This window comes from Pseudomonas sp. QC2, assembly GCF_002859085.1.
GTDB classification, from domain to species: domain Bacteria; phylum Pseudomonadota; class Gammaproteobacteria; order Pseudomonadales; family Pseudomonadaceae; genus Aquipseudomonas; species Aquipseudomonas petroselini.
The window spans coordinates 1-56,107 of sequence record NZ_PKKS01000003.1 but is presented as its reverse complement, the minus strand read 5'-3'; the positions used below and the strand labels follow the sequence as shown (position 1 = coordinate 56,107).

Annotated in this window: 57 protein-coding genes and 5 tRNA genes; 21 read left to right on the top strand and 41 right to left on the bottom strand. The window is 58.7% G+C overall.

Translation table 11 applies throughout. The features are described from left to right. Positions 1–20 precede the first annotated feature (20 nt). On the top strand, positions 21–521 hold the full coding sequence (locus QCBJ_RS01810) for a GAF domain-containing protein (RefSeq protein ID WP_102060004.1): 501 nt from the start codon (positions 21–23) through the stop codon (positions 519–521). A 332-nt stretch (positions 522–853) separates the two neighbouring features. Here QCBJ_RS01810 and QCBJ_RS01805 read toward each other — a convergent pair. The 9 genes from QCBJ_RS01805 to thrS all read right to left on the bottom strand — a co-directional run bounded on the left by QCBJ_RS01805 (position 854) and on the right by thrS (position 8,310). Further along, positions 854–930, bottom strand: a tRNA-Pro gene (locus QCBJ_RS01805). 90 nt (positions 931–1,020) lie between these two features. After that, positions 1,021–1,377 carry a MerR family transcriptional regulator gene (locus tag QCBJ_RS01800; protein WP_003174972.1) on the bottom strand — a complete coding sequence of 119 codons (357 nt, stop codon included), beginning with the start codon at positions 1,375–1,377 and terminating at the stop codon, positions 1,021–1,023. Beyond that, entirely contained in the window at positions 1,358–1,660 is a 303-nt protein-coding gene (gene ihfA, locus QCBJ_RS01795) for an integration host factor subunit alpha (protein ID WP_002553164.1), read from the bottom strand. Before ihfA ends, QCBJ_RS01800 begins: the two co-directional genes overlap by 20 nt. Positions 1,661–1,663: 3 nt before the next feature. Further along, positions 1,664–4,042: a phenylalanine--tRNA ligase subunit beta gene (gene pheT, locus QCBJ_RS01790; protein WP_046035339.1), complete on the bottom strand. Its 2,379-nt coding sequence runs from the start codon at positions 4,040–4,042 to the stop codon at positions 1,664–1,666. A 26-nt stretch (positions 4,043–4,068) separates the two neighbouring features. Beyond that, positions 4,069–5,085 carry a phenylalanine--tRNA ligase subunit alpha gene (gene pheS / locus QCBJ_RS01785; RefSeq protein ID WP_003192486.1) on the bottom strand — a complete coding sequence of 339 codons (1,017 nt, stop codon included), beginning with the start codon at positions 5,083–5,085 and terminating at the stop codon, positions 4,069–4,071. A 109-nt stretch (positions 5,086–5,194) separates the two neighbouring features. Beyond that, the gene (gene rplT / locus QCBJ_RS01780; RefSeq protein ID WP_003174975.1) at positions 5,195–5,551 is read right to left on the bottom strand and encodes a 50S ribosomal protein L20; all 357 of its coding nucleotides are present in this window, start codon (positions 5,549–5,551) and stop codon (positions 5,195–5,197) included. Between the two features lie 30 nt (positions 5,552–5,581). After that, a complete protein-coding gene (rpmI, locus tag QCBJ_RS01775) occupies positions 5,582–5,776 on the bottom strand; it encodes a 50S ribosomal protein L35 (protein WP_002553160.1) in 195 nt (64 codons plus the stop codon). Positions 5,777–5,836: 60 nt separating this feature from the next. After that, the gene (gene infC / locus QCBJ_RS01770) at positions 5,837–6,388 is read right to left on the bottom strand and encodes a translation initiation factor IF-3 (RefSeq protein ID WP_015884933.1); all 552 of its coding nucleotides are present in this window, start codon (positions 6,386–6,388) and stop codon (positions 5,837–5,839) included. Next, positions 6,388–8,310 (bottom strand): threonine--tRNA ligase, encoded by a 1,923-nt coding sequence (gene thrS, locus QCBJ_RS01765; RefSeq protein ID WP_093541207.1) that lies wholly within the window; start codon positions 8,308–8,310, stop codon positions 6,388–6,390. Before thrS ends, infC begins: the two co-directional genes overlap by 1 nt. 367 nt (positions 8,311–8,677) lie before the next feature. Here thrS and QCBJ_RS01760 point away from each other — a divergent pair, with 367 nt between their 5' ends. Further along, positions 8,678–8,992 carry a hypothetical protein gene (locus tag QCBJ_RS01760; protein WP_102060003.1) on the top strand — a complete coding sequence of 105 codons (315 nt, stop codon included), beginning with the start codon at positions 8,678–8,680 and terminating at the stop codon, positions 8,990–8,992. Positions 8,993–9,281: 289 nt separating this feature from the next. Continuing rightward, positions 9,282–9,494, top strand: coding sequence for a cold-shock protein (locus tag QCBJ_RS01755; protein WP_003234260.1), 213 nt, complete (start codon positions 9,282–9,284; stop codon positions 9,492–9,494). 73 nt (positions 9,495–9,567) lie between these two features. Here the strand turns inward: QCBJ_RS01755 and QCBJ_RS01750 are convergent, their stop codons facing one another. Both QCBJ_RS01750 and QCBJ_RS01745 read right to left on the bottom strand, forming a co-directional pair. Continuing rightward, on the bottom strand, positions 9,568–9,888 hold the full coding sequence (locus QCBJ_RS01750) for an I78 family peptidase inhibitor (protein ID WP_015884936.1): 321 nt from the start codon (positions 9,886–9,888) through the stop codon (positions 9,568–9,570). Positions 9,889–10,032: 144 nt separating this feature from the next. Next, positions 10,033–10,341, bottom strand: a complete 309-nt coding sequence (locus tag QCBJ_RS01745; RefSeq protein WP_102060002.1) for a hypothetical protein — start codon at positions 10,339–10,341, stop codon at positions 10,033–10,035. 171 nt (positions 10,342–10,512) lie between these two features. Here QCBJ_RS01745 and QCBJ_RS01740 point away from each other — a divergent pair, with 171 nt between their 5' ends. Next, a complete protein-coding gene (locus tag QCBJ_RS01740; RefSeq protein ID WP_015884938.1) occupies positions 10,513–10,725 on the top strand; it encodes a hypothetical protein in 213 nt (70 codons plus the stop codon). Between the two features lie 33 nt (positions 10,726–10,758). Here the strand turns inward: QCBJ_RS01740 and QCBJ_RS01735 are convergent, their stop codons facing one another. The 7 genes from QCBJ_RS01735 to QCBJ_RS01705 are packed head-to-tail and all read right to left on the bottom strand — an operon-like array spanning position 10,759 to position 17,725. Continuing rightward, entirely contained in the window at positions 10,759–11,787 is a 1,029-nt protein-coding gene (locus tag QCBJ_RS01735; protein WP_015884939.1) for a nucleoside hydrolase, read from the bottom strand. A gap of 25 nt (positions 11,788–11,812) precedes the next feature. Next, positions 11,813–12,217 carry a D-ribose pyranase gene (gene rbsD / locus QCBJ_RS01730; RefSeq protein WP_046035336.1) on the bottom strand — a complete coding sequence of 135 codons (405 nt, stop codon included), beginning with the start codon at positions 12,215–12,217 and terminating at the stop codon, positions 11,813–11,815. After that, positions 12,214–13,131, bottom strand: coding sequence for a ribokinase (gene rbsK / locus QCBJ_RS01725; RefSeq protein WP_046035335.1), 918 nt, complete (start codon positions 13,129–13,131; stop codon positions 12,214–12,216). Before rbsK ends, rbsD begins: the two co-directional genes overlap by 4 nt. A 23-nt stretch (positions 13,132–13,154) precedes the next feature. Next, positions 13,155–14,177 (bottom strand): LacI family DNA-binding transcriptional regulator, encoded by a 1,023-nt coding sequence (locus QCBJ_RS01720; protein WP_102060001.1) that lies wholly within the window; start codon positions 14,175–14,177, stop codon positions 13,155–13,157. A 3-nt stretch (positions 14,178–14,180) separates the two neighbouring features. Continuing rightward, complete coding sequence (locus QCBJ_RS01715; protein WP_015884943.1) at positions 14,181–15,158, bottom strand: ABC transporter permease; 978 nt, start codon at positions 15,156–15,158, stop codon at positions 14,181–14,183. Then, a complete protein-coding gene (locus QCBJ_RS01710; RefSeq protein WP_102060000.1) occupies positions 15,155–16,708 on the bottom strand; it encodes a sugar ABC transporter ATP-binding protein in 1,554 nt (517 codons plus the stop codon). Before QCBJ_RS01710 ends, QCBJ_RS01715 begins: the two co-directional genes overlap by 4 nt. A 57-nt stretch (positions 16,709–16,765) precedes the next feature. After that, a complete protein-coding gene (locus QCBJ_RS01705; RefSeq protein ID WP_015884945.1) occupies positions 16,766–17,725 on the bottom strand; it encodes a sugar ABC transporter substrate-binding protein in 960 nt (319 codons plus the stop codon). A gap of 561 nt (positions 17,726–18,286) precedes the next feature. Between QCBJ_RS01705 and QCBJ_RS01700 the strand changes: the two genes are divergently transcribed. From QCBJ_RS01700 to QCBJ_RS01690, 3 genes are all read left to right on the top strand, one after another. Beyond that, positions 18,287–19,375 carry an asparaginase gene (locus tag QCBJ_RS01700; RefSeq protein WP_015884946.1) on the top strand — a complete coding sequence of 363 codons (1,089 nt, stop codon included), beginning with the start codon at positions 18,287–18,289 and terminating at the stop codon, positions 19,373–19,375. 191 nt (positions 19,376–19,566) lie between these two features. Beyond that, complete coding sequence (locus QCBJ_RS01695; protein ID WP_080943279.1) at positions 19,567–19,818, top strand: DUF1654 domain-containing protein; 252 nt, start codon at positions 19,567–19,569, stop codon at positions 19,816–19,818. 4 nt (positions 19,819–19,822) lie between these two features. Beyond that, on the top strand, positions 19,823–20,512 hold the full coding sequence (locus QCBJ_RS01690) for an endonuclease (RefSeq protein WP_102059999.1): 690 nt from the start codon (positions 19,823–19,825) through the stop codon (positions 20,510–20,512). 31 nt (positions 20,513–20,543) lie between these two features. Here QCBJ_RS01690 and QCBJ_RS01685 read toward each other — a convergent pair whose 3' ends face one another. Then, positions 20,544–20,909, bottom strand: a complete 366-nt coding sequence (locus QCBJ_RS01685) for a hypothetical protein (protein ID WP_043205649.1) — start codon at positions 20,907–20,909, stop codon at positions 20,544–20,546. A 262-nt stretch (positions 20,910–21,171) separates the two neighbouring features. Between QCBJ_RS01685 and csrA the strand changes: the two genes are divergently transcribed. The 3 genes from csrA to QCBJ_RS01670 all read left to right on the top strand — a co-directional run bounded on the left by csrA (position 21,172) and on the right by QCBJ_RS01670 (position 22,217). Continuing rightward, positions 21,172–21,366 (top strand): carbon storage regulator CsrA, encoded by a 195-nt coding sequence (gene csrA, locus QCBJ_RS01680; RefSeq protein ID WP_003192511.1) that lies wholly within the window; start codon positions 21,172–21,174, stop codon positions 21,364–21,366. A 211-nt stretch (positions 21,367–21,577) separates the two neighbouring features. Next, positions 21,578–21,829: a hypothetical protein gene (locus tag QCBJ_RS30275; RefSeq protein ID WP_015884950.1), complete on the top strand. Its 252-nt coding sequence runs from the start codon at positions 21,578–21,580 to the stop codon at positions 21,827–21,829. Between the two features lie 94 nt (positions 21,830–21,923). Continuing rightward, complete coding sequence (locus tag QCBJ_RS01670) at positions 21,924–22,217, top strand: hypothetical protein (RefSeq protein ID WP_102059998.1); 294 nt, start codon at positions 21,924–21,926, stop codon at positions 22,215–22,217. Positions 22,218–22,236: 19 nt separating this feature from the next. Here QCBJ_RS01670 and QCBJ_RS01665 read toward each other — a convergent pair whose 3' ends face one another. Continuing rightward, the gene (locus tag QCBJ_RS01665; RefSeq protein WP_093541203.1) at positions 22,237–22,914 is read right to left on the bottom strand and encodes an HAD family hydrolase; all 678 of its coding nucleotides are present in this window, start codon (positions 22,912–22,914) and stop codon (positions 22,237–22,239) included. A gap of 206 nt (positions 22,915–23,120) precedes the next feature. Here QCBJ_RS01665 and QCBJ_RS01660 point away from each other — a divergent pair, with 206 nt between their 5' ends. From QCBJ_RS01660 to QCBJ_RS01640, 5 genes are all read left to right on the top strand, one after another. Continuing rightward, entirely contained in the window at positions 23,121–23,903 is a 783-nt protein-coding gene (locus QCBJ_RS01660; RefSeq protein ID WP_102059997.1) for an alpha/beta fold hydrolase, read from the top strand. A 114-nt stretch (positions 23,904–24,017) separates the two neighbouring features. Next, positions 24,018–24,263 carry a DUF2790 domain-containing protein gene (locus tag QCBJ_RS01655; RefSeq protein ID WP_046035329.1) on the top strand — a complete coding sequence of 82 codons (246 nt, stop codon included), beginning with the start codon at positions 24,018–24,020 and terminating at the stop codon, positions 24,261–24,263. Positions 24,264–24,305: 42 nt separating this feature from the next. Further along, positions 24,306–24,977, top strand: coding sequence for a heavy metal response regulator transcription factor (locus QCBJ_RS01650; RefSeq protein ID WP_015884955.1), 672 nt, complete (start codon positions 24,306–24,308; stop codon positions 24,975–24,977). After that, positions 24,974–26,380, top strand: a complete 1,407-nt coding sequence (locus QCBJ_RS01645) for a heavy metal sensor histidine kinase (protein ID WP_015884956.1) — start codon at positions 24,974–24,976, stop codon at positions 26,378–26,380. Before QCBJ_RS01650 ends, QCBJ_RS01645 begins: the two co-directional genes overlap by 4 nt. 123 nt (positions 26,381–26,503) lie before the next feature. After that, positions 26,504–26,728 carry a hypothetical protein gene (locus tag QCBJ_RS01640; protein WP_015884957.1) on the top strand — a complete coding sequence of 75 codons (225 nt, stop codon included), beginning with the start codon at positions 26,504–26,506 and terminating at the stop codon, positions 26,726–26,728. Positions 26,729–26,743: 15 nt separating this feature from the next. Here the strand turns inward: QCBJ_RS01640 and pcp are convergent, their stop codons facing one another. The 3 genes from pcp to QCBJ_RS01625 are packed head-to-tail and all read right to left on the bottom strand — an operon-like array spanning position 26,744 to position 29,056. After that, complete coding sequence (gene pcp / locus QCBJ_RS01635; RefSeq protein ID WP_102059996.1) at positions 26,744–27,385, bottom strand: pyroglutamyl-peptidase I; 642 nt, start codon at positions 27,383–27,385, stop codon at positions 26,744–26,746. Between the two features lie 7 nt (positions 27,386–27,392). Next, positions 27,393–28,343 (bottom strand): DUF979 domain-containing protein, encoded by a 951-nt coding sequence (locus QCBJ_RS01630; RefSeq protein WP_015884959.1) that lies wholly within the window; start codon positions 28,341–28,343, stop codon positions 27,393–27,395. Then, on the bottom strand, positions 28,340–29,056 hold the full coding sequence (locus tag QCBJ_RS01625; protein ID WP_015884960.1) for a DUF969 domain-containing protein: 717 nt from the start codon (positions 29,054–29,056) through the stop codon (positions 28,340–28,342). The genes QCBJ_RS01630 and QCBJ_RS01625 overlap by 4 nt, the downstream gene beginning before the upstream one ends. 340 nt (positions 29,057–29,396) lie before the next feature. Between QCBJ_RS01625 and QCBJ_RS01620 the strand changes: the two genes are divergently transcribed. From QCBJ_RS01620 to QCBJ_RS01600, 4 genes are all read left to right on the top strand, one after another. Next, positions 29,397–29,942, top strand: a complete 546-nt coding sequence (locus QCBJ_RS01620; protein ID WP_015884961.1) for a DUF4410 domain-containing protein — start codon at positions 29,397–29,399, stop codon at positions 29,940–29,942. Between the two features lie 184 nt (positions 29,943–30,126). Beyond that, positions 30,127–31,557, top strand: coding sequence for an MFS transporter (locus QCBJ_RS01615; RefSeq protein WP_102059995.1), 1,431 nt, complete (start codon positions 30,127–30,129; stop codon positions 31,555–31,557). 1,311 nt (positions 31,558–32,868) lie between these two features. Then, positions 32,869–35,094, top strand: coding sequence for an AAA family ATPase (locus QCBJ_RS01605; RefSeq protein ID WP_102059993.1), 2,226 nt, complete (start codon positions 32,869–32,871; stop codon positions 35,092–35,094). Further along, complete coding sequence (locus tag QCBJ_RS01600) at positions 35,091–35,930, top strand: retron system putative HNH endonuclease (RefSeq protein WP_102059992.1); 840 nt, start codon at positions 35,091–35,093, stop codon at positions 35,928–35,930. The genes QCBJ_RS01605 and QCBJ_RS01600 overlap by 4 nt, the downstream gene beginning before the upstream one ends. A 358-nt stretch (positions 35,931–36,288) precedes the next feature. On the opposite strand, the gene QCBJ_RS01595 is transcribed toward QCBJ_RS01600, so the two are convergent. From QCBJ_RS01595 to QCBJ_RS01590, 3 genes are all read right to left on the bottom strand, one after another. Next, positions 36,289–36,546, bottom strand: a complete 258-nt coding sequence (locus tag QCBJ_RS01595; RefSeq protein ID WP_102059991.1) for a hypothetical protein — start codon at positions 36,544–36,546, stop codon at positions 36,289–36,291. A gap of 290 nt (positions 36,547–36,836) precedes the next feature. Further along, positions 36,837–37,352 (bottom strand): hypothetical protein, encoded by a 516-nt coding sequence (locus QCBJ_RS29985; RefSeq protein ID WP_145994213.1) that lies wholly within the window; start codon positions 37,350–37,352, stop codon positions 36,837–36,839. A 346-nt stretch (positions 37,353–37,698) separates the two neighbouring features. Continuing rightward, positions 37,699–39,030, bottom strand: a complete 1,332-nt coding sequence (locus tag QCBJ_RS01590; RefSeq protein ID WP_102059990.1) for a hypothetical protein — start codon at positions 39,028–39,030, stop codon at positions 37,699–37,701. A gap of 347 nt (positions 39,031–39,377) precedes the next feature. Here QCBJ_RS01590 and QCBJ_RS01585 point away from each other — a divergent pair, with 347 nt between their 5' ends. Continuing rightward, entirely contained in the window at positions 39,378–40,550 is a 1,173-nt protein-coding gene (locus tag QCBJ_RS01585; RefSeq protein WP_158242092.1) for a tyrosine-type recombinase/integrase, read from the top strand. 98 nt (positions 40,551–40,648) lie between these two features. On the opposite strand, the gene QCBJ_RS01580 is transcribed toward QCBJ_RS01585, so the two are convergent. Further along, positions 40,649–40,725 (bottom strand) — tRNA-Val (locus QCBJ_RS01580). 184 nt (positions 40,726–40,909) lie between these two features. Between QCBJ_RS01580 and QCBJ_RS01575 the strand changes: the two genes are divergently transcribed. After that, positions 40,910–42,193, top strand: a complete 1,284-nt coding sequence (locus QCBJ_RS01575; protein ID WP_015884963.1) for an FAD-binding oxidoreductase — start codon at positions 40,910–40,912, stop codon at positions 42,191–42,193. Between the two features lie 173 nt (positions 42,194–42,366). Here QCBJ_RS01575 and QCBJ_RS01570 read toward each other — a convergent pair. From QCBJ_RS01570 to QCBJ_RS01505, 14 genes are all read right to left on the bottom strand, one after another. Then, a tRNA-Asp gene (locus QCBJ_RS01570) sits at positions 42,367–42,443 on the bottom strand. A gap of 105 nt (positions 42,444–42,548) precedes the next feature. After that, positions 42,549–42,625: transfer RNA gene (locus QCBJ_RS01565), tRNA-Asp, on the bottom strand. Positions 42,626–42,680: 55 nt separating this feature from the next. Then, a tRNA-Val gene (locus QCBJ_RS01560) sits at positions 42,681–42,756 on the bottom strand. Between the two features lie 107 nt (positions 42,757–42,863). Next, positions 42,864–43,628, bottom strand: a complete 765-nt coding sequence (locus QCBJ_RS01555) for an SDR family oxidoreductase (protein ID WP_043205657.1) — start codon at positions 43,626–43,628, stop codon at positions 42,864–42,866. Positions 43,629–43,639: 11 nt separating this feature from the next. After that, a complete protein-coding gene (locus tag QCBJ_RS01550; RefSeq protein ID WP_014719150.1) occupies positions 43,640–44,851 on the bottom strand; it encodes an O-succinylhomoserine sulfhydrylase in 1,212 nt (403 codons plus the stop codon). A gap of 65 nt (positions 44,852–44,916) precedes the next feature. After that, positions 44,917–46,422, bottom strand: a complete 1,506-nt coding sequence (gene purF / locus QCBJ_RS01545) for an amidophosphoribosyltransferase (protein ID WP_015884965.1) — start codon at positions 46,420–46,422, stop codon at positions 44,917–44,919. A 41-nt stretch (positions 46,423–46,463) separates the two neighbouring features. Beyond that, positions 46,464–47,021 carry a CvpA family protein gene (locus QCBJ_RS01540; protein WP_015884966.1) on the bottom strand — a complete coding sequence of 186 codons (558 nt, stop codon included), beginning with the start codon at positions 47,019–47,021 and terminating at the stop codon, positions 46,464–46,466. A 194-nt stretch (positions 47,022–47,215) separates the two neighbouring features. Further along, on the bottom strand, positions 47,216–47,878 hold the full coding sequence (locus QCBJ_RS01535) for an SPOR domain-containing protein (protein WP_043205659.1): 663 nt from the start codon (positions 47,876–47,878) through the stop codon (positions 47,216–47,218). Further along, entirely contained in the window at positions 47,862–49,169 is a 1,308-nt protein-coding gene (folC, locus tag QCBJ_RS01530; protein WP_102059989.1) for a bifunctional tetrahydrofolate synthase/dihydrofolate synthase, read from the bottom strand. Before folC ends, QCBJ_RS01535 begins: the two co-directional genes overlap by 17 nt. Then, positions 49,166–50,086, bottom strand: a complete 921-nt coding sequence (gene accD, locus QCBJ_RS01525) for an acetyl-CoA carboxylase, carboxyltransferase subunit beta (protein WP_015884968.1) — start codon at positions 50,084–50,086, stop codon at positions 49,166–49,168. The genes folC and accD overlap by 4 nt, the downstream gene beginning before the upstream one ends. 244 nt (positions 50,087–50,330) lie before the next feature. After that, positions 50,331–50,963: a phosphoribosylanthranilate isomerase gene (locus tag QCBJ_RS01520; RefSeq protein ID WP_102059988.1), complete on the bottom strand. Its 633-nt coding sequence runs from the start codon at positions 50,961–50,963 to the stop codon at positions 50,331–50,333. A 64-nt stretch (positions 50,964–51,027) separates the two neighbouring features. Then, complete coding sequence (gene truA, locus QCBJ_RS01515; RefSeq protein WP_043205660.1) at positions 51,028–51,852, bottom strand: tRNA pseudouridine(38-40) synthase TruA; 825 nt, start codon at positions 51,850–51,852, stop codon at positions 51,028–51,030. 283 nt (positions 51,853–52,135) lie between these two features. Further along, on the bottom strand, positions 52,136–54,706 hold the full coding sequence (locus tag QCBJ_RS01510; RefSeq protein WP_102059987.1) for a FimV/HubP family polar landmark protein: 2,571 nt from the start codon (positions 54,704–54,706) through the stop codon (positions 52,136–52,138). Positions 54,707–54,866: 160 nt separating this feature from the next. Next, a complete protein-coding gene (locus QCBJ_RS01505; RefSeq protein ID WP_046035318.1) occupies positions 54,867–55,877 on the bottom strand; it encodes an aspartate-semialdehyde dehydrogenase in 1,011 nt (336 codons plus the stop codon). Between the last annotated feature and the right edge of the window lie 230 nt (positions 55,878–56,107).

The following is a 56,107-nucleotide window of genomic DNA, read 5'->3' as shown; positions in this document are numbered from 1 at the left end:
AAACACAGCATAGGTGAAATATGGACAAGCCCGAAGTCACCTTGCACGCTGTGCTTAATTCAGATGAGCGATCAGCGTTGGCTGAGATTGAGGCTACCACTAGCATTTTAAAGCTCGTTACACGGATTACGGGCATGCGGTTTGCCGGGATTGCGAAATTCACCGAAGCAGACTGGGTCGTCTGCTCAGCTTACGACCCGCTGCATATGGGGATAGAGACGGGTGATACGCTAGCGCTAGAAATCACGCTTTGCAGCGAGCTCCGGAGAGACCCTAAGGCGCTTTTTATTCCTAAAGTCAGCGAAGACGGCAGGTACTCAAGTCGTGCGGTAGTTAAACGGTATGCGATCGAAAGCTATGCCGGCGTCCCTATCTTCCTTCCCGATGGACGACTATTTGGTGCTCTATGCGCCCTGGATTCGCGCTCAATATTATTTGAAGATCCAGATCTGGAGGAGACTTTGGTTTTATTTGCGAGGTTGATCGGATGCGTTTTTTTCACTAATCCGCTGCTGAATTAGACACGTCGCAGCCACTGGCTGAATCCGTGGCATCCATCGGCCTTTCCGCTTCCCCTATCGAACAGCTTGACCCGTTCATCGGCGATCTGCCGATCACGCACCTGTGCTCACCGAACTGCCGGACCCTCTGCTGAGGACTCGGCGGGCGGAGTGAAAAAGCAGGCATGAACAGCGGCGATGAACGCCTGGTGATCCTGGATCAATGTGGCGGTGTGCATCATCGATGGCCAGCGCTGACCCTATTGAGGAGGAAGTCGGGATGATCCCCCGTAAAAGTCCCCACGCATGAAAAAGCCGAACGGGTAAGCGTTCGGCTAAGTCATTGAATAATATGGTCGGGACGGAGTGATTCGAACACTCGACCCCTAGCACCCCATGCTAGTGCGCTACCGGACTGCGCTACGCCCCGACTAGGCGTGTTACTGGGTTCGCTTCGTGACGAAGCGATCCGGAATATACCGCAAGCTTTTGAAATGTGGAAGTATTTTAAAAGCCGGAATTACTTTTTCAAAACCACCAGCACATCTTCGAGCTCGGAGATCATCTGGCGGATCAGTTGCTTGTATTGGGTGGTGTCGTCTTTGGCTTCATCACCGGACATGCGCTGGCGCGCGCCGCTGATGGTGAACCCCTGGTCGTACAGCAACGCGCGGATCTGTCGGATCATCAGCACATCCTGGCGCTGATAATACCGACGGTTCCCGGTGCGTTTAACGGGGTTGAGTTGAGGAAACTCCTGCTCCCAATAGCGCAGCACGTGCGGTTTTACCGCACAGAGCTCGCTGACTTCACCAATGGTGAAGTAGCGTTTGCCTGGGATGACGGGTAGCTCGTCGTTATGACTTGGTTCCAGCATAAGCCTCAACTCGGGCCTTCAACTTCTGCCCTGGACGAAAGGTGACCACACGGCGAGCCGTGATCGGGATTTCTTCTCCCGTTTTTGGATTGCGGCCAGGCCGCTGGCGTTTGTCCCGCAGGTCAAAATTGCCGAAACCGGACAATTTGACCTGTTCGTTGTCTTCCAGAGCGTGTCTGATCTCTTCAAAAAACAGCTCGACCAATTCCTTGGCTTCGCGTTTGTTCAGACCCAACTCTTCGTACAGACGTTCCGCCATCTCAGCTTTCGTCAAAGCCCCCATACGTCACTTCCTTAACGTGGCGTTCAACCTTTGTTCGAGCGAGGTGAGGATATTTTGTGTCGTGGTATTCACCTCATCGTCATTAAGAGTGCGCGATGGATGCTGCCAGGTCAAGCCAACTGCGAGGCTTTTTCTATGCGGATCAATACCTTTACCCTGATAGACGTCAAATAGCCTGAGGTCTGTCAGCCATTCCCCTGCATTTTCACGGATTACGTCCAGAACGGCAGTGGCGGCCACTTCGCGGTCGGCGATCAACGCCAAATCGCGGCGCACTTCAGGGAAGCGCGACAGCTCGCTGAATTTAGGCATTTTGCCCGAGGCGACTTCAGCCAGGACCAGTTCGAACACGAAGACCGGACGGTCGAGACCGAGGGTTTTCGACAGTTCAGGGTGAATGGCACCGACGAAGCCCACCAGGCGCCCTTCGCGCTCGATACGTGCCGTCTGGCCCGGGTGCAATGCCGGATGGCTGCCAGGAACGAAGGTGAAGGCATCCAGAGCACCGGCAAAGCCCAGCACCGCTTCTACGTCAGCCTTGACGTCGAAGAAGTCCACGGCATCGCGGCCCTGCGCCCAGCCTTCCGGCAGACGGCTACCGCACACCACGCCAGCGAGCATTGGCTCTTGTTTCAGGCCGTCGAGCTGGCCGACAAAACGCAGGCCGCTTTCGAACATACGCACGCGATCTTGCTGACGGTTCAGGTTATGGGAAAGTGCTTTCACCAGGCCTGGCCACAGGGACGAACGCATGGCCGCCATGTCGTTGGAGATCGGGTTCGCCAGCAGCAGCGGCTCGACGCCAGGGTTGAACAGCTCGAACTGTTTAGGATCGATGAAGCTGTAGGTCACCGCTTCCTGGTAGCCACGGGCAACCAGCAGACGACGCAGCTCAGGCAGGTGCGCACGCGCCTCGGCCTTGGGTTGCGGCGCCAGGCGCGCTTGCGGGTAACGAACCGGCAGGCGGTTGTAGCCGTAGAGGCGAGCCAGCTCTTCGATCAGGTCGACTTCCAGGCTGATATCGAAGCGATGGCTTGGCACTTCAACGGTCCACTGCCCTTCCCCGCCTGCGGAAATACCCAGGCCGAGAGCGGATAACAGTTGCTCGATTTCAGCCGGCGCGATGACCAGGCCGAGCATCTGCTCGACACTTTTGGCGCGCAGGGTGATCGGCGCAACGGACGGCAAGTACTGCTCGCTGACGGCTTCGGTGATCGGACCCGCTTCGCCGCCGGTGATTTCCAGCAGCAGGCCAGTGGCGCGCTCCATGGCTTCACGCGCCAGCTTCCAGTCCACGCCGCGCTCGTAGCGGTGCGACGCATCGGTGTGCAGGCCGTAGGAACGGGCCTTGCCGGCGATGGCGATCTGGTCGAAGAAGGCACTCTCAAGGAACACGTCGCGGGTGGTCTCGGACACACCGCTGTGCTCGCCACCCATCACGCCGGCAATCGCCAGGGCGCGGGAGTGGTCGGCGATGACCAGGGTGTCGGCACGCAGGCTGACTTCCTGGCCGTCGAGCAGCACCAGCTTCTCGCCTTCTTCCGCCATGCGTACACAGATGCCGCCGTTGATTTCGGCGAGGTCGAACGCATGCAGCGGTTGGCCCAGCTCCAGCATCACATAGTTGGTAATGTCGACGGCCGCGTCGATGCTGCGCACGTCAGCACGGCGCAGGCGCTCAACCATCCACAGCGGGGTTGGCTTGGACAGGTCGACGTTACGGATCACACGACCCAGGTAACGCGGGCAGGCGTTTGGCGCCAACACGTCGATCGGGCGTACTTCATCGTGTACTGCAGGCACGGCGGCAACCACAGGGCGGGTGACCGGAGCGTTGTACAACGCACCCACTTCACGCGCCAGGCCGGCCAGGGACAGGCAGTCGCCACGGTTCGGGGTCAGGTCGACCTCGATGCTGGCGTCTTCCAGTTCCAGGTAAACGCGGATGTCCTGGCCCACCGGCGCATCGGCCGGCAGTTCCATCAGGCCATCATTGCCCTCGCCGACCTGCAGCTCCGCCTGGGAGCACAGCATGCCGTTGGACTCGACGCCACGCAGCTTGGCTTTCTTGATCTTGAAGTCGCCTGGCAGCTCGGCACCGATCATGGCGAATGGGATCTTCAAGCCCGGGCGCACGTTAGGCGCTCCGCACACGACCTGGAAGGTTTCCGCGCCATTGCTGACCTGGCACACACGCAACTTGTCGGCATCGGGATGCTGCTCGGTGCTCAGCACCTCGCCCACTACGACGCCGCTGAAAACGCCGGCCGCCGGAGTGACGCTATCGACCTCAAGACCGGCCATCGACAGACGAGCAACCAGCTCGTCGCGATCTACCTGCGGGCTTACCCAGCCACGCAGCCATTGTTCACTGAATTTCATCCTGCTCTCCTAAAGATTCGTTACGACTAGCGAAATTGCGCGAGGAACCGCAAGTCGTTGTCGAAGAACAGACGCAAGTCGTTCACGCCGTAACGCAGCATGGCCAGACGCTCAACGCCCATGCCGAAGGCAAAGCCCGAGAACTCTTCTGGATCAATGCCGGACATGCGCAGCACGTTGGGGTGAACCATGCCGCAGCCCATCACTTCCAGCCAGCCGGTCTGCTTGCAGACGCGGCAGCCTTTACCGCTGCACATCACGCATTCCATGTCGACTTCAGCGGAGGGTTCGGTGAACGGGAAGAACGATGGACGGAATCGCACCGCCAGCTCTTTCTCGAAGAACACCCGCAGGAATTCTTCGATGGTGCCTTTGAGGTCGGCGAAGTTGATATCGCGATCAACCAGCAGGCCTTCGACCTGGTGGAACATCGGCGAGTGGGTGATATCGGAGTCGCTGCGGTACACACGGCCTGGGCAGACAATGCGAATCGGCGGCTTGTTCGCTTCCATGGTGCGGACCTGTACCGGGGAGGTATGGGTGCGCAACAACATGTTCGCGTTGAAATAGAAGGTGTCGTGCATCGACCGGGCCGGGTGATGACCTGGGATGTTGAGCGCCTCGAAGTTGTGATAGTCGTCTTCGACCTCAGGGCCTTCGGCGATACCGTAGCCAATGTGGGTGAAGAACTGCTCGATACGTTCCAGAGTCCGGGTGATCGGGTGCAGACCGCCCGAGGCCTGGCCACGGCCAGGCAGGGTTACGTCAATGGACTCGGCGGCGAGCTTGGCCGCAAGATCGGCCTCCTCGAGCGACGCCTTGCGCGCATTGAGAACCTCTGTGACACGCTCCTTGGCGACGTTGATCAGCGCACCGACTTGCGGACGCTCTTCAGCCGGCAAATTCCCCAGGGTCTTCATCACCTGAGTCAATTCACCTTTTTTGCCAAGGTAGTGAACCCGGATTTGCTCCAGGGCATTTACATCTTCAGCGCTTTGCACTGCCTCAAGGGCTTGAGCAACGAGCGCGTCCAGGTTTTCCATGTACAGACTCCAGATACAAAATAGGGGAAGAGCTTGAAGGCTCTTCCCCTATTTATGACGTTTACCACCGAGGACCACAGGAGTAGCCCAAGGTGACTGTCGGGGGTACTTAAGCCAAGGTGGCTTTAGCTTTCTCGACAATCGCAGCAAACACCGCTTTTTCGTTCACGGCCAGTTCAGCCAGAACCTTACGGTCGATTTCGATGGACGCTTTTTTCAGGCCAGCGATGAAACGGCTGTAGGACAGACCGTTAACACGTGCACCGGCGTTGATACGAGCGATCCACAGAGCGCGGAACTGACGTTTTTTCTGACGACGGTCGCGGTAGGCGTATTGGCCTGCCTTGATTACCGCTTGCTTGGCAACACGGAATACGCGTGAACGCGCGCCGTAGTAGCCTTTAGCAAGTTTCAGAATTTTTTTGTGACGTTTACGGGCAATGACGCCACGCTTTACACGAGCCATGAGTTACTTCCTCTATTCTTGATCCAAAAATTAACGAAGGCGCAGCATGCGCTCGACTTTTGCCACGTCAGACGGATGCAGCAAGCTGCTACCGCGCAGTTGACGCTTACGCTTGGTCGACATTTTGGTCAGGATGTGGCTCTTGAAAGCGTGCTTGTGCTTGATACCGTTAGCAGTTTTCAGAAACCGCTTAGCAGCACCACTTTTAGTCTTCATCTTTGGCATGTTCGGATACTCCGCATTCAGTTGATAAACATAATCAGAAGGCCTGCCGTGCCCTGTTGATTACTTCTTCTTTTTCGGGGCGATGACCATGATCAGCTGGCGTCCTTCCATCTTAGGATGCTGCTCGACGGAACCGTACTCCAGCAGGTCAGCTTCAACCCGCTTGAGGAGTTCCATCCCCAGCTCCTGGTGGGCCATCTCACGGCCGCGGAATCGCAAGGATACCTTGGCCCTGTCCCCATCACTCAGGAAACGTACCAGGTTGCGCAGTTTTACCTGGTAATCCCCTTCCTCCGTCCCTGGACGAAACTTGATTTCTTTTACTTGAATCTGCTTCTGGTTCTTCTTCGCTGCGGCAACCTGCTTCTTCTTTTCGAAGATCGACTTGCCGTAGTCCATCACCCGGCAAACGGGTGGGATTGCATCGGCGGAAATTTCCACCAAGTCCAATTTGGACTCTTCAGCAATACGAAGCGCTTCATCAATCGAGACGATGCCAATCTGCTCGCCGTCAGCGCCAATTAACCGAACCTCGCGTGCCGAGATATTCTCGTTGATCGGGGCTTTCGGTGCAGCTCGTTTATCTTGTCTCATTTCACGCTTAATAATAATTACTCCGAATCTGGGCGACCACGCCGGGAAACCGCTTGCGCGAGGAACTCAGCGAACTGGGCGACGGGCATCGAGCCCAGGTCAGCACCTTCACGAGTACGCACAGCGACAGTCTGCATCTCGACTTCCCGATCTCCGATAACCAAGAGATAGGGAACCTTGAGCAAAGTATGCTCGCGGATTTTAAAGCCGATCTTTTCATTTCTCAAGTCGGACTTGGCACGAAATCCGCTTTCGTTGAGTGTTTTTTCAACTTCAGCGGCAAAATCTGCCTGTTTATCAGTGATATTCATGATCACTGCCTGAGTCGGCGCCAGCCACGCAGGGAATGCACCCTCGTAGTGCTCGATCAGGATCCCGACGAACCGTTCGAACGAGCCGAGGATCGCCCGGTGCAGCATAACCGGGTGTTTACGGCTGTTGTCTTCGGAGACGTATTCGGCTCCCAGACGGATCGGCAGGTTAAAATCGAGCTGCAGGGTACCACACTGCCAGACGCGGCCAAGGCAATCTTTCAGCGAGAACTCGATCTTCGGACCGTAGAACGCGCCCTCCCCCGGCTGCAGGTCGTACGCAAGCCCCGCACTGTCCAGCGCTGCGGCCAATGCAGCTTCGGCGCGATCCCACAGCTCGTCGGAGCCGACGCGCTTTTCCGGACGAGTGGACAGTTTCATCTCAACTTCGGTGAAGCCGAAATCGCGATAAACGTCCATGGTCAGTTTGATGAACGCCGCGGATTCGGCCTGCATCTGCTCTTCAGTGCAGAAGATGTGGGCGTCGTCCTGGGTGAAGCCACGCACACGCATGATGCCGTGCAGCGCACCCGACGGCTCGTTACGGTGACAGGCACCAAACTCGGCCAGGCGCATCGGCAACTCGCGGTAGCTCTTCAGGCCCTGGTTGAACACCTGCACGTGGCATGGGCAGTTCATTGGCTTGATGGCGTAATCGCGGTTTTCCGACTGGGTGGTGAACATGTTGTCGGCGTAGTTGGCCCAGTGCCCGGATTTCTCCCACAGGCTGCGGTCAACGACCTGGGGAGTCTTGATCTCCAGGTAGCCGTTTTCGCGCTGAACCTTGCGCATGTACTGCTCGAGCACCTGGTACAGGGTCCAGCCGTTGGGGTGCCAGAACACCATGCCCGGCGCTTCTTCCTGGAGGTGGAACAGGTTCAGGCGCTTGCCGATCTTGCGATGGTCGCGTTTTTCGGCTTCTTCGATGCGCTGGATGTAGGCCGCCAGCTGCTTCTTGTCAGCCCAGGCAGTGCCGTAGATCCGCTGCAGTTGCTCGTTCTTCGCGTCGCCACGCCAGTAGGCGCCGGACAGCTTGGTCAGCTTGAAGGACTTGAGGAAGCGTGTGTTCGGCACGTGCGGGCCACGGCACATGTCGACGTATTCTTCGTGGTAGTACAGGCCCATGGCCTGCTCGTCCGGCATGTCTTCCACCAGGCGCAGCTTGTAGTCTTCGCCACGGGCGGTGAACACGTCGATCACTTCGGCGCGCGGCGTGACTTTCTTGATCACGTCGTAATCTTTTTCGATCAGCGCATGCATGCGTTGTTCGATGGCGGCCAGATCGTCCGGGGTGAAAGGACGCTCGTAGGCGATGTCGTAATAGAAGCCTTCGTCGATGACCGGGCCGATTACCATCTTCGCGGTTGGATACAACTGCTTGACCGCGTGGCCAATCAAGTGAGCGCAAGAGTGGCGAATGATCTCAAGCCCCTCTTGGTCCTTGGGCGTGATGATTTGCAGGCTGGCGTCGTTGGTGATCAGATCGCTGGCGTCAACCAGCTTGCCGTCGACCTTGCCGGCCACGGTGGCCTTGGCCAGGCCTGCACCAATGGATGCGGCGACCTCGGCTACGGAAACCGAATGATCGAATGAACGTTGACTGCCGTCGGGAAGAGTAATAGTTGGCATGGCGCCTCCTCTCCTAGTGGTGACCCCTACCAAAGGTCACGTGGGTTGGGATGAGCCAGTACAAGATCCAACACCAGGCCGTTCAGTGATGAACGCCTGCCTTACAGCGGCAGGAGCCTTTCGGCCAACCGATAATCGAACCAGAGTGACTGGAGTGAGCTAAAAAGAACATGGCAAGGCGGCAATTGGCGCGCCTGGAAATAGCCAAGCGCAAGATCCTAGCACAGATGAACGGTCATCGCGGGGCTGCTATCTTGCGTAAAGACAAATTCCAGCCTTTATAGCTGCAAAAGTGAACTTGAGCTGTACGCAATGCCTCAAACCCACTGAGAATCGCCGTTCGTCCTCGACCCAAAGGAGCATCCTCATGATGCGTTTTACCTCCACCCTCGCTCTCGCCGCTTCCCTGACCCTCCTTTCCCTCAGCGCGCAGGCAGCAGCCCCGTCGAACTGGCCAGCCGGTGCCCGTGACAGCTTCGTCAGCGATTGCAGCGCAGCCGCCAGCCAGAACGTGGACGCCAAAACTGCCAAAGCCCACTGCGAATGTGGCGCTGACAAGATCAACGCCGAATTGAGCACTGCGGAAATCAAAGAGCTCATGACCAACCAGAACGCCAGCCCGGAGCTGAAAAACAAGGCAGTCGCGGCTATTTCGTCCTGCAAAGTCGTGAAGAAAAAGTAAGATTTGCCGCTGATCTCACGGCTTTTTTGGCGGTAAAACAGGCTTAAAACTGCCGTTTCTCACAAATTACGCAGCTTTTACGGCTTTTTTTACCAGTTGATATTTCGAGCCAAAGCCCCGTAAATCGGGGCTTTCAGCCGGATCAGGCACTAAACGCAACGCTATTGATTAGCAAACAATGCCTTGGGGGGGCTCCCAAGCCGAACATTTCGACTATGATAGCCCGGTGTGCCCAGTTGGCCTGAGCAGCACAGCACTACTGAAAATATATGTTTCTTGGAGATACACCATGTCTAATCGCCAAACCGGCACCGTTAAATGGTTCAACGATGAAAAAGGCTTCGGCTTCATCACTCCTCAAGGTGGCGGTGACGACCTGTTCGTACACTTCAAAGCTATCGAAAGCGACGGTTTCAAAAGCCTGAAAGAAGGCCAAACCGTTTCCTTCGTGGCTGAGAAAGGCCAAAAGGGTATGCAAGCTGCACAGGTTCGCGGCGAGTAATTCTCCGCTGAGCTAAAAAAACCCCGTCCATGTGACGGGGTTTTTTATGGGCGCTGCAAAAGCCTTGAAAGACCTAGCCGCAATTGACTCGCGTGATCACCAGGTTGTCATCGGTGTTCAGGTTCAGGCGGTCGGAACGGTATTCCAGCGTGATCATGTCGTTAGGCTTGAGGATCCGTGCGTTCTGCGCACCGGCGCGGGTACGCGCCTGCTCCAGCAATTGGGGCGAAGCTTTCTGGCCGATGGTGAATTCGGCGGCCTTCGACTCACAGCGGCTATGACCGGTATCGGCCACGGCGGCGTCTTTGGCTGGCTCAGAGGCACCCGGGGTGCTGCAACCCGCCAACGCGAGTGCTGCCAACAAAGTACCGAATGATGCGAGCTTCCAAGGCATGAAGCCTCCTATGATAAAAAATGGACAGAGATCGTGCGACAGCGATTGGGCGGATTGGTTTCAAGACGTAAACCGCCGCAGGGCAAGTCTGCCTGACTCTCGACAGGCATTCGCCCGGTCAATCGTGACCAGATATGAACGAAATCAGTAGATGTCGATGTAGTCAGACGCCGGCTTCGGCCAATTTTCCTTCAGTGCATTGAAGATCTGCGTCACCCAGACTTCGTCGCTGGCGGCCACATTCCCTACGCATCCGGAGCCCTTGGCCCAGGTCTCCAGGCGAAACAGCAGCCCGTCGATGTCCACACCGCCCACCACCTTCCCTGAGGAGATATAGGCAATTCCGGCCTGGGTCACCCGCAGTTGGGCATGTTCGTCGTCATTAGCACTGGCAAGAAGCTGGCGCACATTCGCCAGCGTCAGGTTCTCGGGGTTGTTCAAGTCGATCTGCACGCGGTGTTCCCCGGCAATTAAACAGGCGGCCAGTGTCGCACAGCGCGACCGTCATTCCGAATCGCCTCATGCCTAAGTATCAGTGCCAAATACGATGCAAAATGGTTAACTGGGCCGGTAAGAACCGCGTTCCAGCGCACTGCCCAGTACTTTCAGCCCCGCGAGACAGTCATGACCACCGTAACGCTCCAAGCCGACATCAAAGCCAAGTGGCCCCAAGGACAGAGCTCCTACAGCCCCGGAAGCCCGGAGGAATTGGCGATCATTGGTATCGACCTGCTGGTCAAGGAGCTGGGTACACAAGCGGCGCAAGCGTTCATCGGCCAGATATTCGAGAAATACCCGGCCGACCACATGGGGGCACACAACCCCGAGCGCGAATAAGAACCGGCCGGCGAACGCCGACCGGTCAACACCTTACTTCAGACGCGCCAGGCGCTCGGTCAACAGATCGAAGAAGCCTTGGGCATCACCGTTCTCCACCCAGAACGCGTTCTTCGGTTGCTTCAGACCGTCGTACCAGTCGACGATGGTTTGGCCGAAGGTCGGGCCTTCCCGGCTGTCCACTACCACGTTGACTTCACGGCCGGTGAACAGTGAAGGCTTGAGCAGGTAAGCGACGACGGTCGCGTCATGCACCGGGCCGCCTGGAATACCGTAGTGCTCCATGTCGCCCTTGACGTATTCATTGAGAATATCGCTAACAACCTTGCTTGCGTTGTTCTTGAGGTCGGCGATCCCTTTCAGGCGGGCTTCGCTGGTCAGTACCTTGTGGGTCACGTCCAACGGCAGGTAGGTGAGCTTGACGCCACTCTTGAGCACAATCTCGGCCGCCACGGGGTCGGCAAACAGGTTGAACTCCGCCACCGGCGTAATATTGCCGCCGTTGAAGTGCGCGCCCCCCATCACCACCACTTCCTTGATGCCCTGGGTGATTTCCGGTGCCTGGGTCAGCGCCAGCGCCAGGTTGGTCTGCGGGCCGAGCATGGCGATGGTGATACTGTGAGGCTTGGCGGTGCTCAGGGTCTTGATCAGGTAGTCGACGGCATTGCCTTCAGCCAAGCCCTTTTTAGGCTCATGCACGGTGACACCGGAAATACCTTCCTTGCCATGGATGTTCTCGGCGTAGATCGGCGTGCGCAGCAGCGGCGCTGGCGCACCCGCGTACACCGGGATGTCCTCGCGCCCTGCCCATTCGCGGGCCAGGCGGGCGTTGCGGGAGGTCTTGTCCAGGCGCACGTTGCCGGCGACGGTGGTCAACGCACGGATGCTCAGTTCATCCGGCGAAGCCATCGCGAACAGCAGCGCCACCACATCATCAGCACCGGGATCGGTGTCGATGATCAGGTCGATTTTTTCCGCCGCCTGGGCGCTTGCAGCAGTGAGTGCGGACAAAAGCAGAACACTCCGGAACAGGTTTTTCAGGGTTGGGAGACCACGTTGCATAAAACACTCCTTGTCGTTGAGAACGTTAGAACGTTACGCCGGACACCAGCGCGATATTGCAGTAAGGCTGGCATTCGCCGGTGCGCACCACGGCGCGCGCCTTGCGGCTGAGCTGTTTGAACGCTTCATGGCTGACCAGGCGCCGCTCACCCAGGGCCGCCTCGTCGCTGAGCGTATTGAGCTCGTTCAGCGCCGGCGGCTGCTTGAGCAGGATTTCTTCGGCCAGCACATGGCTTTCCACTTGCATCTCGCTGAGCACGATGCGCAAGGTGCTGATGAAATCCGGGATGCCCTGGGTCAACGCCAAGTCAATCAACTCGACGCCCGGCGGCACTGGCAGGCCAGCGTCGCCGATCACCAGGATGTCGCCGTGTCCGAGTGAGGCGATGACACGCGACAGGGCGATATTGAGCAGAGGTGTCTTTTTCATGAGGGCACAAAACCTTGTACGTCGTGCAGCGTTGGAATAGAGGGTTGCGCGCCGGCGCGGGTGACCGACAGTGCCGCAGCGACCTGGCCAAAACGAATGGCCTCGGCCTCGCTTTTGCCATTGGCGAGTGCCGCAGCAAAGCCACCGACGAAGGTATCGCCCGCTGCGGTGGTGTCGACCGCCTTGACCTTCGGCGCCAGCAGGTGCTCAAAGCCCTGGCCGTCAGTAAACAGCGCGCCCTGAGCCCCCAGGGTGATGATGACTTTACCGGCGCCCGCCTGGATCAGGTGGGTTGCCGCTGCCTTGGCGCTGTCAATGGAGTCGACCGTCACGCCGCTCAGTGCGGTGGCTTCGCTTTCATTCGGGATCAGGTAGTCGATCGAGGCATACCATTCAGCCGGCAACGGAGCGCTGGCCGGAGCCGGGTTAAGGATCACCGTCTTGCCCAGTTCACGACCGCGCTTGAGGGCATAACCCACCGTATTCATCGGCACTTCCAGCTGGCAGACGATCACGTCAGCCGCTTGCAGCACCGCATCGAACGCCTGCAACGAGGCTGGCGTCAGTTCGCCGTTACTGCCCGCCACGATCACAATCGCATTCTGGCTGCTGTCATCGACCACGATGAGGGCCACGCCACTGGAGCCGTCTACGGTACTGACGGCTTGGCAATCGATGCCCTCCACCTGCAACGCATCACGCAATTGCGTGCCATAGGCATCGGTACCGACACAGCCAATCATCGACACATCGGCCCCCAGGCGTGCCGACGCTACCGCCTGGTTCGCGCCCTTGCCGCCGGGCACGGTGGAGAACGTCTGGCCGATCAAGGTCTCACCGGCACGCGGCAACCGGCTGGCGCGGGTCACCAGGTCCATGTTCAAGCTGCCTACTACCACTACTTTTGCTGGCATACATCAGTACTCATCAATTCGGTTCAGCGGTATTGGGCGAACGTACCGGCGACGGGCGCCGTCGACTCACGCAACACAATGCTCGGCGTCACGATGCGTTGATCGATCGGCAGTTGGGGTGTCGCAATTCTACGCAGTAACAGTTCGGCCGCCGTCTCGCCCAGTTGCACGATCGACTGCCCGACCGTGGTCAACGCCGGGTAGACGTAACGGCCCATTTGAATGTCATCGAAACCGATCACCGACAGCTCACCCGGCACCCGGATATTACGCTCGGCTGCCGCGCGCAATACGCCGAAACCTATCATGTCGTTGCTGGCAAAAATCGCACTGGGCGGGTTGTTCGCCAGTAACTGCACGGCGGCGGCATAACCGCCCGTACTGGTGAAATCGCTTTCCTGGGTGCGATTGGCCGCCACTGCCACGCCGGCCTCTTGCAGCGCACGGTGATACCCCGCCAGACGCATTTGCGCGACACGGGTATGGGCAGGACCGCCGACGCAAGCGATGTCACGGTGGCCCAGTTCGAGCAAGTGCCGGGTCGCCAGGTAGGCGCCCTCCTCGTGATCGATACGTACCAGGTCCACGTCTATGCCATCCAGCGCCCGGTCGACAATGACCATGGGCGTGCGCACCGCGCTCAAGCCGGCGGCCAGGCCACTGTCGTCGCCGCCAACCGAGGTCACGATCAAGCCGTCGATGCGCTTCTCCAGCAACACGCGCAAATAGCTGCGTTGCTTTTCCGCGTTATCGTCGGAGTTGCAGAGGATCACACAGTAACCGTTACGCTCGCAGTAATCCTCGATACCACGCGCCAACTCCGCAAAATACGGGTTGAGGCTGTTGGGCACCAGCAAGCCGATGGTGGCCGTGGTCTTCGCCTTGAGCGAACGCGCGACGGCACTGGGCACGTAGTCGAGCTGCTTGATCGCGGCTTCGACCTTGATGCGTACCGGCTCGCTGACCGGCCGTGTCTTGTTCACCACATGCGACACCGTCGTGTAGGAAATACCTGCAAGCGCTGCCACATCCTTGATCGTTGCCATGGTTCAGCCTCGCCGACTGGCGCGTTGGCTGCGGTAGGTATCGAGGACCACGGCAATCACGATCACGGCACCCGTGATGATGCGTTTCGTAGGTTCCGTGGCACCGATCTGCGCCAGGCCAGCGGCCAATACCGAAATAATCAACACACCAAAAAAGGTACTGATCACCGAACCGCGCCCGCCCATCAGGCTGGTACCGCCGATCACCACGGCCGCGATCACTTGCAGCTCCAAGCCTGAACCGGCGTTCGGGTCCGCCGCTTCCAGGCGCGAAATCTGGAACAACGCCGCCACACCGGCCAGCAGGCCCATGAGGCTGAACACCAGGATCTTGTACGGTTTGGGGTTGATGCCCGCCAGGCGAACGGCCTCTTCATTGGTGCCGATACCGATCAGGTAACGACCAAACACCGTACGCGTCAGTACAAGCTGCGCGGCGATGATCACCAGCAAGGCAATGATGAATGACGGCGAGATACCAAAGGCAATCGGGTTGGACAGCCAGGCAAACGAATCACCGATATAAGCGGTGCGCGAGCCGGTCATCTGGTACGCCACGCCACGGGCCATTTCCAGCACGCCGAGGGATACGATAAACGACGGGATGCGCCAGGCCACGGTGATCGAGCCGGTGATGGTTCCAGCCAATGCGGCACAGCCCATGCCCAGCACCGCAGCCGGTAACACGCTCCACCCCCAGCTGAGAATCGCCACGCTGACCGCCGATGCAGCCAGTGCCAGCACCGAGCCCACCGACAGGTCAATACCGCCGATGATCAGGATGAAGGTCATGCCCACCGCCAACACCATCAGGTCCGGAATCTGGTTGGCCAGGGTGCTGAAGGTGTCATAGGACAGGAAGTGATCGCTGAGCACCGAGAACAGCGCAATCATCGCCAGCAAGGCGCCGGCCAGGCCCAGGTAAGTGCCCAGGCCGTAGAAGTTGCCGCCCGTTTTACCGGGGGAAGTTGTGGTTTTCATGGGGTATCCCTAAGCACTGCGTCGTTGAGCAGCGCATCACGTTTCTGATAGCCGGCGAAGGCGGCGGCGAGCAATTCGTCCTGGGTCCAGCTGTCGCGCTCGAACGTCTCGATCAAGCGCCCGGCGGACAACACACCGATGCGGTCGCAGATCAGCATGAGCTCACGCAGATCGCTGGACACCACCACCAGTGCTTTGCCTTGACGGGTCAATTCGCCCAGCAAGGCATAAATATCGAATTTGGCACCGACGTCGATGCCGCGGGTGGGTTCGTCGAACAGCATCACCGAGCAGTCGCGCTCCAGCCAGCGGCCAATCACCACCTTTTGCTGGTTGCCGCCGGACAGTTCCGACACCAATTGCGCCGGACTGGAACTGCGGATGCGCATGGCATCGATCTGACGCTTGGCCAACGCCGTTTCGTCGCGGCTGTTGACCACGCCGCCGCCGGAGATTTCCGGCATGTTGCCCAGGGCAATGTTGGCGCTGATGGACTGAGTCAGCAACAGGCCCTCACCCTTGCGGTCCTCGGTGATCAGGGCAATGCCATGACCCACCGCGTCCACGGGCGAGCGAATGCTCACCACCTGGGCGGGCGAGCCGAGCGCCACAGTACCGCTATCGGCCAGGTCGGCGCCGAAGATCAGACGCAGCAATTCAGTGCGTCCGGCGCCGATCAGGCCGGAGATACCGTAGATCTCGCCCGCGCGCACTTCAAAGGACACGTCGCGGACCTTGTCCGAGCGCGTCAGGCCTTTCACCATCAAGGCCGGCCCACCGATGGTGCGCGGGCCCAGGTCAATGTGCTCGCCCAGCTCACGACCGACCATCAAGGTGACCAGTTGCTCGCTGTTGTAGTTGGCCATCGGCTCGACGCAGACCAGCTTGCCGTCGCGCAATACCGCAATGCGTTGGGCGACACGGGCCAGCTCTTCCAGCCGGTGCGAAATATAAATAATCGCCACGCCCCGGGCCTGCAGGCGGGTGATTTGTTCAAACAACATCTCGACTTCACGCGCCGTGAGCATGGCCGTGGGCTCGTCGAGGATGAGTACGTGGCAATCGCCGATCAGGTTGCGGGCGATCTCGACCATCTGCTGATGGCCTATCCCCAGGCTGCCAACCAAGGTATCGGGGTCGATGGCGTCCAGGCCGACCTGGGCCATGGCCTCGATCGCAGCCTTGCGCAATTGTTTGCGACTGATCCAGCCACAATGACTGGGCAGGTTATCCAGGAACAGGTTTTCGGCGACGGTCAGCGTCGGCAGCAGGTTGAGCTCCTGCATGACCATGCGCACGCCCAGCTCTTCGGCCTGGGTACGGCTGCCCGGCGTGTAGGCCTGGCCATTGAACTGCATGTGCCCAGTGGTCGGGGTGACCAGGCCGCCGATGATCTTCGACAAGGTACTTTTGCCTGCGCCGTTCTCACCGGTCAGCGCCAGCACTTCCCCGCGGTTGAGCGTCAGGGTGATGTCGGACAGAACCGGTTGGGCATAGGTCTTGCCGATACCGCTGACCGAGAGGACAGCGTTCGGGGCGGAAGATGACATAGGAAAATCTCCAGGCGCCCGCTCAGGACGAGCGGACGCTGTTGGGTGCTGCCAGGATTACTTCTTGAGGACGAGTTCGACCGGGGTTTCGATCACGCCATCCTTGGAGTCGACTTTCTCACCCTTGACCAACTTGAGCGCGTTCTGGATACCGAATACGGCTTGCTGGGCAGCAGCCTGGTCAGCGGTTGCCAGCACACGGCCGTCCTGCAACATTGGCTTGATGGCTTCGATATTGTCGTAACCCACGACCAACACCTTGCCGGCCTTGCCTGCCGCACGTACGGCGGAGACAGCGCCCAGGGCCATGTTGTCGTTACCGGCCAACAGGGCCTTGAGGTCCGGGTACTCGCTCAGCATGGCGGACGCCACTTTCTGGCCCTGGTCGATTTCCCAGTTGCCGGATTGGGTGGAGACAATCTTCATGCCGGCAGCATCCATCGCATCCTTGAAGCCTGCGGTACGTTGCTGGGCGTTGGTGGTGGTCGGTACACCTTCAATAATGCCGACCTTGTCACCCGAGGCCAGTTGCTTAGCCAGGTAGTCGCCCACCAGCCTGGAGCCTTTGCGGTTGTCCGGGCCTACGAACGGAATATTGAGGTTTTTGCTTTTGAGCACGTCCGGGTCCAGGCGGTTGTCGATGTTGACGACCTTGATACCGGCATCCGAAGCCTTCTTCAGCACGGTCACCAACGCCTTGGAGTCGGCGGGTGCGATGACGATAGCGTTGACCTTGGAGAGGATCATCTGGTTGACGATGTCGATCTGCGCGCTGGTGTCGGTTTCGTTCTTGATACCGTTGGTGATCATGTCGAAATCGGCGGCGTGATCTTTCTGATAGGCCTTGGCGCCATCTTGCATGGTCACGAAAAATTCGTTGGCGAGGGACTTCATCACCAGGCCGACCTTCGGTTTGGCGGCGGCGTCATCAGCAAATGCAGAGGAAAGAGGTAAAGCGGCGGATGCGGCAGCTAGCACAGCGACAGCGAGAAGACGTCCAGCAAATGGCAGCTTCATGGGTTCACTCCGATCTTATGATTATTGTGAGCAACGCTTGCACCGAAGAGCGCTTCGGCAGCCGTCCCACCTGGGTGGCTGATACGAGCTGTCACGATACTCCAGGAGTGTTCCGTGAAACATCTCGCAAACGTTTGCGTTATTCAAACTATGAGAACCTTGTCGAGATTTGTCAACGGTTGAAAACAGCCTTTCATCCAAGCCATCGAGCCCCGCCCTCTTGTCCTGCAAAGGCAGCCGCTAAACATCGCGCGCGCCCGGTCGTTCTCTAAAACGACAGGCTGTACGTGGCACTCACGCCTTAACCGAGTACGCACCGTCCACTTTTTCGGACAACCGAACGCAAGGCAGTCCGATGTTCGGAAAGCCGGACGCCTACTGGCGCCGTCGCCACAAAACATCAATATAATCTGTTTTAAATCAATAAGTTGTTTTATATCCGCGAACACAATCAGCCTGGTACAGATCCTGCTCTACCCCATCACCTCGTGGCATTCAGAACCGCCCGGGTGTTCTAGATGAACCTGCTACAGCACTCATCAAAAACCAGAGAGAAAAATAATGAAATCTGCACTGAAGACTTTTGTTCCGGGCGCGTTAGCCCTGCTGCTGCTGTTCCCCGTTGCCGCCCAGGCAAAGGAAGCTGAAACCAAGACCAAACTGTCCAACGTGGTGATCCTCGCCACCGGCGGCACCATTGCCGGCGCCGGCGCCAGCGCGGCCAACAGTGCCACCTACCAAGCGGCCAAAGTCGGCATCGAGCAATTGATTGCCGGTGTTCCTGAGCTTAGCCAGATCGCCAATGTGCGTGGCGAGCAAGTGATGCAAATTGCATCCGAAAGCATCAACAATGAAAACCTGCTGCAACTGGGTCGCCGCGTCGCCGAACTCGCCGACAGCAAGGACGTGGACGGCATCGTGATCACCCACGGTACCGATACCCTGGAAGAAACCGCCTACTTCCTGAACTTGGTAGAGAAGACCGACAAGCCAATCGTGGTGGTCGGCTCGATGCGCCCAGGCACTGCGATGTCGGCGGACGGCATGCTCAACCTGTACAACGCCGTGGCTGTGGCAGGTAGCAAAGATGCGCGCGGCAAGGGCGTGCTGGTTACCATGAACGACGAGATCCAGTCGGGTCGCGACGTCAGCAAGATGATCAATATCAAGACCGAAGCGTTCAAGAGCCCATGGGGCCCGCTGGGCATGGTGGTTGAGGGCAAATCCTACTGGTTCCGCCTGCCGGCCAAGCGTCACACCATGGATTCGGAGTTCGATATCAAGAACATCAAGAGCCTGCCTGATGTTGAGATCGCCTATGGCTACGGCAACGTGAGCGACACGGCCTACAAGGCCCTGGCTCAAGCGGGCGCCAAAGCCATCATCCACGCCGGTACCGGCAACGGCTCCGTTTCTTCCAAAGTCGTACCCGCCCTGGTGGAACTGCGTAAGCAAGGTGTACAAATCATTCGTTCTTCCCACGTCAATGCCGGCGGCATGGTATTGCGCAACGCCGAGCAGCCTGACGACAAATACGATTGGGTGGCTGCCCTCGACCTGAACCCACAGAAAGCCCGCATCCTGGCAATGGTCGCCCTGACCAAGACCCAAGACAGCAAAGAGTTGCAACGGATGTTCTGGGAATATTGATTCCCGGTGACACCTTGGCAGGGGCGGTTTACCCGCCCCTGCTTCCTCGCAAAAAACCCTCGATACATACACTTTCGCCCTACATAAAATTGCCTGATCTGCTGTCAGACGAACTCCTTGAAGTTTAAGCAGTTGCGAAATCGCCTACAGTTAAATACTGTATGTGCGTACAGCAAACTAAGGAACACTCCGTGGCAAAGTCCTCTTCCGCAGTGCCAACCCCGCCCGATGCCTACCAACGCCTGGCAATCCGTGTGCAAAAGATCATCAATTCGACCAACGCCCAGAAAGCCAAGGCGGCGTTGATCTTCCGCTTGCCGGATGAGCCAGAGGATGAGTGGGCGCGTTTGCTGGAGGAAATCGCGGAGAACGACAACGTCACCCTCGCCTATCGGGACGACGGTGGTGTGCAAATTTTCTGGGTTGTACCGAAGGAAGATTGATTCAATGAGTGTCCGTTTTATCGCGGTGTGCTGCCTGTTTTTCGCCGTCACCGCCCACGCCCAGGCCCCCCGAACGTTCAGCGAAGCCAAGAAAGTCGCCTGGAAGCTTTACGCCCCACAATCCACCGAGTTCTATTGCGGCTGTAAATACACCGGCAACCGCGTGGACTTGAAAGCCTGTGGCTACGTCCCACGCAAAAACGCCAGCCGCGCCGCGCGCATCGAATGGGAGCATATCGTTCCAGCCTGGCAGATCGGGCATCAGCGCCAGTGCTGGCAGGACGGTGGGCGCAAAAACTGCACGCGCCACGATGACGTGTTCAAGCGTGCCGAAGCCGACCTGCATAACCTGGTGCCGAGCATCGGCGAAGTCAACGGTGACCGTAACAACTTCAGTTTTGGCTGGCTGCCGGTGCAAAGCGGGCAGTACGGTTCATGCCTGACCCAAGTGGACTTCAAGGCCAAGAAGGTTATGCCGCGCCCCTCCATCCGTGGAATGATCGCCCGCACCTACTTCTACATGAGCAAGCAATACGGCTTGCGCCTGTCAAAACAGGATCGCCAGTTGTACGAAGCCTGGAACAAGACCTACCCGGTGCAGGCCTGGGAGCGCCAGCGCAACCAGACCATGGCGTGTGTGATGGGGCGTGGCAATGAGTTTGTCGGCCCGGTGAACCTGAAAGCCTGCGGTTGAACGTGGGCGGGACTTGCGCCCCGCCAGGCCGTTACTGCGCGGTTTTATGCTCAACGACCTCTGAGATCGTGTCAGTTTTCTTGGCGCGCGCCATCTTCTCGTTGAGCAGCGTCTGCTTGGCCTCAGCCTCAGCCTTGGTTGCGAACGGCCCTAGCAGGACTTCGTCCTTGCCGTCCACTTTCACGATGTAGAAATTGAAACCGTGCTCCAGCAACCAGGCCGTCAGGTCGGTGATCGCCTGTAACTTGTGGTCAGGCGGGCCTACCCACACGTCCCATTCCTGGGCGGCAATCGCACCGGTCTGGGGCTGGCTTTCGGTCACGGCAGGCTTGGCCTTGGGCGCCTCGACGCTTTTGCCTTCACCGCAACCGGCCAATGCCAACACCGCAATTGCCATCGCTACTTTACGCACTGCCCTGCTCCTTAAAAGATAAAGAGGCGACTTTATCATTCACTGTCTATTCTGGCCGTCATAAACGTTGGCTTAAACAATGCGAATGATGTATCGCAGACCTGTATGATGCCGCCATGGGAATTAATGTCGCCTCTATGCGTCCTAAAAGAGGCAGTCACAGGGAAGCGCTTAGCAGTAAGCTACACACATCCGACACCTGCCCTGTCTGAAACATGTGTCCTTAAAAGTAATCAAGGAGAAGTCCATGCTTATACTCACCCGCAAAGTTGGTGAAAGCATAAACATCGGTGATGACATCACGATCACCATCCTGGGCGTCAGCGGCCAGCAAGTACGAATCGGCATCAACGCACCCAAGGATGTTGCCGTGCATCGCGAGGAGATCTACCAGCGCATCCAGGCTGGCCTGACCGCTCCGGACAAAAACCAGACGCCTTGAAGCCCCCTCAGTAGCCAGCCCTTTCGTTCACTGTAACGGCTGGCGAAAACGCCTTCGGACTGATCTTGTGTTGTTGCGTGATTGACCTCGCCGATGTGTTCATCTTCATGGAAAGATGAAACTGTCTTCACGCCTGGAACTTGTTGTTTCATTTACAGCCGAATCTCCTGACTGACACCCCCGCCATTCGTGTGCATTCAGGAGCACGTCGATGAGGCCTACGAACGCACCACCATTTGCCTACAGGTCTTGGATGATCGCCTTATTGATAGGGCTGGCCTTCCTCGGACTGGCTTATGCCTTAAGGTGTGCAATAGAAGACACGGGTTCTGCCGAACCCCACTCCTGGCTGGACCTGACGCTGATGCTCTGCGGGTACCTGTTCCTGTTTTGTCTCAAGCCTATCCAGAAGACCGTGCAGCGTAGATTGTGTCGACGGACTAATGGACAAACGACACGCTGAAGCGTCGTTCTCCGTAATTAGATCACCGGTATTTACAGCGCCACAACAGGACCTATGCTTGGGCGTGCCCCCTCCGTAAAAGGCGCGCAAGCAGATGGACACCCTGAGTAAATCCCAAATCGAATCAGCACTGGCGGCCCGCCTGCCCAGCTATCAAGTGACCTGCACGTTGCACGCCGACGGGACTCTTTCAGCCGTGCTCAGCGGCCCGGAAACCGACCATTTCGCAATTACCGGAATCGTGCGCGCGCATTATCGTGGTGCCGAAGCGATTGCGCGGCTGGCGAATGAAATCCTCAGGGAGATGGTGCTGTCACGCCAGGGCATTAGGAATAATCGAATGCACCCCCCCGACCCAGCCAGCCAGGAACAAGGCCGAGACCGGTAACGGGCTCGGCCTTTTCGTATCAGCCCACCGCGTTCTGCACGTACAACAAGCCTTGCGTGTCGCGCTGTACGTTTAGCTGCACGTAACTGTCAATCGAAGGATGTTCGGTAACCATCGGCGTGTGATGCGTCGACGTCACGACCATCACATCCGCCCCCGCCGCCTCTCCCGCACGAATGCCCACCGTCGCATCTTCAAATACCAGGCACTCCTGCACCGGTACACCCAAACGTTGCGCACCCAGCACGTAACAGTCGGGGTTCGGCTTGCCGATGGCCACATCTTCGGCCGTGACCAGCACCGCCGGCGGCGCAATGCCCGCCGCTTGCAGTCGACGCAACGCCAATTCCCGGGGTGCAGAGGTGACCAGCGCCCATTGGTCACCCGGCAAGCTGCTCAGAAACGCGACGGCGCCGGGAATCGCTACAACCCCCTCGACATCATTGAGTTCAGCCTCGGTAATCCATTGCGCCTCAACCTCGGGGTCGACGCCAGGCAGTGCCTGGCGCGTGATGGTGTCAATCGCGCGGGCACCGTGAATGGTCTTCAAAAACGCTGCCACCTCCAGGCCATGGCGTTCAGCCCAGATGCTCCACACCCGCTCGGCGGCGGCGATGGAGTTGAGCAAAGTCCCATCCATATCAAACAGAAAGGCACGGTAACGGCGGTTGAATACGGCGGGACCTCGGATCGACACTGTGCGGTTCCTCATAGGCGGTGACAAATGATGAGCCCGGTGCAATCTACGGATCACGTCGGTGCTTGTAAACGCTACCGACATCGATTGCATTACAGGTTTGTAATCAAGCTGTAAGTCTTGTCGGCCCCCTCACTTCATACAGTGGAGTCGTCAGTCGCCCTCACCGGATGACGCCACTTCCTACTGATGAAAAGGGGTACCCCATGAAACCTGCAAGCAAACTCTGCCTGATCGCCGCCAGCCTGCTGATGCTGGGCACGGGCACGGCACTGGCCGGCACTGTCGCGTCGGTCAAAGCCAATAACGTAGTGCTGGTGCACGGTTCCTGGGCTGACGGCTCCAGTTGGTCCGAGGTGATCACCCGCCTCCAGGCCGCCGGCCTGCACGTCACCGCCGTGCAGAACCCGCTGACCTCGGTGGCCGACGATGTCGCCGCCACCAAACGTGTGCTGGACCAACAGGACGGCCCTACCGTGCTGGTCGGCCATTCCTACGCCGGTACGGTAGTAAGCGATGCCGGAGTCGACCCGAAAGTCAGCGCCCTGGTGTACGTGGCCGCCCGCGCACCGGACGCCAATGAAGACTTCGTCGCGCTCTCCGCCCAGTACCCGAGCATGCCGGTGCGGGCTGGCATTGAAGATCACGACGGCTACCTCACCTTGAGCCAGGACGCCTTCCTCAAGTACTTCGCCGCCGATGTACCGCAGGCCAAGGCCCTGGCGTTGTACGCCGTGCAGCAACCCATCACCAAGACCCTGTTCAGCGGCCGCACCGTCAATGCCGCCTGGCACACCAAGCCGTCCTGGTATGCGGTGTCGGCGAATGACCAGACGATCAACCCGGACCTCGAGCGCTTCCTCGCCAAGCGCATGAACGCCACGACCATCGAGTTGCCGTCGAGCCACTTGTCGCTGGTGTCCCACGCCAAGGAAATCACCGACCTGATCCTCGAAGCCTCTGGCCGTCCGCCCGAAGCCCTGCATTAAAAAACACTGCATTACAAACTTGTCATCCTCCTGTTGGTTGGCTGTTCGGGGCGCCTGGTTACTGTGAATTCACCGCCACGAACCGGCGGCCCCCCCTTTAAAAGAGAGACCACCATGAAACTGTTTATCCTCGGCTTTGCCGCGTTACTCGCTACCGGCTCCGTACTGGCTGCTGAACCGGTGATCCACGACAAAACCGGCTTCTTCGTACACCTGGACGTGGCCAAAGTGCTGTCGAGCACCGACACCTACGGCCAATGCGGCATCGTCCCGGCGCGACTCGACTATCTGGACAGCCAGGGCCGCGAGCACGTGCTGGATTACCAAGTCCAAGGCATCGGTTGCGCCAGTGACAATTGATCGGGCTACACTTGCGCCACGCACTGAGACAGGGCACTTCCCATGAACATTCTCGTCGTCGAAGACGAACCCAAGGCCGGCAATTACCTGCTCAACGGCCTGCAGGAACTCGGCTACTCCGTCAGCCTCGCCCGCGACGGTGTGGACGGCTTGCACCAAGCCCTTGAAACGCCGTTCGACGTCATCGTGCTGGATGTGATGATGCCGAAAATGGACGGCTGGGAAGTGCTGCGCCGTTTGCGCAAGGAAGCCGACACGCCGGTACTTTTTCTGACGGCCCGCGACGACATCGCTGACCGTATCAAGGGCCTGGAACTGGGCGCCGATGACTACTTGATCAAGCCCTTTTCCTTCGCTGAACTGGTAGCACGCTTGCGCACACTGACCCGCCGCGGGCCAAGCCGCGAAGAGGAGCAGTTGCAGATCGCCGACCTGCAAATCGACGTGCTGAAGCGTCGCGTCACCCGCGCCGGCACGCGCATCACCTTGACCAACAAAGAGTTCGCCTTGCTGCACCTGTTCGCGACCCACCAGGACCAGGTGCTCTCCCGCTCGCTGATTGCATCGCGGGTGTGGGACATGAATTTCGACAGCGACACCAACGTGGTAGACGTGGCCGTGCGGCGCCTGCGCTTGAAAATCGACGACCCTTTCCAGCTCAAGCTGATCCACAGCGTGCGTGGCATCGGCTACCGTTTCGATACCCAACCATGAATAAGCGCCGTCACTACTCCCTGACCCTGCGCTTGGCGTTAATCTTCGCCCTCCTCGCCTTCGCGCTGCTGGCGACCCTGGGTGTGGCGCTGTACCGCGAGCTGGAGCGGGAGTTGATCATGCGTGACGACGCGGCCTTGATCAACCGCATCGATCAATTGCGCAACCTGCTCAATGACAGCAATACCCTGGACCTGATCAAGACCAAGCCGGAACTGTTCCAGAACATGCTGGGCAACCGCGAGTCGGTACTGAGGATTGTCGCACCGGGGCAAAAGCCGCTGCTGACGGTCAACCCTGGCAATATCGAACTGCCATCCGTGCCTCCGGTCCCCAAGAACCACGCACTGACGTTCGCCGACGTGCACCATTTTCCCAGCATCAATGGCGTGCCCTTCGCCACCGTCGCGGCCTCCATCGACTCCGGCGACCTGGGCAGCCTGCAAGTCACTACGGGACGCCTGATGACCGAGCGCACCGCCGTGCTCGCCAGCTATCGCTTGAGCGTTTATATCCTGGCGAGCATGGCCGCAATCATCCTGGCCGTGGTGGGTTACCTGCTGGTTCATCGCGGGCTTTTGCCATTGCGCCGTCTGGCCCGGCACGCCCAAGGCATCGGCGTCGGTAACCTCGCCGAACGCCTCGACAGCCACGGCGCACCGAAAGAACTGCTGCCGATGATCGACTCGTTCAACACCATGCTCGAGCGCCTGGCCAAGGGTTTTGTTCAACTGGGCCAGGTGTCCACCGACATGGCCCACGAACTGCGCACGCCCATCAACAATCTGCTGGGAGAAACCCAGGTCGCGCTGCAACAGAGCCGTAGCATCGAGAGCTATCAGCAACTGCTGGCGTCTAATGTCGAAGAACTTGAACGCCTGGCGCGGATGCTCGACAACATGCTGTTCCTGGCCAGGACCGACCCGGCCAGCGCGCTGCGTCAGCGTCAGGAGCTGAGTGCAGCGGATGAGGTAGAACGCATCGCCGACTACTTTGAAGGTTTGGCGGGTGATGTGCAGATCAGCATTCACGCCGAAGGTGAAGGGGTGATCTGGGCGGAGCCGATGCTGCTGCGCAGGGCCCTGGCAAACCTGTGCGCCAACGCCATTAAATATGGTGCGCCGTGTACTGAACTGGTGATCCAGGCGGTGCCCAATGCCGAAGGCATTCACCTGAGGGTCAGCAATCGAGGCGAAACCATTGCAGCCGAGCACCTGCCGCGACTGTTCGAACGGTTTTACCGAGTAGATGAGTCACGGGAACGCTCGGCTCAGTCCAACGGACTGGGCTTGTCGATTGTGGCGACCATCATGCAGCTGCATAACGGACGGTACAGTGTGAGCAGTGAAGCGGGGGTCACGTGCTTTGAGCTGTTCTTTCCACGGCGGGAGGACTCGCCGTAGAAGGCTGGTGTTATTTTGCAAAGGTTTGCCTCTTAACGTTGGACTCACGCCACACTACGCTCGCGTCTCAAGCACATTCTGGCTCAAGGCTGAGCCTGCAACAGCGAACATGGAGATTCAGGAATGGAAATACGATTGGGTGTAATGGAAAAGGGGCTGGCTGAGATGAAAGAGAAGCTGATCACCGTTTCGGGCCGGGCAGACTCCATGGATAAGCACTTCGCTTCCAAGGCAGACCTGGCAACCACTGAACTGAACCTTATCAAGTGGTACGTGGCAACCGCATTCGCAATGACAGGCCTGGCTTGCGCCATCACCTTCGGGCTCACCCGACTGTTTGCCGGTTGAGACGCGTCGGGCCGGTCAGCTGACCTGCCCGCCCGCTTCTTTCGCATCCACCGGCGTTTGCCACGCCGCCAGTACGGCGGCATGCAATCCGGCGACCATTGTCTCCAGCGCCATCGAGGGCCGCTGCGAACCCATCACCTGCTCCGGCAGATACGGTACATGGATAAACCCACTGCGTACGGCCGTCGCGGCCAAAGCATGCTGCAATAAATAAAACACCTGATTACACACAAACGTGCCGGCCGTCTGCGATACCGAGGCGGCAATCCCCGCCCCGCGCACGGCCCTGACCATCGCCTTGATCGGCAGGGTCGTGAAATAAGCCGCCGGGCCGTCAGGCGCCACCGCCGTATCAATCGGTTGCTCGCCCAGGTTATCGGGAATGCGTGCATCGTTGACATTGATTGCCACCCGTTCGATGGAAATATCGCTCCGCCCCGGCCCCAGACCGGTAGCGATCACCATCTCCGGATGCAATTCGTCGATCAACTGGGCCAGGCGCGCGCCCGCCGTGGCAAACGCGCAGGGCAGTCGACGCGCAATAATTTGCACATCATCAGCCAGTTGCCCCCCCTCCAATTGGCGAACCGCCTCCCAGGACGGATTCACCGGGTCTTGATCAAAGGGCTCGAAACCCGTCAGCAGTACGATTCGCATCTCGGCCTCACATCAACAGATAAAGCAGCACAATATTGACCACCAGCATCATCAGCGCGGTCGGCAGCTGGGCCTTGATCACCGCGTTCTTGTCGGGCAGTTCGAGCAACGCCGCCGGTACGATATTGAAGTTGGCAGCCATAGGGGTCATCAGGGTACCGCAGTAGCCGGAGAACATGCCGATGGCTGCCATCACTGCTGGATTGCCGCCGTAGATACCCACCAGCACTGGCACGCCGACGCCGCCGGTCATCACCGGGAAAGCCGCGAAGCCATTACCCATGATCACTGTAAACAACGCCATGCCCAGCACGTAGACCATCACCGCCACTAACTTGAAATCCAGGTTGATATAGGTCGTGGTCACATGCGCGACAGCCGTACCGACGCCGGCCTCGTTAAACAGCAAGCCAAGCATCGCTAACATTTGCGGAAGCACCATGGCCCAGCCCAGGGCTTCTGTCAGGCGCCGGGATTCGCGCAAGGCTTGCACCGGCGTATCGCGGGTCAGCCAGCAGGCCAGGCCAAGGGCGATCAGGCAGCCGATACCGAGGGAGACGAAGGTGGTGTTTTTCGGGTCCAACAGCGGTACGCCGCCGATCTCGGTGTGCTTGAGCACCACCGAGCCGATCACCGTGGTCAGCGGAATGGCCAGCGCCGGGATAAACAGCTTGTGACCCAGCCGACCGGCACTGGCACGGGACGCCTTGTCATGCAGCTCGACATGCGTGCCACGGCCGACACCGCCTAAACCTGCGATCAACGCCATCACCACTACGCCAGCGCCAATGACCACCGACGGCAGGCGCTCCCCCACCAGGAATGGAATGGCGAACAACAGCCAGAACAAAGCAGTGGACCAGCGTTTAGGGTGGGTCCTGTCCAACAGGATCATACCCGCCGTGATCAGCAGCAGAACCCCGGCCAGCCAGTACAGGTATTGAATGGAAATGATCATTGCGCGGCCTCCACAGCCGTGGCGGCCGGCGTCATCTCACGGGTCAACCGTCGGTCGAACCGATGCAGGCGAATGGCATGGATGATGAAAGCGCAGATCGCCGTAGGAATACCCCACACCGCAATATGCAGCGGCTCCACATCAATTCCCGAGCCGAGCAGGAAGGTGTGCATCAACGCGATCGCACCAAAGGCGACAAAAATATCTTCACCAAAAAACAGGCCGACGTTGTCCGTCGCGGCGCACATGGCCAGCACCTTGTGACGCAGTTTGTCCGGCAGTTTGCCGTAGCGCTTTTCCGCCGCGCCCTCAGCCATCGGTGCCAGCAGCGGGCGCACCATCTGCGGGTGCCCGCCCAGGCTGGTCAAGCCCATGGCCGCCGTGGATTCACGCACAAACAGATAGATGATCAACAAGCGCCCCACGGTGGCGCGCTCGAACCGTGCAATCCAGTTCTGCGCATGCAGGCGCAACCCATGGCGCTCCAACAGGCCGATGACCGCCAGGGGCAATAACAGAATCAATTGCAGGGCACGGGTCTGAAGGAAGCCATCGCCCATGGTGGCGAGGATTTTTTCCAGCGGGAAATGGGCGGCAAGCCCGGTGGCGATAGCGGCGGCGGTGACCACCAACAGCGGGTTAAAGCGCAAAACGAAGCCAACCACGATCACAAGTACGCCGATCAACGGCCATAAGTTCACAACAGTTTGCATGGCGGTGAAGTCCTTAAGTGCGCGCTGCGGCGCCATTACAGCAGGATGTGAACAAAGGGTTCACAGCAGGAAGTGGCGTGCAGTCGGCTCGGTTTTTTATTGTTGACCCGAAAGGGTGAGCGTCAGTGGCGGCAACTTTGCTGCCTGAGAGCGGGAGGTGTCCAACAAGAAAAGTTGTTGCTGCGAACCAATAAATTTTGTGGGCGATTGAAGCGCGCGCATGTAACGAGATGTGGACAGACCAGCAGGGATTCGCGCATCTTAGCGCCGCCTGTTTTATGAGGCGTGCGCCTCAAATCAGCACACGTCTCCCCATTACTGTTATGGATATGGAAATTCTATGAAAACCCAAAAGGTCCTGATCGCGCTCTCCTGCGCTGTGGCGTTGTCCATGCTGGGCGGATGTGCCGCCAAGGTCAAAAGCGGCGGCAGCGTCGCACTGGCCATCCCGGAAGCCGCCAAGCAAAACCTGGTGGTCAGCATCAAAGGCGACAGCCAGGTCGAGCAAAACCCGGACTGGAACCTGCTGACCCGTGACTGGAACAACGCACTCCAGGTGGAAGCCCGCCAGGCAGGTTTCAATGTCACGCCAAGTGCCTCGGTGACGCCGAGTGGCGAAGAGGGTGTCGGCATCAGCATCAATGTGAGCAAGTTCCGTTACATCGAACCGGGCTCGCGGTACGTCGCCGGAGCGCTGGTCGGCAACGCCTGGGTGTTCTCCCGCGCCGACTACTCAGACCTGAAGACCGGCGCGCCCATTGGCTCGCGCACCTACGACACGTCATCGTCCGCCTGGGAAGGGATTGCCTCGGCCATGACACAGAAGCAAGTACAGGCCATTGCCAAGCAGATGATCAGCGACATCAAGAACGCCAAGGCCAAGTAAACCGTCACCGAGCGCGCATGTCTCGAATGTATCGGGAAGCACATCGGTTTGGCGTACAGGCGGCTTGAAGGGGTGGTGGTCGTTGAACCGGTGTTGCTGCAGATTTTCCTCGGAGATAGCGGCTGAGACGGCCACCCGGTATTGTCAGGCCCAAGCGACCTTCACTGAACAAGGGCCTGCATCGGTGACTACACCCCATTCAGATACCCGCGCCGACACCGGCCTCAGCGTACAAACCCGCCTGATTGCCTTGGTGGTCGCCGTGACCTTCTTCATGGAAAACCTCGATGCCACGGTGATAGCTACCGCCCTGCCGACCATGGCATCGGCCTTCGGCGTGACGCCGGTCGACATGAACATCGGCATCACCGCCTACCTACTCGCCGTGGCGATCTTCATACCGCTGTCCAGCTGGATCGCCGACCGATTTGGCGCGCGCCGGGTATTTGCCGGTGCGATCATCGTTTTCACCCTCGCGTCACTGCTTTGCGGCCTGAGCCAGAACCTTGAGATGTTCGTGTTTGCCCGCGTCCTGCAAGGCATCGGTGGCGCGCTGATGGTGCCTGTGGGGCGTTTGGCGGTGCTGCGCAATACCGACAAAAAAGACTTGGTAAAAATGATCGCGATCATCACCTGGCCAGGGCTGGTCGCACCGATTCTGGGTCCATTGGCAGGTGGCTTGATCGTCACCCATGCCTCGTGGCCGTGGATCTTCTACGTGAACCTGCCGTTAGGCGCATTGGCATTGATCACCGCGCTGTGGTTGGTGCCTGAAGGCCGCGAGGCCAGCGTACGCAAGTTCGACGCCAAGGGCTTTGTGCTGCTGGCAGGCGCCTGCGTGGCGCTGCTCGGCGGGCTGGAATGGCTGGGCAGCCAAGCTGGCGAAATGCTCATCCCTGGCGCCGGGCTGGTGGCGGCAGGCCTACTGCTGTCGGTGTGGGCAGTGCACCATTGCCGGCATTACCCCGATTCGTTGTTGCCGCTGGAAACCCTCTCCATCAATACCTTCCGCGTCAGCATCTACGGCGGCTCACTGTTCCGCCTGGCCATCAGTGCCCTGCCCTTCCTGCTGCCGTTGCTGTTCCAGGTCGCCTTCGGCTTATCGCCAGTGGACGCGGGTCTGTTGGTGCTGGCGGTATTCGCCGGTAACCTGGCGATGAAACCCTTTACCACGACCCTCATGCAGCGCTTCGGGTTTCGCAAGGTGCTGATGCTCAATGGGGTGATCGGGGTGGTGTCAATTGCAGCCTGCGCCTTGTTCACCGCGCAGACGCCATTGGCAGTGATTGCAGCGGTGTTGTTCGTCGGCGGCCTGTCACGCTCGATGCAGTTCACCTGCTACAACTCGATTGGCTTCGCCGACGTGCCGAAAGCGCGGATGAGCGAAGCGTCGGCGTTGTTCAGCATGTCGTTCCAACTGGCCATGGGCATGGGCGTAACGGTGGCGGCGTTGTTGTTGCGCGCGTCCATGAGCGTGCAGGGGCATGACGTTCAAGCCCAGGTCACGGATTTTCGGGTAGCGTTTGTCGGGGTCGCCGTGTTGGGGATGTTGGCGCTGGTGGACGTGTATCGGTTACCGGCGCAGGCGGGGGAAAGCGTGTTGACGCGACGTTGAGTGAGCCAACTCGGTGGGTGGCGCTGTGCTTCAACGTTTATCGTGAACGTCAGGCGGCCAGGCGCTGAAGAAAAAAATCACCGCGGGGATCATCACATAGAGCCAGTGGCTGCTTGGGTACGCAACCAGTCCGATGATCCACGTGATCAATAAAGCACCGCCAGTTCGTCGACGGCGATTTGGGGTGAACCACTCTTGGAACGATTCAAGTCTTTTACTCGCCATTACCACTTTCCTTTTTGGTTAGGCGCTGCATTAGATTACCAATTCGCAGACAACAAAAAAGGGCCCAACTTTCGGTGAGCCCTTCTAGACCGTCCAGCAGAGCGGATTTTGTTTGGTAGGCGCGATTGGACTCGAACCAACGACCCCCACCGTGTCAAAAAGGCTTGGGGTGTTTTCCAAATTGTTGAAATTCTTGACTTTCTGCCATGGTCGATGCATGAAAAAAAACGCTATGGGATGTGAAGAGTCAATAAGTTGCGTGCGTGCTTTTCCAAAACGTCGTCCCCCAAAAAGACTGTTTTTCATTAGGCACATCCACAGCACGTCATCGCCCAAAAATACAAAGCATAAATGCAAGAATTGACAACCCTCGTAATCAACTGCAGTCATATTGCTTTCAAGACTCTGGCTCACACCAAGATAACTATGGTTTAGTCAATCATCTGACAGATCATCACCTCCATCAGCGGTCGCGCTGGGACAAATACCAACAAAACGCTTACTGACGGTTGCAGAACTATGTAAATGCGGTTTTCTTCCCGCCGAAGGAAGCAGTAGCAGGTACGGGTCTATTAACTGCGTTGCAGTACGGTTGCGCCGACATGATGTGCCGGCTGGCCCCCTGAGTCGTCGGCCTCGACTCATCATACAAATACCAACAGCAGTAAGTGATTACCGGGATAGTCGCCACATAAACTGTACGCAATACTTCCTTTCCCTGTGAGGTGCAGTACCAACACGGGCCACCAATCCGAGCGAGGCTAGCCTGCCCGTATAGGTCATTCTTTGAGGGTGAAGATGTCTTCAAATCGCCATCGCTGAGCACACCGACTACCAATGCACTTGCATTCGCACATTCCCCCCTGCGATACCGCTAACCACAACAGGGCTACTCCCTCATAATCTTCGCCATGCATCAGCATGATAAGCGCACAAGCCTGCGTTGTGCTAATCGTCTCGCTACTTTTGTCTCGCTGATGGCAAAATGGTACAACCTACAAACTCACCGTTCTTGTGGCAGAGTGCTGGCACCCTTCCGGTTGTCCCTCGTTAATTTGTGCCTTACTAAATCAAGGAAGAAAAGCAATGATCAGATTAAACCGGGGGCCCGTCCCAGATATTCTAAAATCCGAACGCGCTAATAAACTGCGAAGGGAAGCTGCAGCTTTTTTTTCCCAACCAAAAGAGCAACGCACGCAAAAGCGCTTCGAGTTTCAGAAATACGCAGCGCAGTTAAACAATGACATACGCAAGGCGCTTACCGAATGCTTCCCTAGTAAATGTGCCTACTGTGAGACCCCGATTGAGAAGCCCGAGTTGGAGTTGTTTCGCCCTCGGCAGAACGCCAGTAACCTAGACGGTTCTGTCGATGATGATAGCTATTGGTGGCTCGCGCATGAGTGGTCGAACTACCTGCCCGCTTGCTCTCCCTGCAATGCCTTAAAAGGCTCGCGTTTTCCCGTCGAAGGCCTGCGCGCAGGACCAGGCTCGACAGCCATCAGTTTGGCTGAAGAAGAAAGGCTACTGCTTGATCCTTGCGAAGATGAGCCATCGTCCTTGCTGCTTTTTCTAGAAGATGGTCGTGTTACAAGTGAAGACTTTCAGGGAAAGGTGACAATCGATGTACTTGGGCTCAATCGGGAGTCTTTGGTTGACGCCCGCCGTCGTGATCTGGAAAACCTGAAGCAAATCTTATCGGTACAAAAAATTGCCTTCGATACCCCCAATTTGGTAAATGATCTTCTCAGTGTAATGATTGCGGGCAACAGTCCTTACAGCGCCATGCGTAGACAGTTTGTAACTACCTGGGCGAATGATGAAGCACTTGCTGGGCCACAAACGAACAAGCTACGTCAACAATTGCAGCATCATCGAGGTGCAGTACCTGGAAGCCTCGTCGCCAGCTTAGAAAGCTTAAAACTAGCGGCGGAACGTCTCACTACTGCCACCGTGGGGATGGAGTCTTACTCAGTACTCGACGAGCGCATATCGAGAAATTTCTACCGTAATAGCCGATTTATTGAACACTTCCAGCTGACCAACATCCGCTCATGCGAAAACGTAAACCTGCAGACCTCATTGGGAGCAGGAGGGTCGGGAACATGGTTGATGTTGCTGGGTGAAAATGGAACCGGCAAGAGCACTACCCTTCAGGCTCTTGCTTGTGCACTAGCAGGACAGAGCGCAGTTGACGACCTCAATATCAAGGCGTCTGATCTGCTTCGCAGCGGCTGTGAAACCGGTGCAGTAAGTGTACAGCTTTCAAGTTTTTCCAAACCTATCGTCATGACACTTAACGCAACCGACAACAGCATTATTATCGACCCTCCTGAGCCGAAAGTCATGGCCCTGGCGTATGGCGCAACCCGGCTATTAACCCGGAACAAGAATGCAACCTTGCCTCGAACATCCGTACACATTGCCAACCTCTTCAACCCGTTTGAGCGCCTAAGTAATGGTCGTCCTTGGTTGTACCAGACCGACGATCAAGAATTTGACCGGGTGGCACGTGCATTGTCGGCCCTTTTACCTCGCTCTGATGGGGCGCACTTCTTTCGTCAAGATGACGAGATCGTTGTAGAGTCCGCCGGCATACGTGACACCCTAGAGGCACTCAGCAGCGGTTACCAGGCAGTGCTTGCCTTGGCATTAGATATCATGAGCGTAATGCGACGGGGCTGGCAAGATATGGCCTCAGCTGAGGGAATCGTGTTAATCGACGAGATTGACGCCCACCTGCATCCACGCTGGAAAATGCGCATTATCCAACGCCTACGCGAGGTATTTCCTCGCCTGCAATTCATTGCCACCAGCCACGAGCCACTCACACTGCGCGGGTTGGAGCGAGATGAAGTCGCGGTACTGAAGCGCACGCTGAGTGGATCAGTGAGAATCATAACCGCAGATACCGACGATCTACCCTCCCCTCGAAACATGACCGTGGGTCAATTACTGACCTCTGACTTCTTCGGCTTGAATTCAGCAGAAGACCTCGAAATGGATACGCTTTTTGAGGAGTACTATCGACTGCTCGCTTTGAAGGAGCGAACTGCCGCCGATGAATTGCGCCTTGAAGAACTCCGAGAGGAGCTCGAATCAAGTCGACAGCTAGGTTTGACTGAACGTGAGCGTTTGGTATTCGAAGCTGCAGATGCATACATTGCGGAACGGGCTGCCAGGCGGCAAGCACTGCCGGAACAGATAAAGAGCGATGCGCAAAACCTCCTGCAACAGCTGTGGGCAAACCTGGATGAGGCCGCTGACTCCAAGTCACCCCGAAAACTGGGAACTGACGAGGACTCATCGTTATGATAAGGGTTGAACGAGCGAACTGCCCGCCTAGTTTGAACGGACCTGACTCAAAAGGTGATCAAGAACGAGCGGCTGCGATTCGTGCGCAAGCCGCGGGTCAAAAAGCGAAATTCAAAGCTTACAAAGGGGCTGATGTCGTTAGGGCACTGCGCGAGATGTTCAATAAAAAATGTGCCTACTGCGAGTTCAACTACGCCGCTGGTTCCTCCGAAGACATTGAACATTTCCGTCCCAAAGGTGCCGTAGTCATCAATGGCCAGCTCAGTAAACCTGGGTATTACTGGCTAGCCGCCGAATGGAGTAATCTCCTACCATCATGCATTGACTGTAATCGCAAACGGGAAAAGGAATTCGCTGACCCCAATCAAGCATCATCTGGAAAAGCTAACCTATTCCCTATCGTGGATGAAACGCACCGATGGAGGAGCCACATCGTTAACAACGTGATGGAACAACCCTTATTACTCAACCCCTGCGATGATTACCCAGAGCAGCATCTGGAATTTTTGAGCGAGGGTTTGGTACGGCCAGCAACCGACGATGCCGGACAAAAAAGCTTGAAAGGAGAGACGTCAATAGAGGTCTTTGGTCTATTGCGCAAAGATCTTGTTGACCAACGAGCAGCCAAACAACTCATGATCAGAGCTGCGATCGAGCGCGCCTTAAGGGCCGCCGAGATCGCCGCATCGACCACTGACGCTTCGACAAAGCAGGATATGACGGAGATGTGTGAGGATCTACTGAAGGACGCTCGCACTCACCTGAACAAACAACAACCTTACCTAGCGGCAGGCGAGGCGATATTCCGTGAATATGGAATTCCACCCCGACTCTAGCTTGATCGCTCAGATTATCGCCTGCACAGAATGACTAAAGCGATAAACCCAAGGGGCAAGTAAGCTTGATGACCGTAACCAAGCGTCCCGAACAAGAATGGCCTGGCGCTTACAACAAGCGCTATGCCAAGTCAGCCAACGATGGGCATGGCCTTAACAACAACGCCCGCACCGCACTGTTATCCCGAATGCCCAGCAGTAAACCCACCTGTGACTCATCCGCCCTCTGGTATACAGCAACCTCGCCACCGTACGCCGAGCATCCCGGCTACTCAGCGACGGTAGCCCAGAGTGGCGAAACAGTTGGCGCAATGCCTCCTGCATACCACGACAGCGATGACGCACCAGCCCATTGGCCTCAGTCCGTCGCAGCAAGTACGTCATACCATACGGATTCAGGAATAACAGTCTGTCTGGGCATACCCAAGTAATCGTCACTTTCGCCTAGGCCGCGCCTGCGCCGATAGCGCTCCTGCAAGTACTCCATCAGCGCACCGACCATCCGGGGATTGTTGAGGTACAACGATTGCGCCTTGCCATTATGGCTTGCTTCCGCCCGCAGCTCGCTGATGTTGCGGATTTGCCCCGTAGCAGTGACGCAATCGCGCACCTTCAACCGTACCAGTTCCAACGGCCGCAGGCCTGTGGTGAACAACAGGTAGAATAGCGCTAGGTCATGTGCCGCCTGCGCCGAGCACGCCGCTAGTTGCAGAGCAGGAAGCGACTAAGGGAGCACGTAAGAAATTCAGATTTGTGGACGTGGCGTCAATCAAATCGATGTAAGTGGCTCCATCCAACTAAAACACATGATTTTCGGTTGTTGTAGGGCTAGCAGGTAGCTGCCATGCGTGCCGCGACAAAATCGGGGCTAGCTTCGACAACAATTTGTAAAACTCTAACAGCGTTTTAAGCTTTACCCACCTTTACTGCGGCAGGAATAGCCAGCACCACCAAATTCTCATCCTCAGTTTTAACCAAAAAAGGTGTGTCGCCTTTAAAATTCATATAGTGAGCAACTGTTAGTCGATGTTTACCATCAGCAACCAACCATGCATTCTTGGACGAGTGTTTAAGCAAAAACATTGGCGACAATGATTTATTGTGAAGCCAGTGACTTATAACACGAGCAATCTTTTTTGAGTCGTGAGAATTTTCCCACAAGGTATTACCCTCATACACCGACGGGTCGTACAAGCCACCCCAAACATCCTCAAAGGGCGCAACAAACAATGTTAACCCAGAGCTAACCATCTCATCATCCAAGTCGTTATAACAAAGAAACCCATCACCAGTATCCCACAAGGGATCAACGACCGGAGTATTTTCCTTATAATCGGATACTAACCTCTCTCCTTCTAAAAATTTATCCACGGCTACTCTACGAGCCTCGAGCCTTTTGACAGCATCAACTTTAATATCCAAACAAACCTCAACCTCACCGAAAATAATATGCAACAACCGAAAAACACGTAATCTACTTAAACGAACACCAATAGCAAATATGAAATCTTTATCTCAATTGAGATTGACCTGCCTGATGAAGGACACATCAAAAACAGACTCTATTAATAATTCGCAACCAATCGGCCGGTGTGTTCACCGCTCACTTACGTATGATCGGCAACTGGCTTAGCCGCAAGACGGCATACCTGACTGCATAATCGCCGAGCCTATACATCCATTACCCTCCTGGACTACCCTCTGCTTCATAGACGTCTCCAGCCTATGCTAAAGCATAGATATCACCACGAAAACAGGTGCAATTCACTCAGCCGCGTGGCTGCAGTAGGCCGAGCAGGAAGTCTGTGAGCAAGTATGGCTTGTCGAAACAGGCATCGATGAGTGTATGAACGAATAGCGTACCGTCATCCAAGACGAAGGGGATAGCAGAACGGTCGATCTTGAAGGTCTTCAGGCGCTTACGAGCATTACCTTTCTGGCTGGGATCAGTGCCACGCAGATCAAACTCTTCGAGGGTGTAGAAAATATACTCATGGTCGATATGCGAAACGTGCAGCCGTCCGTCTTCGACGAAATACTCCAAATGAATCAATTGGGTCACTGCGCAGTCCTCGAGGAGCTCCGGGACTTGAGCGACCTCTTCGAAGGTCATACTGTTTGCAGTGATCGAACACCAGATTTTGTCGCCGCTGCCTTGCGCATAGAAGGTCGAAACTGAAGGCTGTAAGGCAGTTCCTTCGGCCGATATATCGCAAGTGCGTAGAATTGTACGAGCCACTGCTCCGATTGGTTGGTGGACTACATTATCCAGCGTCAGCGGCTGCCAGATGTACTCGATGCCGAACGATACGAAATACCGTTTGTCCGTTTGCAAAAAAGAATGGTCGCTGGTTAACAGGGCTAGATCTTCGATCAGACCGTCCTTACGCAGACGCTCGAACAGCTCGAGTATGTGCTTTGGGGTGTTAATGAACAGTTGCACCTGCCGTTGCAAGTCTAAAATCCTGCTGGGCAGGCCTATCAGCAACTCTGTATCGGCAGTAATCGAGTACAGATTGTATTTACTGTACTGCGTGTCACTCTCCAGCAGGTCGACGTCCGCAGCTTTGTAGAATTGATAGAGCAGCGTGTCCTTCTGTGGCGTCCGTATGAACCTGCTCTGTTCACGTTGCTCCGTGAGGTGGTCCTCATAAAGGGTGCGCAGCAGTTTGGTGAAATAGTAGTTTTCTCCGCACTGACGAGCGCTGAAATCCTTTGCGGCCACCAGAATAGAGCAAAGATCGGCGAAACAGCGCAAGGCATCTTCGCGCAGGGTACTGGCACACAGCTCCTCAAGCTTCGTCTCAATCAACTCGATAGCGGAATGGTCGTAAATGGGATCAAACCGCGCCAGCTCGAATTTAAGCCTGTGACGTTCGAGACGCAGGATGATGTCGATGAAGCCAGCCTGCTGCACTGCATCCTTCAGCCAAGGTATGGCTTTTTCGAACAGTATTGGATCGTCATCCAGAAAACACTGGGTGATCAGGTCGCTTCTGACGTCGCCACTGAAGTCGCCTTCCAGTATGCGCAGGCTTTGCGCTTCGTTTATTTCCGTAAGGTTGTCGAAGTGCTCTAAGACTACAGTCGGTAGTTTCATGATAGAGGGTTCTGAACAATGGGCGCACATGCGCAAAACACAGGGATTATGCAGGACGTGAGTTATCCACGCTAAATAAGTTTGGCCGTAGGCACCATCCTCGCCCTCCTGACTAGCCCTCCACCGGATTGGCCTCAATTAATGTAGTCGCGACCACTCCCCTCGCCTTGCAAGGGCAATGCCGATAATCTTTATGTCCTCTTCGCTGACATAGCGGGAAGCAAGGGTTAATGAGTGCTGCTGCAGCTCTGTGACGAGTTCGGCAAATACCGCGCCTTTGCTATCTGGGATGTTCCACTTCCGTTTCCCCCTGGTATACGAGCAAGAAGATCCCACAGCTTGAGCGGATGTTTCGAAGATATCCCCACCTGGTTCTCGAGGCGCTCGAACAGCCCGGACCCACTCCCTTTGTCAGCCAGCTTCAGCTCGAAGGGCACCCAAACGGGAAGTATTGGCGGTACCGCAACCCGGTCACGGGCGTGATGACCAGCATCAACCACCCACTGGAGGAGGCAATCAAGCTGGCAACGGCGGCCAACCTCAAGTTCGCCGAGCTGATCGTGGATGACGGATCGCTCCTGGCCGTGCTCACCGGCGACCGCCTACCAATCGTGAGCAACCTGCTCACACGCTTCGAAGAAGAATGGCTGCCGGATCGTTCCTACGCCGCAAGTACCCTCGAGGAGATCAAGTTCAAGTTTGAGCGGTACCGGCAGGACCTGGGCGACCGACCGATAGGTCAGCTGGATGTGCTGGCCATGGCCGAGTACCTGGATAACTTCAGCAACAACGCCTACACGAAGCACCGCGGGCTGTGGGTGCAGATCTTCGCCTTCGCGGTGGCCAAGGGCCTGGCCGAACGCAACAACGCCGAGCTCACACTGGTGAAGAAAGAGGCCGAGAAGAAGCGCCAGCGCCACACGCTCGACGGATTGAAGATGATCATCGATGCCGCGACAACACCGCCATGGCTGAAGCGGGCAATTCGCCTTGCCCTGGCCAGCCTTCAGCGCCGGGATGACATCGTCACCTGGCTGAAGTCAGCCGCCGACATGGAGAAGAACACGCTCACAGTCTCGCCCGGGAAAACCCAGGGGTACGAAAACCCGGTGCACCTGAAGATCACCATGGGCGCAGCGCTGCGGGAGGTGGTCGGGGAGTGCCTGCGATCGCCACTCGCATCGCCCTACCTTATCCACTACAAGCCCAAGGCCCGCCGTCGGGAACAGATCGACGCCAAGGACCACTGGACGTCCGTGACGCCGGACTACTTGACCAAGGAGTTCAGCAAAGCCAGGGATGCCGCGCACGCTTACGACCATGTTCCGGCTGGCGAGCGCCCCACTTTTCACGAGATCCGCGCATTGGGCGCGTGGCTGTATGAGCAGCAGAAATTCCCACAGGAGTACATCCAGGCGCTCATGGGGCACGCGGACGAGAAGATGACGAAGCACTATCAGGAGGGGCACGACGAAAAGAAGATCGAGTACCTGGAGGTGGGCGCCGAATTGGCGTTCTGAGGTGGGAGTTTTGCAAAAGTTTTGCAAATCACAAGCAACAAAAAAGGGCCCACCTTTCGGTGAGCCCTTCTAGACCGCCCAGCAGAGCGGATTTTGTTTGGTAGGCGCGATTGGACTCGAACCAACGACCCCCACCATGTCAAGGTGGTGCTCTAACCAACTGAGCTACGTGCCTGCTGTGAGGCGGCATTCTACGGAATTCCGGAGGGGTGTCAACATCTTTTTTGCAGCTAACCCTATGAATATGCGAATTTTTTATTTGCGTGGAGCACACCTGTGGATTTCGGGTGGCTGGCAGGCAATTTTCAACTCAGGTAGGATCGGCGCACTCGTAAAAAATATAAAACAGAGGTTGCAGGATGGCGAACACCCCCTACCCCCAGTCGTATTACGCCGCTTCCGCGAATGCCGTTCCACCTCGCCCCGTGCTGCAAGGCGAAGTCGAAACCGATGTGTGCGTGATTGGCGCCGGCTACACCGGTCTTTCCAGTGCTTTGTTCCTGCTGGAGAACGGTTTTCGCGTAACGGTGCTGGAAGCCGCCAAGGTGGGTTTTGGCGCCTCAGGCCGCAACGGCGGGCAGATCGTCAACAGCTACAGCCGTGATATCGATGTGATCGAACGCAGCGTCGGGCCCAAACAGGCACAGCTGCTGGGGGAGATGGCATTTGAGGGCGGCAGGATCATCCGCGAGCGGGTGGCCAAGTATCAGATCCAATGCGACCTGAAGGACGGCGGTGTGTTCGCCGCGCTCAACAGCAAGCACATGGCCCACCTGGAGTCACAGAAGCGCCTGTGGGAGCGCTACGGCCACACGCAACTGGAGTTGCTGGACGAGCGCCGTATCCGCGAAGTAGTGGCGTGTGACAACTATGTGGGCGGTTTGCTGGACATGAGTGGCGGACACATCCATCCCCTCAACCTGGCACTCGGCGAAGCGGCAGCCGTGGAGTCTCTGGGCGGTACGATCTACGAGCAATCGGCAGCGGTGCGAATCGAGCGCGGCGCCAACCCGGTGGTGCACACCGCCGAAGGCAAGGTCAGGGCCAAGTTCATCATCGTCGCAGGCAATGCCTACCTGGGCAATCTCGTGCCAGAGCTGGCGGCCAAGTCGATGCCGTGCGGCACACAAGTGATCACCACCGCCCCCTTGGGCGACGAACTGGCAAAAACGCTGCTGCCGCAGGACTACTGCGTCGAAGACTGCAACTACCTGCTCGACTACTACCGCCTCACCAACGATAAGCGCCTGATCTTCGGCGGTGGCGTGGTGTATGGCGCGCGCGACCCGGCGAACATCGAGGCGATCATCCGGCCGAAGATGCTCAAGGCGTTTCCGCAGCTCAAGGACGTAAAGATTGACTACGCCTGGACCGGCAACTTCCTGCTGACCCTGTCGCGCTTGCCGCAGGTGGGTCGCCTGGGCGACAACATTTACTATTCACAGGGCTGCAGTGGTCATGGCGTAACGTATACGCACCTGGCGGGCAAGGTACTGGCGGAGGCACTCAGAGGCCAGGCAGAGCGCTTTGATGCGTTTGCCGACCTGCCGCACTATCCGTTCCCGGGCGGGCAACTGCTGCGCACCCCGTTCGCGGCGCTGGGGGCCTGGTATTACGGGCTGCGGGATAAACTGGGGTTTTGAGCCAACTCAATCGTGGGAGCGCACTTGCTCCCACCGTTTGATGGAGGCGCACCCCGAGCCAAATCGCAGACACAAAAAACCCCGGTCTTTCGACCAGGGTCTTTGCTATCGGATCAAAGTAGCCAACGGCTTTCTTTGTGCTTCAAGGCGTTCAGTGGGCCTTGAGGCAGATATGGCGCAGCGGACGGGACTCGAACCCGCGACCCCCGGCGTGACAGGCCGGTATTCTAACCGACTGAACTACCGCTGCGTATCGCTTGACCAGCTGAGCTCAAAGCCTCAACCGTCTTTAAACATCTGACCGATCAGCCTTGGCTGTTCGATCTCAAGCCCGACGAATCGAACCTGGAAAATATGGCGCAGCGGACGGGACTCGAACCCGCGACCCCCGGCGTGACAGGCCGGTATTCTAACCGACTGAACTACCGCTGCGCGTCGGTGCAACCTTTAACGTTGCGTCTTGCCCTGGGGCAAAACTCTCAAGAAGTGGTGGGTGATGACGGGATCGAACCGCCGACCCTCTGCTTGTAAGGCAGATGCTCTCCCAGCTGAGCTAATCACCCTTTGCTTCGTTGAGGCCGCGAAATTTACGCAGGTAGCGGACCTAAGTCAATAGCCCGCTTGAAGTTTTTCTGAAAAAGACAAAATGGCTTCAAGACGGCTATCCGCTCTACTCGCTGTAAATCATCTTCTTGCTCATGCCACCGTCCACCACGAACTCTTGCCCGGTGACAAACCCCGCCTGACGCGACAGCAGCCACGCCACCATCGCCGCCACGTCCTCTACGGTACCCACCCTGCCCGCCGGATGCTGGGCATGATCAGCATCACTCAACGGCTCGGCACGACGCGCTGCAGGATCACGCGCATCGATCCAGCCAGGGCTGACCGCATTGACCCGCACTTCCGGCCCCAGGCTCATCGCCAAGGCATGCGTGAGGGCCAACAGGCCACCCTTGCTCGCCGCGTAGGCCTCGGTGTCCGGCTCAGACTGGCGAGCCCGGGTCGACGCTAGGTTGACGATGGCGCCACCATGGGCCCGCAGATACGGCGCACAGTGCTTGGCCAATAACATCGGCCCACTGAGGTTCACGGCCAGCACACGATTCCAGTAGGCCAGGTCCAGGCTTTCCAGGGTCATATTGCGCGGGTCCGCCACCGCTGCGTTGCAGACCAACGCGTCCAGGCGCCCAAACTGCCCCAATACCTCGGCGACACCTTGGGCGACTTGCTTCTCGTCAGCCACGTCCATGCTGATAAACCAAGCGTTCTCACCCAGCACCTTGGACACCTTGGAACCGCGCTCGCGGTCCAGGTCGGTCAACACCACTTGCCAGCCTTCGCTGATCAGCCACGCGGCAATCCCGAGGCCTATGCCCCGCGCCGCGCCCGTGACCAGCGCAACACGCCCGTTACTGGCGGCCGCAGCTTCCATGGACCACTCGATCACAAGGCAGCCAGCCCGCGAGCCAGGTCAGCTTGCAAGTCAGCCACGTCTTCGAGGCCGACCGCGATGCGAATCAGACTGTCACGGATACCCGCCGCCTCACGTTCCTGTGGCGCCAGGCGACCGTGGGACGTGGTGCTCGGGTGGGTAATGGTGGTCTTGCTATCCCCCAGGTTGGCGGTGATAGAGATCAGGCGGGTCGCATCGATAAAGCGCCAGGCCCCGTCTTTGCCACCCTTCACTTCGAAGCTCACCACGGCGCCGAAACCTCGTTGCTGGCGCTGGGCCAACGCGTGTTGCGGGTGGCTCTTGAGGCCGGCGTAGTGCACCTTCTCGATACCGTCCTGCTGCTCCAGCCACTCGGCCAGCGCCTGGGCGTTGGCGCAATGGGCCTTCATGCGCAGGCTGAGGGTTTCCAGGCCTTTGAGGAAGATCCAGGCGTTGAACGGGCTCAAGGTCGGACCGGCCGTGCGCAGGAAGCCGACGACTTCTTTCATCTGCTCGCTGCGACCCGCAACCACACCGCCCATGCAACGACCCTGGCCGTCGATGAACTTGGTGGCCGAGTGCACGACGATGTCCGCGCCCAGCTTCAACGGCTGTTGCAGCGCCGGCGTGCAGAAGCAGTTGTCGACCACCAGCATGGCGCCCTTGGCGTGCGCCACTTCGGACAACGCCGCGATATCCACCAGCTCCGCCAATGGGTTGGAGGGCGACTCGACGAACAGCAGCTTGGTGTTGGCCTTGATCGCCGCCTCCCAGCCGGACAGGTCCGCCAGCGGCACGTAGTCCACTTCGATGCCGAAGCGCTTGAAATACTTCTCGAACAGGCTGATGGTCGAGCCGAACACGCTGCGCGACACCAGCACGTGGTCGCCGGCACTGCACAGGCTCATCACCACCGCCAGGATCGCTGCCATGCCAGTGGCCGTGGCCACTGCCTGCTCAGCACCTTCCAACGCCGCGATACGCTCTTCGAACGCGCGCACAGTCGGGTTGGTATAACGCGAATACACGTTGCCCGGCACTTCGCCAGCAAAGCGCGCAGCCGCATCGGCCGCCGTACGGAACACATAGCTGGAGGTGAAGAACATCGGGTCACCGTGCTCACCTTCCGGTGTGCGGTGCTGGCCGGCGCGCACAGCCAGGGTATCGAAAGCTACGCCATCGAGGTCGCTGTCCAACCGACCGGCATCCCATTCCTGACTCATGCTGCGACTCCTTACTCAATTCTTTATTTAAGATACAAAACCGGCCCCTCAGGGCCGGTTGTCACTCAGTTGTTGTACAGATCGATGATCGCACTGACCGCCTGGGTCTTGATCTTCGACGAGTCGTTACGCGCCTGCTCGATCTTGTTCAGGTAGGCCTCGTCGACGTCACCGGTCACGTACTTGCCGTCGAACACGGCGCAGTCGAACTGGTCGATCTTGATCTTGCCACCGCCGACCGCTTCGATCAGGTCCGGCAGGTCCTGGTAGATCAGCCAATCCGCGCCGATCAGGTCGGCAACGTCCTGGGTCGAACGGTTGTGAGCGATCAGTTCGTGGGCGCTCGGCATGTCGATACCGTACACGTTCGGGTAACGCACGGCAGGCGCAGCGGAACAGAAGTACACGTTCTTCGCGCCGGCTTCGCGGGCCATCTGGATGATCTGCTTGCAGGTGGTGCCACGCACGATGGAGTCATCCACCAGCATCACGTTCTTACCGCGAAATTCCAGCTCGATGGCGTTGAGCTTCTGGCGCACCGACTTCTTGCGCGCAGCCTGGCCCGGCATGATGAATGTCCGGCCAATGTAGCGGTTCTTCACGAAGCCTTCGCGGAACTTGACGCCCAGGTGGTTGGCCAGCTCCAGCGCAGCGGTACGGCTGGTGTCCGGGATCGGGATCACCACGTCGATGTCGTGCTCTGGACGCTCGCGCAGGATCTTCTCGGCCAGCTTCTCGCCCATGCGCAGACGTGCCTTGTACACCGAAACACCGTCGATGATCGAATCCGGACGCGCCAGGTAGACGTGTTCGAAGATGCACGGGGTGAGTTTCGGCGCCACGGCGCACTGGCGGGTGTGCAGCTTGCCATCTTCGGTGATGTACACCGCTTCACCCGGCGCGAGGTCGCGGATCAGGGTGAAGCCCAGCACGTCCAGGGACACGCTTTCGGAAGCGATCATGTACTCGACGCCTTCGTCGGTGTGACGCTGGCCGAACACGATCGGACGAATACCGTGCGGGTCACGGAAGCCGACGATGCCATAACCGGTGACCATGGCCACTACGGCGTAGCCACCGACGCAACGGTTGTGCACGTCGGTGACGGCGGCGAACACGTCTTCTTCGGTCGGCTGCAGCTTGCCGCGCTGGGCCAGTTCGTGGGCGAACACGTTGAGCAGCACTTCCGAGTCGGAACTGGTGTTGACGTGGCGCAGGTCAGATTCGTAAATCTCCTTGGCCAGTTGTTCAACGTTGGTCAGGTTACCGTTGTGCGCCAAGGTGATGCCGTACGGCGAGTTGACGTAAAACGGTTGAGCTTCGGCCGACGTCGAGCTACCGGCAGTCGGGTAACGCACATGACCAATGCCCATGTGCCCGACCAGGCGCTGCATGTGACGCTGGTGGAACACGTCACGTACCAGACCATTATCCTTGCGCAGGAATAACCGGCCGTCGTGGCTGGTCACAATACCGGCAGCGTCCTGGCCGCGGTGCTGGAGGACGGTTAGCGCGTCATACAGCGCCTGATTGACGTTCGACTTACCGACGATACCGACGATGCCACACATGCGACGCAACCCCTACTTAATGAATCTTGACTGAACACAGCTTACTGAGGCGTTTTGGCCGGTAAGAGGTGTTCCTTGAACGGAAGATCAGCGGGTACGCTGATTCCGCTGGCCAGCCACTGACTGCTCCACCCCAGAATGAGGTTCTTGGACCAGTCTGCAACCAATAGAAATTTTGGCACGAGTACCGACTCCTGCCACCACGAATCCTGCTGTACCGGCCCCAGGCTCAACAGCCCGACCGCCACGACCACCAGCAACGCGCCACGCGCAGCGCCGAAGGCCATGCCGAGAAATCGATCGGTCCCGGAGAGGCCGGTGACACGTATCAACTCGCCAATAAGATAATTGACCATTGCTCCCACCAGCAGCGTGGCGATGAACATGATGGCGCAGCCCGCGATGACGCGAGCCGAAGGTGTCTCGATGTATCCGGCCAGGTAGACCGACAATGAACCGCCGAACATCCAGGCTACGACTCCTGCGATGATCCAGGTCAGCAACGACAATGCTTCTTTTACGAAGCCGCGGCTTAGACTGATCAAAGCGGAGATGGCGACGACTGCAACAATCGCCCAATCAACCCAGGTAAATGGCACGTTTGAGCCTACGGACGGATGAGGCGGCGCATTTTAGCAGAGCGCTGGGCTGTCGGTAAGCTGTGATTGCGGCTGCTTTGCAAATCAATAGTTTGTGGCGAGCCAACGCGATTTCAAGGCCACCCCAAAACGAATGTGGGAGGGGCTTGCCCCTCCCACACTTGACTGCATTCCAAGCTCAAACCGCTGCGAAATCAGCCGCGCTCAGGCTGGAAACGGGTCACAAAACCCTTCAGGTTCTGCTGGCGATCCAGCAAGTCCCGCAGGCGATCCGCCTCGGCACGCTCGATCAGCGGCCCGATAAACACGCGGTTCTTGCCATCGGCGCTGCGGATATAGGCGTTATAGCCCTGGCTACGCAGCTTCTTCTGCAACGCGTCGGCGCCTTCGCGATTGCCCAGGCTGGCCACCTGAATCGACCAACTGATCGGCAGACCATTCGGATCGATACGGCTCTGCCCCACCTCCGGCTTGCCCGGTGCGGCAGGTTGCGGCGCTACCGGCTTAGGTGCAGGCGCGGGCGCAGCGGGCTTGGCGGCGGCAACCGGCGCGGCGGGCGCCGGCTTGACCACTGGCACGCTGGGTTGCACCGGCATCGACGGTGCCTGCTGCGCGGCCACTTCATCATCGGTCGGCACGGGTTCTTCTTCCGGCAACGCCTGAGGCTCAGGCACCACCACCGGCTCAACCTGAACCTGCGGCACCGCCGGGGCTTGTGGCGCGGCCGGAGCCTCAACCACCACCTGACGCTCTTCGTCCTGGCGAGAAAACAGCATCGGCAGGAAAATCACCGCCAGCGCCACCAGAACCAAGGCTCCGACCATTCGCTGCTTGTATGCGCTATCCAGTAATGCCATGTGCAGCTTCCTCCGTGGAGCGCCGGGCCAACCACTCAAGCGCCTCGGCAACACAATAAAATGACCCGAACAACAGAATCTCATCATCGGGCGTGGCAATGGCGCACTGTGCTTCAAGGGCATCGGTCACGCTTGCATACGACGCCACCGCTGCACCAAGGTTCTGCAAGGCCACTTCCAGTTCAGCGGCCGGACGGCTGCGCGGAGTATCCAGCGGCGCCACGGCCCAGGCCTGGACATTGCCCAACAAGGGCGCAACCACACCTTCCAGATCCTTATCAGCCAGCAGACCAAAGACTGCAAGGCGACGACCGACCGGCGGCGTGCGGGACAGCCGCTGCGCCAGGTACTCGGCCGCATGGGGGTTATGCCCCACATCCAGCAGCAGGTTCAGGCGCTTGCCTTGCCATTCGAACTCACGGCGATCCAACCGCCCGACCACGCGCGTGGCCAACAAGGTGGTGGCAATCTGCTCGGCGTTCCACGGCAGGTCCAGCAACAGATAGGCCTGCAGCGCGAGTGCGGCGTTTTCCATCGGCAGGTTCAGCAACGGCAGATCGTGCAACTCTACAGCCTGGCCACAGGCATCGCGCCCACACCATTGCCAGTGCCGCTCACCGATCTCGAGGTTGAATTCGCGGCCGCGCAGGAAAAACGGGCAATCCAGCTCACGCACCTTATCCAGCAGGGTATGCGGCGGCTCCACGTCACCGCACAGCGCAGGCTTGCCCTGGCGGAAGATCCCGGCTTTTTCATAGGCCACGGATTCACGGGTATTGCCCAGGTAGTCGGCGTGGTCCACACCAATGCTGGTGACCAACGCCAGATCGGCATCCACCACGTTGACCGTGTCCAGACGCCCACCCAGGCCGACCTCCAGCACCACCACATCCAGTTGCGCACGCTCAAACAGCCAGAACGCCGCCAGGGTGCCCATCTCGAAGTAAGTCAGGGAAATCTCGCCCCGGCCCGCATCGAGTGCGGCGAAGGCTTCGCAGAGTTGCTCATCCGAGGCTTCGACGCCATTGAGCTGCACCCGCTCGTTGTAACGCAGCAGGTGCGGGGAATTGTAGACGCCGACTTTCAGCCCTTGGGCCTGCAGCAGCGCCGCGACAAAGGCACAGGTAGAGCCTTTGCCGTTGGTACCGGTCACCGTGATCACGCGCGGTGCCGGGCGGCCTAACCCGAGGCGGGCCGCTACCTGTTGCGAGCGCTCCAGGCCCATGTCGATGGCGGACGGATGCAACTGCTCAAGGTAGGCGAGCCACTCGCCCAGGGTACGCTGGGTCATAGGTTCGCAGGCACCGGCGGCACAACGATCGGCTCAACTTTAGGCGCGACGTAGACGGGCGTCGGCAGGCCCATCATCTGTGCCAGCAGGTTGCCCAGGCGTGGACGCAGTTCACCGCGCGGGATGATCAGGTCGATCGCGCCGTGCTCCAGCAGGAACTCGCTGCGCTGGAAACCTTCCGGCAGTTTTTCACGTACGGTCTGCTCGATCACACGCGGGCCGGCAAAGCCGATCAGCGCCTTCGGCTCGCCGACGATCACGTCACCCAGCATCGCCAGGCTGGCGGAAACGCCGCCGTAGACCGGGTCGGTCAGCACGGAGATAAACGGGATGCCTTCTTCACGCAGACGCGCCAGTACCGCGGAGGTCTTGGCCATTTGCATCAGCGAGATCAGGGCTTCCTGCATACGCGCGCCACCGGAGGCGGCGAAGCAGATCATCGGGCAACGGTTTTCCAGGGCGTAGTTGGCGGCGCGCACAAAGCGCTCACCGACGATGGCACCCATGGAGCCGCCCATGAACGAGAACTCAAACGCCGACACCACGACAGGCATGCCCAGCAGCTTGCCGCTGACGGAAATCAGCGCGTCTTTCTCACCGGTCTGCTTCTGCGCAGCGGTCAGGCGGTCCTTGTACTTCTTGCCGTCGCGGAACTTGAGACGGTCAACCGGCTCCAGGTCCGCGCCCAGCTCGCTACGGCCTTCGGCATCCAGGAAAATGTCGATGCGGGCGCGGGCGCCGATACGCATGTGGTGGTTGCACTTGGGGCAAACGTCCAGGGTCTTTTCCAGCTCCGGGCGGTACAGCACCGCGTCGCAGGATGGGCACTTGTGCCACAGACCTTCAGGAACCGAGCTTTTCTTCACCTCGGAACGCATGATCGAAGGGATCAGTTTGTCTACTAACCAGTTGCTCATGCTTTCTTTCTCCAGTACCGGTGGCTTGAACACAGCCCCGCGTATGCCCTTGAGCTAAATTCATATGTGGCGATGACACATGCTGGACGGGGTCAGACGTTCGACCGGCCTGTTCCCGCATGTATCCTCAGCCTTCCAGACAACCTGCCAGCGCAGGGTTGCCACTTCATTTCCGGGCCACCCACAGGCGGCGCCGGGCTGTTTTACACAGTGGTAGTTATGGACGGCGGCAGACTGCCAGCCGTCACATCGCACCGCTGCTGTTGCGCACGGCCTGCATGAACGCGCGAATCTTGCTGTGATCCTTGATGCCCTTGCCCTGCTCTACTCCACCGCTGACATCCACGGCATACGGTTGTACCTGCTCGATCGCCGCCCCGACATTCGTGGGGGTGAGCCCACCGGCCAGGATGATCGGCTTGCTCAACCCCGGGGGAATCAGCGACCAATCGAACGCCTCGCCGGTACCGCCAGGCACGCCTTCGACGTAGGTGTCCAGCAGGATCCCGCGAGCGCCACTGTAGGCGGCACACGCTGCCGCGATATCGTCCCCGGACTTGACGCGCAGCGCCTTGATATACGGGCGCTGGTAGCTTTCACACTCGTCGGGTGTTTCGTCGCCGTGGAACTGCAGCATATCCAGGGGCACGGCATCCAGGGTTTCGTTGAGTTCGCAGCGGCTGGCGTTGACGAACAAACCCACGGTGGTCACGAACGGCGGCAGTGCGGCGATGATCGCCCGCGCCTGCAACACATTCACCGACCGCGGGCTCTTGGCGTAAAACACGAAACCAATGGCGTCCGCCCCCGCCTCGACTGCCGCCAGCGCGTCTTCTATGCGGGTAATCCCGCAAATCTTGCTGCGAACGGCTGACATGTCGTGGAAACCTCAGGGGTTGGGCCGAGAAAGTCCCGGATGGTAACAAAAGCTTTTCCGGGCGTCAGCCGCCAAGTTCGCTGAAACCTGTGAGGAAGTGTGGCCCGATGAAACGCTCCGGCAATTCGAACTCGTCGCGGTACTCCACATCCACCAGGTACAGGCCGAACGGATGCGCCGTAACCCCGCCGGTACGGCGAACCCGGCTTTCCAGCACTTCCTTGGCCCACGCCACCGGACGCTCGCCGGTGCCGATGGTCATCAGCACCCCGGCAATGTTGCGCACCATGTGATGCAAGAAGGCCCCGGCGCGGATATCCAGCACGATCATCTTGCCGTGGCGGGTCACGCGCAGGTGGTGGACTTCCTTGATCGGCGACTTCGCCTGGCACTGGCCGGCACGGAAGGCACTGAAATCATGCACGCCCACCAGGTGCTGCGCGGCTTCGGCCATGCGCTCGGCGTCCAGTGGGCGGTGGTTCCAGGTGATTTCTTCGTTGAGGTGCGCCGGGCGGATCTGGTCGTTGTAGATCACATAGCGATAACGCCGGGCAATGGCCTTGAAGCGCGCATGAAAATGCGCAGGCATGACCTTGGCCCAGCTGACGCTGACATCATGGGGCAAATTGATATTGGCCCCCATCACCCAGGCTTTCATTGAGCGCTCAGCCTGGGTGTCGAAGTGCACCACCTGGCCGCAGGCATGCACGCCAGCATCGGTACGCCCAGCGCACATCAGCGACACTGGCGAGTCGGCAACTTTGGACAGGGCCTTCTCCAGGGTTTCCTGCACTGTCAGCACGCCGGATGCCTGACGCTGCCAGCCGCGATAACGCGAGCCCTTGTATTCCACGCCCAGCGCGATGCGGTAAAAGCCTGCAGCCGCCATTTCGGCGGCCGGATTATCTATATTTGCCAAGAACTGAGAGCCTGATGAGTTGCGCGAAGGCGGCCATTATAAAGGCGACTACACAGTGGCGGGCGCTTTTGTAATGGATTGGCTTGAGCCAATGTGGGAGGGGGGCTTGCGGTGGTGGGTGGGGTTATTCCTCCAGATCTAGTGGGGCTGCTTCGCAGCCCAGCGCGGGGCAAGCCCGCTCACTACAAGAAGCCCGATTACCATAGGAAGCCCGATCACCACGGCAAGCCCCACACTGGATTTGCGTCGCCCGTTAAATACGGCCGAGCATTTCCTTGGCCTCGCCACGCTGTGCCTCGTCGCCCTCGGTCAGCACTTCGGAGAGGATGTCCCGTGCGCCGTCCGCATCACCCATGTCGATATAGGCCTGGGCCAGGTCGAGCTTGGTTGCCACTTCGTCTGTGCCGGAAAGGAAGTCGAACTCCGGCTCGTCATCGCCCATTGCCGCATCTTCCGCGGTGAACGATGGTTCGATGGACGGGTGTTCCAGGCTCTGGGACAGACGGTCCAGCTCGGCGTTGACATCATCCAGCTCCGACGCGAACGCATCAGGCTTGGCGCCCGCTTCCGGCTCATCGGCCAGGGACAGGTCGAAATCTTCCGGCAGGTCGAAGTCGTCCAGTGCCGCAGGCGTCAAGGTCGGCGGCTCGACGGCCGGCACGTCCTTCATCTGGTCTTCCAGGCCTGAGAGGAAGTCGTCATCGGATTGCGCCGAAGCCGGCGCATCCAGTTGCAGGTCCAGGTCGAAGTCCGACAGGTCATCGGGGCTGGCGTTGGCTTCGGTCTGCTGCTTCAGAAGCGACTCGAAGGTCTGCTGATCGTCCTTGACCTCCGCCGGGGAGGCTTCTTCCAGGTCGTCCAGGCTCAGATCGAAATCGGTGTCGAAAGCCTCCGGTTGCGCAGGCGCCGGCTTGTCTTCGAGCAAATCCTTAACGTATTGAGCATCCAGGGCAGCGGCGGCCACCGCCGCGCTGACACCCGCCGCCAACACGGCCATGGCCGGGAAGCGACTCTTGAGCTGCTCGACCTGGGCATGGTTTTCACCATTGGCCACCAGTTGACGCTCCTGGCTCACGAAGCCGTCCTTGTCGTTTTGCAAACCGTAGACTTCCATCAGCTTCAGACGCAGATCGCTGCGCTTGGGCTCATGCTTGATCGCCTGCTGCAACACATCGGCGGCCTGGTTCAGGTGGCCACGATCGATATGGGATTGAGCTTGGGCCAACGCATCGTTGGCGTTTACCGGGGCGACAGCAACGGCCAGCGGCGCCAGCACGGAAGCAACGGTCGGCACAACGACAGCCGGCTCGGCCACCGGGGCCGGTGCTGGCGCGGCGGCCAGCTTGACGTTTGGCGGCGGCACTTCCAGGCCTTCGAAGCTGTCCGGCGGCAAGTCGTGGTCGATGTTCGAGGTGAACACCGGCTCTTCAGCCAGGGCCCGTGCCATGCGCAGGTGCTTTTCCTCTTCGAGGCGTGCGTTGCGATGGCGCGCCCACAACAGCAGGAGCAACAGCGCCAGCAGGACAGCCGCGCCGCCGACCACGCCGAGTACGATCGGGTTGGTCAGCACGTCATTGAATTTACCTTCGGTGCTATCAGGCGCTGCATCCGCCTTGACGGGCTCAGGCGCGGGCGCGGCGGGCGCAGGGGTCGCTGGGGTCGCGGTGGCGGCATCCGGCGCGGCCGGGGTAGACGGAGCAGCTGCCGGTTCGCCGGCCAACTGCGCAGGCATCGCCGCCGTGGCCGAAGCGGCCGGGACACCCTTTTCAGCCTGTAGACGCGCGAGTTGATCGTTTTTCAGTTGAATCAGCTTTTGCAGCTTGTCCAACTGGCTTTGCAGGTCGGCAGCGCGGCTTTTCAGCTCTTCGTTGTCGCGACGGGTGGTGTCCAGTTGCTCCTGGGTCATCGCCAGTTTGTCGCTCAGCGCCGCGCTATCGCCCGCCTTGCCCTTGGCGCCCTTCTTGGCCGCCTCGGCCGACACCAGGCTCAAGTTGTCCTTGGCGTTGGTGCTTGCAGGCGCATTGCCAGCCTGGGTACGCTTGGTGGCGTCCAGCTGCTGCTTGCCCGCCGCAGGGTTGGTTGCGGCACGTCGCCCCTGGCGCCAGGCGGCGTTCTGCGCGCTCACTTCGGCAATCGCCTGGGGTTGCGGCAGTGCGGTGCTTTGTACGGTATCCGGCAGGCGCAGGACCTGACCAGTTTTAAGGCGGTTGATATTGCCGTCGATAAACGCGTCCGGGTTCAGCGCCTGGATCGCCAGCATGGTCTGCTGAACCGAGCCGCCGTTACGGTTCTTCGCGGCAATTTCCCACAAGGTGTCGCGGGGCGTGGTGGTGTGCTGTGCGGGTTTGCTCACGGCCGGCGCTGTGCTGGACGGCGCTGCCAGGCGCGGTGCTGGCGCGGCGGTCGTCGGTGCGGGCTGGTCGAACTTGGCCGGGTCGAGCAAAACGCTGTAGTCGCGCATCAAACGGCCATTAGGCCATTGCACCTGCAGCAGGAAACGTACGTAGGCGTCCGGCAACGGCTTGCTGGAGGTGACACGCACCACGCTGCGGCCGTTGGGATTGATCACCGGAGTGAACGTCAAGTCATTGAGAAATGCCTGGCGATCAACACCGGCATCCACAAACGCCTGGGACGAGGCCAGGCTCGGCGTGATCTCGGAAGCCGTGAGGCCACCGACATCGAGCAATTCGATTTCCACCGCCAACGGCTGGTTCAACTTCGACTTGAGGGTCATCTCCCCCAGCTGCAGCGCCTGCGCCATACCGGAGGACAGCGCCGAGGCGGCCGCTATTGCTAACACCAGTTTGCGAACTTGAACCATAGCCTCATCCTTTTTGAACACTCCCCGGCCTGCGAGAAGGTTGGTAACCGCTGCCATAAGGCATGGCGAGCCGATAGGTCACCGACGCGCAACTTTTCCTACCTGGGGCCAAGCATAGCGCCTGGCTAGAATCAATCTACAAATTGCCGCCAAGTATCTTTTACGCAAGGCCTTTTATCAACAACTGCGCCAGCTGTACGGCATTCAGCGCGGCGGCTTTGCGTACGTTATCTGACGTCAGCCACAGATTTAGTTCCGCCGGGTCATCCACGCCCGCACGAACCCGCCCTACATAGATCACATCCTGGCCCACGGCGTCACCCACCGCCGTAGGGTAGTCGCCCTCGTCCACCAGCTCTATACCTGGGGCTGCGTCGAGTAGGCGGTTCACGGCAGCGAGGTCCACTGGTGCACCCAGTTGCAGAGACACAGTCAGGCTATCGCCAAAAAACACCGGGGCTTGAACGCAAGTTGCGGAAATCTTTAGCAAAGGTAATTCCAGCACTGCGCGCAGTTCGTGCACCAAGCGTTTTTCCAAGGCGGTATGACCTTGGGCGTCCGGCGTGCCGACTTGTGCCAACACATTGAAGGCGACCTGGCGATCAAAGAATTTCGGCTCCAGCGGGCGCATATTCAGCAGCTCGGCGGTTTGCCGGGCCAGCTCGCTGACGGCCTCACGGCCCTGGGACGACATCGCCAGGCTGGCGGTGACGCTCACGCGCTGGATATCCAGCACGCCACGCAAGGGGGCGAGGACGACTGCCAAGTTGGTCGCCGATGGGCTTGGGCTGCCGAGCTGGAACGGCTTACTCAGGCCATCCAGCACATGGGCATTGGCTTCCGGCACCACTTGCGGCGCCTGCTCGGCCGGCAATGCGCCAGACAGATCAATCAACGAGCAGCCCGCCGCCGTGGCGCGCGGCGCAAAACTCGAGGTGACCGCCGGCCCCGCCGCAAAGAACGCCAGCTGGACTTTACTGAAGTCGAACTCGTCAACCTCCCTCACCCGCACGTTCTTGCCGCGAAACGGCACCGATGCACCGGCGGAGTTGCTGCCTGCCAGCAGATGCAGGGTGCCGACCGGGAAGTCCAGCTCTTCGAGGATCTGCACCAGGGTTTCACCTACGGTGCCGGTGGCGCCGATCACGGCGATATCAAAGGTCGGGTTCATGGGGACTGCCTCGGGCATTGCGGGGGGAGCGGCACTTTACCGGGTGGTGGGGGGCGAGGCAATTAAGCTGGGATTTGTGGCGTGGCTGATGGCCATATCGGGGGCAAGCTGAACTGGCCTAATGATTTTGGACACTTCAATCGGGCGCTATGATAGCGCCCAAATCTGAGGTGTTTGGATATGCGTAAATCTTATTCGAGTGAGTTCAAGCTCAAGGCTGCCAGCATGGT

Bases quoted from the DNA above. Each gene is read 5' to 3' on its own strand.
- QCBJ_RS01750 (WP_015884936.1), bottom strand. From the start codon at position 9,888: ATGCCTTGGAAGCTCGCATCATTCGGTACTTTGTTGGCAGCACTCGCG.
- QCBJ_RS01715 (WP_015884943.1), bottom strand. From the start codon at position 15,158: ATGAAAACCACAACTTCCCCCGGTAAAACGGGCGGCAACTTCTACGGC.
- QCBJ_RS01690 (WP_102059999.1), top strand. From the start codon at position 19,823: ATGAGTGTCCGTTTTATCGCGGTGTGCTGCCTGTTTTTCGCCGTCACC.
- QCBJ_RS01660 (WP_102059997.1), top strand. From the start codon at position 23,121: ATGAAACCTGCAAGCAAACTCTGCCTGATCGCCGCCAGCCTGCTGATG.
- rbsD (WP_046035336.1), bottom strand. From the start codon at position 12,217: ATGAAAAAGACACCTCTGCTCAATATCGCCCTGTCGCGTGTCATCGCC.
- QCBJ_RS01740 (WP_015884938.1), top strand. From the start codon at position 10,513: ATGACCACCGTAACGCTCCAAGCCGACATCAAAGCCAAGTGGCCCCAA.
- folC (WP_102059989.1), bottom strand. From the start codon at position 49,169: ATGACCCAGCGTACCCTGGGCGAGTGGCTCGCCTACCTTGAGCAGTTG.
- QCBJ_RS01645 (WP_015884956.1), top strand. From the start codon at position 24,974: ATGAATAAGCGCCGTCACTACTCCCTGACCCTGCGCTTGGCGTTAATC.
- QCBJ_RS01810 (WP_102060004.1), top strand. From the start codon at position 21: ATGGACAAGCCCGAAGTCACCTTGCACGCTGTGCTTAATTCAGATGAG.
- QCBJ_RS01700 (WP_015884946.1), top strand. From the start codon at position 18,287: ATGAAATCTGCACTGAAGACTTTTGTTCCGGGCGCGTTAGCCCTGCTG.
- QCBJ_RS01520 (WP_102059988.1), bottom strand. From the start codon at position 50,963: ATGTCAGCCGTTCGCAGCAAGATTTGCGGGATTACCCGCATAGAAGAC.
- QCBJ_RS01720 (WP_102060001.1), bottom strand. From the start codon at position 14,177: ATGGCAACGATCAAGGATGTGGCAGCGCTTGCAGGTATTTCCTACACG.
- QCBJ_RS01600 (WP_102059992.1), top strand. From the start codon at position 35,091: ATGATAAGGGTTGAACGAGCGAACTGCCCGCCTAGTTTGAACGGACCT.
- QCBJ_RS01555 (WP_043205657.1), bottom strand. From the start codon at position 43,628: ATGGAAGCTGCGGCCGCCAGTAACGGGCGTGTTGCGCTGGTCACGGGC.
- QCBJ_RS01550 (WP_014719150.1), bottom strand. From the start codon at position 44,851: ATGAGTCAGGAATGGGATGCCGGTCGGTTGGACAGCGACCTCGATGGC.
- QCBJ_RS01755 (WP_003234260.1), top strand. From the start codon at position 9,282: ATGTCTAATCGCCAAACCGGCACCGTTAAATGGTTCAACGATGAAAAA.
- QCBJ_RS01685 (WP_043205649.1), bottom strand. From the start codon at position 20,909: ATGGCAATTGCGGTGTTGGCATTGGCCGGTTGCGGTGAAGGCAAAAGC.
- QCBJ_RS01710 (WP_102060000.1), bottom strand. From the start codon at position 16,708: ATGTCATCTTCCGCCCCGAACGCTGTCCTCTCGGTCAGCGGTATCGGC.
- QCBJ_RS01625 (WP_015884960.1), bottom strand. From the start codon at position 29,056: ATGCAAACTGTTGTGAACTTATGGCCGTTGATCGGCGTACTTGTGATC.
- QCBJ_RS01640 (WP_015884957.1), top strand. From the start codon at position 26,504: ATGGAAATACGATTGGGTGTAATGGAAAAGGGGCTGGCTGAGATGAAA.
- QCBJ_RS01535 (WP_043205659.1), bottom strand. From the start codon at position 47,878: ATGGCATTACTGGATAGCGCATACAAGCAGCGAATGGTCGGAGCCTTG.
- thrS (WP_093541207.1), bottom strand. From the start codon at position 8,310: ATGCCAACTATTACTCTTCCCGACGGCAGTCAACGTTCATTCGATCAT.
- QCBJ_RS01585 (WP_158242092.1), top strand. From the start codon at position 39,378: ATGTTTCGAAGATATCCCCACCTGGTTCTCGAGGCGCTCGAACAGCCC.
- rplT (WP_003174975.1), bottom strand. From the start codon at position 5,551: ATGGCTCGTGTAAAGCGTGGCGTCATTGCCCGTAAACGTCACAAAAAA.
- QCBJ_RS01590 (WP_102059990.1), bottom strand. From the start codon at position 39,030: ATGAAACTACCGACTGTAGTCTTAGAGCACTTCGACAACCTTACGGAA.
- pheS (WP_003192486.1), bottom strand. From the start codon at position 5,085: ATGGAAAACCTGGACGCGCTCGTTGCTCAAGCCCTTGAGGCAGTGCAA.
- QCBJ_RS01670 (WP_102059998.1), top strand. From the start codon at position 21,924: ATGGACACCCTGAGTAAATCCCAAATCGAATCAGCACTGGCGGCCCGC.
- QCBJ_RS01620 (WP_015884961.1), top strand. From the start codon at position 29,397: ATGAAAACCCAAAAGGTCCTGATCGCGCTCTCCTGCGCTGTGGCGTTG.
- QCBJ_RS01760 (WP_102060003.1), top strand. From the start codon at position 8,678: ATGATGCGTTTTACCTCCACCCTCGCTCTCGCCGCTTCCCTGACCCTC.
- csrA (WP_003192511.1), top strand. From the start codon at position 21,172: ATGCTTATACTCACCCGCAAAGTTGGTGAAAGCATAAACATCGGTGAT.
- QCBJ_RS30275 (WP_015884950.1), top strand. From the start codon at position 21,578: ATGAGGCCTACGAACGCACCACCATTTGCCTACAGGTCTTGGATGATC.
- pcp (WP_102059996.1), bottom strand. From the start codon at position 27,385: ATGCGAATCGTACTGCTGACGGGTTTCGAGCCCTTTGATCAAGACCCG.
- QCBJ_RS01705 (WP_015884945.1), bottom strand. From the start codon at position 17,725: ATGAAGCTGCCATTTGCTGGACGTCTTCTCGCTGTCGCTGTGCTAGCT.
- QCBJ_RS01510 (WP_102059987.1), bottom strand. From the start codon at position 54,706: ATGGTTCAAGTTCGCAAACTGGTGTTAGCAATAGCGGCCGCCTCGGCG.
- accD (WP_015884968.1), bottom strand. From the start codon at position 50,086: ATGAGCAACTGGTTAGTAGACAAACTGATCCCTTCGATCATGCGTTCC.
- QCBJ_RS01630 (WP_015884959.1), bottom strand. From the start codon at position 28,343: ATGATCATTTCCATTCAATACCTGTACTGGCTGGCCGGGGTTCTGCTG.
- QCBJ_RS01800 (WP_003174972.1), bottom strand. From the start codon at position 1,377: ATGCTGGAACCAAGTCATAACGACGAGCTACCCGTCATCCCAGGCAAA.
- rbsK (WP_046035335.1), bottom strand. From the start codon at position 13,131: ATGCCAGCAAAAGTAGTGGTAGTAGGCAGCTTGAACATGGACCTGGTG.
- QCBJ_RS01655 (WP_046035329.1), top strand. From the start codon at position 24,018: ATGAAACTGTTTATCCTCGGCTTTGCCGCGTTACTCGCTACCGGCTCC.
- pheT (WP_046035339.1), bottom strand. From the start codon at position 4,042: ATGAAATTCAGTGAACAATGGCTGCGTGGCTGGGTAAGCCCGCAGGTA.
- QCBJ_RS01575 (WP_015884963.1), top strand. From the start codon at position 40,910: ATGGCGAACACCCCCTACCCCCAGTCGTATTACGCCGCTTCCGCGAAT.
- purF (WP_015884965.1), bottom strand. From the start codon at position 46,422: ATGTGTGGCATCGTCGGTATCGTCGGTAAGTCGAACGTCAATCAGGCG.
- QCBJ_RS01735 (WP_015884939.1), bottom strand. From the start codon at position 11,787: ATGCAACGTGGTCTCCCAACCCTGAAAAACCTGTTCCGGAGTGTTCTG.
- QCBJ_RS01650 (WP_015884955.1), top strand. From the start codon at position 24,306: ATGAACATTCTCGTCGTCGAAGACGAACCCAAGGCCGGCAATTACCTG.
- truA (WP_043205660.1), bottom strand. From the start codon at position 51,852: ATGGCGGCTGCAGGCTTTTACCGCATCGCGCTGGGCGTGGAATACAAG.
- QCBJ_RS01605 (WP_102059993.1), top strand. From the start codon at position 32,869: ATGATCAGATTAAACCGGGGGCCCGTCCCAGATATTCTAAAATCCGAA.
- QCBJ_RS01505 (WP_046035318.1), bottom strand. From the start codon at position 55,877: ATGAACCCGACCTTTGATATCGCCGTGATCGGCGCCACCGGCACCGTA.
- rpmI (WP_002553160.1), bottom strand. From the start codon at position 5,776: ATGCCAAAGATGAAGACTAAAAGTGGTGCTGCTAAGCGGTTTCTGAAA.
- ihfA (WP_002553164.1), bottom strand. From the start codon at position 1,660: ATGGGGGCTTTGACGAAAGCTGAGATGGCGGAACGTCTGTACGAAGAG.